This is a genomic window from Methylocaldum sp. GT1TLB, from assembly GCF_051027445.1.
Lineage (GTDB): Bacteria > Pseudomonadota > Gammaproteobacteria > Methylococcales > Methylococcaceae > Methylocaldum.
Genome location: NZ_CP194898.1, coordinates 3,096,314 through 3,153,984, shown reverse-complemented (window position 1 = coordinate 3,153,984; position 57,671 = coordinate 3,096,314). Strand labels below are relative to the sequence as shown.

The window sequence follows — 57,671 nt, the reverse complement described above, 5'->3', positions numbered from 1 at the left end:
AGGCCCATATCCTGCAGCGCTATCCGGTAGAAATCCGGAGACGGTTTTCCCATTACCGTGGCTTCGACGCCGCTGCAATACTCGAGCGCCGCGACGAACCCGCCGATATCCATTCTAAGTCCCGTTTCGGTTTGCCAGAATCGATTCTTGTGGACGGCGACGAGCTTGGCACCCTGCATCAGTCGGTTAAATACTCGGTTGAGCAAGTTGTAAGACCAGTTTTCGCCGATATCGCCAAGGACGATATAGTCCGCCTGCTCGATGTCCGCTTCGGCGATATCGGCGAAGTCGCGTTTTACGTCTTCGGCCAGTAACAGAGTGCAAGGCCGGGAGCCACGTTGTTTCAGGTAGCGCAGAACCGCCTGCGGGGCACTCAGAATTTCATTGAATTCGATGTCGAACCCCAGTTTCACCAGTTTGTCGTGCAGCGAAGCCAGCGACCGAGTGCTGGTATTGGTGATGACACGAAGCGGATAACCCGCTGCGCGGATACGTCTTACGGTTTCCGGAGCGCCTTCGATGGTATGTGAGCCAACGTATAGCACGCCGTCGAGATCGAGCAGGATGCCTTTGATGTTGGAGAAAATGGCGGTTGACGAGCTGCGCTGGGAATTCATGGGATATCGGAGGAGTTGTCCACGCTCGCATTTATGGTCCGGTATTGCGCGTCATTCCGCAATTGCAGAACCGGCGATCGAATGCGCTATGACAAGCGAATTCGCGAAACTACGTATCTCCGTTAGGCTGTCAATGTATGACAGCGAAACTCGGCTTGATGATTTCGAAAACCTCGAAGGTCTGGATCCAGGCATCTTGAATGATGTTAGGGACCGTGTCCAAGGACAGTTCGAGCAGTTCCCAGGCGCCCTTGTCGACTCCCGTTTTTTCGGTGCTTAACACATCTTCCAGATTCACGCTGGGTTCGATATGGCTGGCCAGGGCGCTGGCCACGTGGATGAGCGCCGCATTTTTTCGATGATCCGCCGGAGCCTTGTTGGGCTCTAAATAGTGTGCCACGGCCCTTTGCAGGCGTTCGGGAAGTCTCCAGTTTCTCAATAGTTCGGCGCCGAGCTCGGCATGAGTAAAGCCGAAAATTCGCTGTTCCGCCTCGTTGATGGCATCTTCGCCGCGTTCGCTGAGTTCCAGAACGCTCCGGTATTGATCGGGACGGCAGGAGTAGAAGACCAGTCTGCCTACCTTGTGCAGCAGTCCGGCTATGAATAGGGGTTCATTTTCGAAGATCCGGCAGCGGAAGGCCAAGGAGCGCGCAATGACGCCGCAGGCGATGCTATTGAGCCAGAACCGTTCCATGTCCACCCAGTGCGGCGGAATTCCCCTGAACGTACTCGCCACGGACGTCGCCAGCACCAGATCCCGGACGGCATCTCTACCGAGTAATGAAATCGCCTGGGAAACCGTTTCGACCTTGTGCGGCACGCCGGCAAAAGCGCTGTTCGCCAATCTCAACAATCTTGCGGTCAAGGCCGGATCGTTGACGATCACTTCACCGATCGCGCCATTGGTCGAATCGGGAGACTCCATGAGCTGAGTCACTCTCAGAGTCACTTCGGGCAGGGATGCGAGCGTCTTTACTTTTTTGACGAGCGTTTGGGCAGTCATCGGTTTAACCTGATGTTCTTGGCGCTGGTGCGTCACTATTTTTTTACCGGAAATGCGGCGTTCGAGCGGACTCTCCGCTCGAATAGCGCAACCCCTAGGGCTAGAAAGATCTGATTTATCTTGTGGGGCGGCACTGTAGAAGTGTAGTCGTCCTGAGAAAACCGTCTTGCTCGTTGAGATAAGCGGAAGGGAAGGACTTATGGAGGCTGGAATGAACGCTAGCCGTGAAAAATCGACATCAAATCAGTCCCGGACGAATCGACATGTCCGAGGCTCTGGCGTCGGTCGGCAGAGGCGACCCTTAATAATGCCGATAAAGCTTTTTGGTCGAATCGCTTAGCGGTGCAGTCTCGCGCTTCAGATGATAACGGTTTTTGCCGGTCCGTTTGGCGTAATACATGGCCTCGTCGGCGGCTTTGACCAGGCTGTGGTTGTCGGTGCCGTGAATGGGGAAAATCGCGATGCCTATGCTGGAGCAGACGGCGATCTCCGAGCCATTCACCTCGATCGGACGAGCGACCGCGCTCAGAATTTTTTCCGCGACGATGCAGGCTTCCTCGGCTCCGGAAATTCCCGGAAGCAGCACGAGAAATTCATCTCCGCCGATGCGGGCGACCGTGTCGCTCTCACGGAGCGATTGAGATATCCGAAGCGCGGCTTGCTGTAGGACGAGGTCTCCCACATTATGTCCGTGCGTATCGTTGATTTCCTTGAAACAGTCCAAATCGACGAATAGGACGGCAAACTGCTGCCCATATCGGCTGGCGAAGGACAGGGCATGGCTGATTCGGTCGTTGAACAGAATCCGGTTCGGGAGACTGGTAAGCGCGTCATAGTGCGCCAGGTAGTAAATCTGCTCCTCGGCGGTTTTGCGCGAGGTGATGTCGAGGCCTACACCCAGAAGGCAATCGCTCTGTCCCAGTTTGGCTTTTGTGCTGGTGAAGAAAAACGGGATTCGCTGCCGGTCCTTGGTCAGGAAATACGATTCGGCGAGGGACCGTCCCGAGGTGAACATTTCGATGATATTGTCCCCGACAAAAGCGTGTTTGTCGTCTTCGGGAACGAAATCCAGCGGGTGTGCACGTTTCAGTTCGCCCGCCGAATAACCGGACATCTCTTCAAAATTAGCGTTCCAGCGTAGAAATCGCCCATCCTTGTCCGCCAGATAGAAGATGCCGGGCAAACTTCTTATCAGATCGTCGGCGAATCGGACTTCATTCCGGAGTGTCTCCTCGGTGTTTTTCTGTTCCGTGATATCGGCGAAAGACCACACGAACTTTCCGTCGTCGATCGTCCGGACGCTGACATCGACCGTTAAGATGTTTCCGTTTTTGTGCCTCACTTTCAGCGTGCTTCGCGCGATATCGCCGGACGTCAGCGCGTCCAGGCGTAACAGTTGAGCGGAGCAGTCCTCTACAATCACGGCTTCGACATCGATTTCACTGTGCTCTCCGAACCGGTGGCCGAGTAAGTCGCAAGCGGCGCGATTGGCATAGACGCAACGTAGGCTGGTCTTTTCAGTCACGCAGATGGCGGCAGGTGACAATTCCAGAATCGTTTCGAGATCTTCCCGGGAAGGTGGGGGAATTTGTCTTGTTTTTGTGAAGCGTTTGCCAAGAATGGCAAGCAATGCGATGAGCGACAGCGGCCCGACGAAGCCCAAAAGCTGAAAATTTTCGAAAGCGCCTCCGTCAAGACGCAAAAATCCTTCGTTTCCGAGTATTGGAAGCGAAGGAGCAATAAGCACAAAAAGGCCCGCCATCCAAGGAAGCCAGCTTAGTACGGGAAATGATAGTCCTTTCATCCCTACGATCCAGTATCCGTAAAAGATTACGCGGAGCGAACTGCATTCGTCCCAGCGATATTCCGATTTCCGTAGTATGGGATGACGAGTACGAAACACCATAAGTATTTCTACTCATACAGAGGTATGAATCGCGGTCGAGATGGCGGCGGTTTCCGCCGGTTTGAGATGGCTGTGATTACCTACAGGAGTTCGGTATTTCGAGCAGTGTTGGGTTGGCCGGTGTCGATATCTGCGTATTCGCAGAACGATGGATGAGGCTTTGATTCGAAGCTTCGGTTGTTGGGCTGGGGTGGGTGAAAATTCCGTGCGGGGTCCGAGGCAGCGGACAAACCGTGTTGCTTGCGATGCCCGTCTGTTTGGCTGAAAGCACGGGAAATTCTCGTCGGCAGTGGAGTAGCAAAAAAGTAGGGGCTCGGGGCGGGAGCAGGCTCAGCCCGCGATGAACGGACGTGAGCAGACCGTTCCTGAAAAGGCGCAATTCCTTTGGCGCCTCTTTCTTCAGGACAGGGAAACGGTCACTCGGAATCTTCCTTGAACTGTCCCGGCTCCAGATTGTGCCGGCGCAGCAGCGAATAGAATTCGCTGCGGTTGCGCTTCGCGAGCCTCGCGGCATGGGTGATATTGCCGTGGGTCACTCTGAGCAGGCGGATGAGGTAATCCCGCTCGAAGCTCTTCTTGGCGTCATCCAGAGACACCATCTCGCCGGCCTGTCGCTGCAAGGCCCGTTGGACCAGGGAAGCCGGTACGATCTCGACGGTGGCGAGGGCGACGATTTTTTCGATGACGTTCAGGAGTTGCCGGATATTGCCCGGCCAGGGGCAGGTCAGCAGCAGGTCCATGGCCTCCGGGGCGTAGCCGTTGATGGTCTTGCCGTATTTCCGAGCGAGTTGCGCCGTGAAATGCCGGGTGAGCAGCGGAATGTCGTCGACCCGCTCCTGTAGCGAAGGAAGACAGAGATTCACCACGTTCAGTCGGTAGTACAGATCCTCCCGGAACCGCCCTTCGGCGATTTCCCTTTCCAGATTGCGATGGGTTGCGGAAACGATCCGCACGTCCACCGGCACGCTTTGCAAGGCGCCGACCGGCCGTACCGTGCGCTCTTGAAGAACGCGGAGGAGCTTCACTTGCAGCGGCAGCGGCATGTCTCCGATCTCATCCAGGAAGACCGTCCCGCCCTGAGCCGCTAGGAACAGCCCCTTGTGATCGCGGACGGCGCCGGTGAAGGCACCTTTGACGTGACCGAACAGTTCCGATTCCAGGAGATTTTCCGGGATCGCGCCGCAATTGACGGCGATGAACGGTTTCTGCGCTCTGGGACTGGCGCGGTGTATGGCCTCTGCCATCAGTTCCTTGCCGGTGCCGGAGGCCCCGGTGATCAGTACGCTGGCATCCTGAGCGGCGACCATGCGCGCTTCGGTGAGCACGGCTTCCATCCCGGCATTGCGGGTGATGATGGTGTCCGACCAGTCGAATTCGGGGGGCGCCCCGCTCTGCTCCAAGGCTCGCTCCACTTCGGCCAGCAAGGCCTCGGCCTCGAACGGTTTGGACAAATAGCCGAACACGCCCCGCCGTACGGCGTCCACCGCATGGGAAACGGAACCGTGGGCGGTGAGAATGATGACCGGCAGGGCCGGATGGATGTGCTTCAGGGAGTCGAACAGGGTCAGGCCATCCATGCCGCCCATCTGGACATCGGTAATCACCAGCTTCGGCCGATGGGTGGCCGTTTTCGCCAGGGCCTCCTCGCCGCTGCCGGCCTCGATGACGGCAAAGCCTTCGAGGTCAAGGCGCATGGCCAGGAGCTTGAGCAGCGCAGGGTCGTCATCCACGATCAGGATTTCCGGCCTTTGTCTCATGGCTGCGACCCCGCGGGGCCGACCAGGAGACTGCGGATCGTCTGCAGCAGTTCGGCGTGTTGAAATGGCTTGATGATGAAGCCGGAGGCGCCCTCGCTCAAACAGGCTTCCCGTTCGCTGGGCGCGGCGCTGGCCGTTAGGAAAACCAGGGGAATGTTGGCCGTTTCGGGACTCCGCATCAACTGGCGCAGGACCTCCCAACCGTTCAATTCGGGCATCAGAAGATCGCACAGCACCAGGTCCGGCGGTTCGGCCGCGATGGCCTCCAGTGCGAGCCGGCCGTTTTCCGCCTGGATTACCTTATAGCCTTCCAGTTCCAGCAACTGCGACGTCAGCATCCTCAGTGCCGGATCGTTTTCAACCACAAGGATTGTTTTCATCATGCTCCCCCCTTAACGGTATCCGTACCAGAAACCGGGTTCCTTTTCCCAATTCGCTGGTGTAGGTAATGTCGCCGCCGTGCAGCTCTATGCATTTCTTGACGATGGCGAGTCCCAACCCCGTACCCTGGATATTGTTGACATTGCGGGCGCGGTGAAAGGTATTGAAGAGATTCGCCCGGTCTTCCGGCGGGATGCCGACCCCCCGGTCGGCTACTTCGAAAACGAGCCCCGCGGCGTCGCGGGTGCAGACCAGACTGACGGTGGACCCCTTGGGCGAAAATTTGACGCCGTTGCTGATCAGATTCAGGATGATTTGGCGCAAGAGGTGGGTGTCAACCAAGGCCGGCGCGGGATGCCCGGTCGCGGTGAACTCGATGTCGTGTTCCCGGCCGACCCCGGTTCTTACCTCCTTGAGCAATTGCTCGCAGAAGTCGTCCACATCGGTCGGCTGCGGATTGAATTGCAGATGGCCGGTATCGGACTTGCCTATGAACAACACCTCTTCCAGCATTCGGGTCATATTCTTGACGGCCGTTTTGATCATACCGAGCAATTCGGCCTTCTTATCCGAGGCGAGGCGCTCGCCATAGGCTTCCAGCAGTTCGGTGGAGGACAGAATGGCGGTCAGGGGCGTGCGGAATTCGTGGGAGGTCATGGACACGAAGCGGGATTTGAGTTCGTTGAGTTCCTGCTCCCGCGCCAACGCTTTCCGCACTTCGGCCTCGGCCTGGCGAAGGTCCGCTTCCGCCTGGGTCCGGTTTGCGGCTTCGAGGGTGAGCGCCACCAAATTGCCGATGGACAGGGCAAAACCGACTTCCTCGGCGGTCCATGTACGCGCAGTTCCCATGTGCTCGTGGCAAACCACCGCCACGACCCGCCCGTCCAGCCATACCGGGACGTCGAGCATGGAGGTGATCCCCAGGGGTGCGAGGTAATGGTCGCGGAATTCGACGGTTGCCGGATCGGTCCAGGCGTCATTGGCCACCACCGGCCGGTTGGAAATGATGGCGGCATAGTACTGCGGATATCCGCTCATCCCGAAACCGCCGAGTTCCGATTCCGGTACGGTATCGTCGGACTCGGCGCGGTAGATGATTTCCGGCCGCAGAGCCACGTCGTCCTCGCGCTCTTCGAAGCGGCCGAATACCATTCGCCCCAGACCCAAGGTGTAGGCCGCGGTTCTGAGGATGCGCAGGAGCGACCCCTTGTAATCGGTCTTATCCATGCGGGCCAGTTCGAACAGCACCGTGCGGAAGCGGAGCGCCCGCTCCGCCGTTTCCGCAGCGCCCTGCATGGCCCGCTTGCGCTCGGTGATGTCGCGCAGGAAGGCGCTGAAGCGATACCCTTCCGCGCAGCGTACCGGCCACACCGAGAGTTCGATGGGGAATTCCTCGCCGGCGCTATTGAGAGCCGAGAGCTCGATGGTCCGGTTGAGTACGGTGCCTTGTCCCGTGGCGAGGAAGCGCTTCAAACCGGCCTCGTGAGCCTCCCGGTAGCGATGCGGAATAATGAATTCGGACAGTCGGCCGCCGATCATTTGATCGCGTGGCCAACCGAAAATGCGTTCGGCCGCTCCGTTCCATTCCTTGATGATGCCATGCCGGTCAATGGTGACTACCGCTTCCGCGGAGGACTCGATCATCAACCGCATCAGCTCGGTGCGCTCGGCGATGCGCTCTTCCAGCTCCCGATTGAGCCGGTACAGTTCGTCCTGGGCGGCGCGGCTGTCGTAACCGCCGGCTGCCTCGGCCAAGATCCAGTCCACCCGGCCGGTATCGTCCCGCACCGGCCGCAGTGACAGATCGACCTGTAGCCAATGGTTTCCAGCACTGCGTACCGTGGTAATGAGCCGTATGGTTTCACCTGCGGCGGTTCGGGCGATGGCTTCCCGGATTTCCTGCTGTTTGGCGGGATCGTCGTACCACCAGGGGCCCTGCCAGAACGGCTTGCCTACAGCCGCTCCCCGACCGACCGGAACGGATTCGAAGGCTGCGCGGTTCACTTCCGCGACCACGCCGTTTGGCCGCAACACGGCGGTCAGCACGAAACCGGCCTCGAAAAAGCCGCCCGGCGCGGGTTGATTTTCAAGTTCAATACGTTTGTGCAAGTTCGGTATGGATTTGGATCAGGATTTAGTGCGCCGCCGATTTTTATGCCGCCGGCGTCCATTGATAAAGCCAGGTTTCGGTCAGCGCGCCCAGTTCGTCCCGAAGATAGCAACGTAAGTCGACCGGCTCGCTGCCGTCGCTTATCAAGTCGAAATTGCAGCGCCAGGCGTTGGTGCCCCTCAGCGGACGTGCCGCCGGCTCCTTGATTTGTCCACGGGAGGTCGTGATGATCGGCTCGACCTTGGCGGTTTCCGGCAGGTCGCTCAGCCGGCCGCCTTCGAAGTCAATGACGAACTTGCGAGATGGAATGCGGTTCTTTTGTCCGGGAATGCCGCCTGCTCCGATACGGGTGGCAACCACCTTGGCCGCACGGGAACTGACCGGCGGTTCGCCCCAGTGCAATCGATATTTGAATACTCGCTCCTGGCCCGGCTGGAATAGTTCCTCCGGACTCCAAAAAACGACGATGTTGTCGAAGGTCTCGTCAGCCGTCGGGATCTCCACCAACTGCACGGCACCTCGACCCCACCCGTCGAGCGGTTCCACCCAAGCGGAAGGACGTAGATGATAGTTGGCGCCATCGTCCAGATAATGGTCGAAGTTGCGATCCCGCTGCAACAGACCAAATCCTTTTGGGTTGTTGTCCACGAACGAATTGACGCGCACCACAGGGCTGTTGACCAGGGGGCGCCAAATCCATTCGTCGGTGCCGGCCCATAAGGCCAACCCGTCGCTATCGTGGATTTCCGGGCGGAAGTCGTCGGACACCCGGCGGTCGTTCTCGCCGTGCTGATACATGGATGTCAACGGGGCTATGCCGATCCGCTCGATCGATTCGCGCGGAAATAAGTGGGCTTCGATTTCCATGACCGTCGTATCCCCCGGATTGACTTCGAAGGTGTACGCGCCGGTGACGCTGGGGCTGTCGAGCAGCGCGTGGATGGTTACGAACTCGGCCTTGGGCGACGGCCTCTCCAGCCAGAAACGGCGGAATTCGGGAAATTCTTCGGGGCGCGGCAGCCCAGTGTCGACGGCCAATCCGCGCGCCGACAGGCCGTACTGCTTGGTGCCGCCGACGGCGCGGAAATAGCTCGCCCCGAGGAAGGCGAACATATCGCGTTCGAAGTCCGGCTCGGCATTGACGCGGAATCCGGCAAAACCGATGTCGCCGACTTTTCGGGGCCTTTCGAGTTTCGACCCGAACTCGAACAGGTCGGTCGAATACTCTATGGGTTCAGCCACGCCGTGGACGACCTCGTAGATCTCGACGGGGTGTTTGAAGAACAAGCCAAGGTGGAAAAGTCTTGCTTGGAACGGCAGATCTTGCTTGGCCCAGATCGAATGCTTGGTTTTGAAGCGGATCGATTGGTAGTCATCCCAATCCAGATTGGCGATCCAGGCCGGCAATTTTTCTTTGGGCGGATCGAAAGGTTTCCGGGAAAGCCGCTTCGCTTCCTCGATAAGCCATGCCTTGCTGAATGGCTTGCGTCCTGCTTTGCCTTTAGCTTCCGCGAGAGGCGTATAAAGCGCCGCCGGGCTGAGCACCCCCCATGCCGCCAGAGTCAGCAAACGCGCCAATAAGTCTCTTCGAGTCATCATGCTGTTACATCAATGAGAAATGAAGGTACGCAATCTAACGATCTTCCGACCTTACGTCCAGAGCCCAGAAAGCCCGTATGCGCCTGATGAAGAATGCGGTAGCTTCCCTCGGGCTGAGCTAATAGCGCTATCATGGGGAGCACGGCCGCCGCTGACGGCAGCGGTTTGCAGAATCGAGAACGCAGGAGGGCCAGTCAAAGATGGGGGCGTGCCAATGGTGATGCGAGATGATTTGGAAGCATTCTTGAAAGAACTCTTAAAACCGCAGGATTTCGCGGACTACGGCCCCAATGGCCTGCAAATCGAAGGGAGCGAGCGGATCGAGCGTATCGCGTTTGCCGTTTCGGCTACGGCGCACTCGGCATTCGCTGCGGCGGAACGAGGCGCTCAAGCGCTGATCGTGCACCACGGACTCTTCTGGAAGTTCCATGGCCCGAAAACCCTGACCGGCCCTTTCGCCCGGCGCGTTTTCCCGCTGGTGCGCAACCATGTCAGCCTGTTCGCTTATCATCTCCCGCTCGATGCCCATCCGGAAGTGGGCAATGCCGCCAGCCTGGGGCGGGCCATCGGTCTTGGCGAGCAGCAATCTTTCGGTGATTACCAACGTTGCCCGACCGGCATCAAGGGAGTGTTTGCCGAGCCGCTAAGCGCCGCCGCATTGCGGGACAGATTGGGCGCGGTGCTCGACCATCCGGTGCTGTTCGCAACCCCCGATGAAAGAGCGATTGTTCGGTCGTGCGGGATCATTACGGGCGGTGCGAACCGGGATTGGCCCTTGGCCTTGCAAGACGGGCTCGATGCCTACGTCACCGGCGAGATGAGCGAACACGACTGGCACGAGGCGCAAGAGGCCGGAATGCACATGTACGCGGGCGGCCACAACGCTACCGAACGCTTCGGCGTTCAAGCCTTGATGGAAAGGGTGCAGGATACTTTCGATGTCGAGTGTTTCTTCATTCCCAGCGACAATCCGGCATGATCGATCATGGCGTTTTCGACCTACCAGTTACTGATTCACGTCTCCGAAAACCTCCGAATCCGGATAGGGCAACTCGGCACCTTCGATTTTCCCACAGGCCGTTACATTTATACCGGGAGCGCGAAACGTAACTTCGAAGCGAGAATCACGCGGCATTTGGCCAAGAGCAAACGGCTGCGCTGGCATATCGACTATTTATTGGCCGCTTCCGGCGTCGATGTCGTGGACGTGCTAAGGTTTGACGCGTCCGAATGCGAGGTCAATCGTCGCACCGCAGGTCGCGTTATCGTCAACCGCTTCGGAGCCGGCGATTGCCGATCGGGTTGCGGCAGTCACCTCAAGTATCGAGCGGCCGGAGAGACTGTTGGGGAGCCATGCTGAGCATCGTTTCTGCCCAACCCGAAGATGCCGAAGCCATCGCCGAAATGGCTCTGGATATATGGCGACGCCATTATTATCCGGACGTGCTGACCCAGGATGAGATCGAGCATTTTTGGAATCGCATGTATCGGCCTGAAGCGATACGAAGCGAAATGGAGCGCGGAGTCGTTTACGAACGGATCATGCTGGACGGTGAAATGGTCGGTTTTCTCGCTTATCACCACCATCTGGAGCAGATGCGTATGCGGCTCAACAAGCTTTATCTTTTGCCGCAATTTCACGGGCGGGGATACGGCGCGTCCGCGCTGGCGCACGTCAAGGCCGTCGCGGCGCGCTTAGGGGCCCGCGAGATTTATCTTTACGTGTTCAGGAAGAACGATAGGGCAGTCCGTGCCTATCTTCGGGCCGGTTTCGTCATCGTCCGCGCAGAAATAGCCGAAGGCGGCGATGGTTTCTATTACGATGACTACGTGATGTGCTGTACGCTTGATTGAAGCGGGCGGTCCGCGGCTAAGCAACTGGGCATCCAGAGCACCGAGATGTGAGCTGGGCCGACGCCATCCTTGGCTTTTGGATTCCGAATCACAAACGGTTGCTTTAGCTGCAACCCTATTGTCGTCAGCCGCTCGTTATTGCGCGGGAGTTCCGTGCTGCATCTGTTGGCCGCCCTGCATCGGTCCGCCTTGCTGCATTTGACCGCCGCCATGCTGTCTCATCTGCTGCATGTGCTGCTGCATCATTTGCTGATGCTGCGCGTGGTGTTCTCGCATGAGTTTCCGTTGTTCTTCTTTCAGTCGCTCCCGTTCTTTGTCGTCTTTGGCGGCGATGATCTGGTTCATGAGTTCGTGCATTTTCAGCATGTGATCCTGGGCTTGCCGAATGTGCTGTTCTCGTTGTTCCTCGGTCATGTTTCCCATCATGCCGCCCATGCCCCCCATCATTCCACCCATACCCCCCATGCCACCCATTTGGTGCTGACCGGTAGACTGTTGAGACGCGTGTTGTTCGGCGAAGCCGGTTGAACAAATCGGAGAAATCAACAATGCGGCAGCGATGCATTTCAAAGTTGTTTTCATAATGATCTCCTCCTAACGATGAGCTGATTAAACTGTCGACTCTGGTCCGCCGTCTTACGTGACATACGTTCCATCTTTTCAAAGTAGCAGCTAATGGACGGATGCACCATAGGCGGGAGCGGTTCGGAAACCGTCGTCCCCAAATAACATGAGGACATCATCTGAGCCGGCCGAGTTCAAGTCTGGAACCTATTTGGAACCCTAATGCGTTTTATCGGCGTTATTTCGGATACTCATGGTTTGATGCGACCTGAAGCGATAACCGCGCTTGGAGGCTGCGATCTGATTCTTCATGCCGGCGACATCGGTCGTCCCGAAGTGCTCGATACATTGCGATCCATTGCGCCGGTCGTCGCCGTTCGTGGAAACGTCGATAAGGGGGCATGGGCGGAGCCGCTTCCGGAACGGGAAGTTGTTCGTATCGATGGCCGTTGCATCTATCTCATGCACAACCTGAAAGAGTTGAATCTGAACCCGGCGGCAGCCGGATTCGCCGCCGTGGTTTCAGGGCATTCCCATCAGCCGAAGATCCGTAAAGAAGGCGGGGTTTGTTATCTGAACCCCGGGAGTGCGGGACCGCGGCGGTTCAAATTGCCGGTTTCGATCGGGCGTTTGGTGCTCTCGGACGGAGAACTGTGCGGTGAGATCGTTGAACTCGATGTTTATTAATCAGGCCCGTAAATACCAGGAGGGTATTTACGGGCCGCTGCCAAGGCCGGTGTACAGGCCCGGCCTTGGCTCACTCGGCTTGCCGCCGCGCCGGGGTATCCGTGTCCCGGATTAACCCGGCCTATGTGTACGCCCGACATGGGCATGAACTGATGGGGTGAGAGTCCCCTGTAGGAGTACCTGTAATGCCCATTCTTTGGGCCAATGTAACTACTAGCCGACGGCAAGGGCAACTCCGCGAGGAGTGGTCTGAAGGAAGCCCGAGCGCAAAGGTGCGAGCCGACGAACAGAAACCGCATAGAAGGCTCAGTCTCCGGGTGAGTCAGCACATGATGACGAAACCCGCCGGGTACGGGAGATAGGGTAAATGCGGCGGTTGTGCGCTGAAAGCTCATGTTCTTATTCGGGGAGATCTGTCCGGCGAGCGGCTGGGATAGGTTATGGGAGTCGGACTGAGGTCCAGGGCGAAAGCCTTGGAATAGCCACCGGACCCTACGACCTGTCTTTGGCAGCGCGTTCTGCGGCAACGCAGGGTGTGACCGGGCAGAAGTCAGCAGAGGCCATACTAGCCGCATCGGCCTGGAAGACCGGACGGTGAAGGGCCGAACACAAGAAGACAAGGAGGAGCCGTGAGCGACTCGGTATCGACGATGAACCCGACCGGGGGAGCCGATGTCCGGCGTGGCGTCACGCAGCCAGCCTTGCACGACGATCTGATGGAGCGGGTGTTGGACCGTGCGAACCTGCGACGGGCCTGGAAGCGGGTGAAGGCCAATCGGGGTGCGCCCGGCATGGACGGGATGCGCATCGAGGACTTCGCCGAGTTTGCGCGCTCGCATTGGGCCGAGATTCGCCAGCAACTGGCCGATGGCAGTTATCAACCCCAAGCGGTACGACGGGTGTCGATCCCGAAGCCGGGAGGGGGCGAACGACTGCTGGGTATCCCGACCGTCATGGACCGGGTGATCCAGCAGGCCATCGCGCAAGTATTGACGCCGATCTTCGACCCCGGCTTTTCGGAGTCGAGTTTTGGTTTCCGACCGGGACGCTCCGCCCATGGAGCGTTGAGGCAGGCACAAGGTCATCTTCAGGCCGGCTACCGCATCGCCTGTGACCTGGACTTGGCGAAATTTTTCGACAACGTCCGGCACGATGTCTTGATGGCTCGTGTGGCCCGCAAGGTTGGCGACAAGCGGCTGTTGGCGCTGGTTGGCCGGTATTTGCGGGCGGGTGTTCTGGTCGGCGAGTCCATCCAGGTAACGGCGTTGGGGACGCCGCAAGGCGGACCGCTGTCGCCGTTGCTCGCCAACATCCTGTTGGATGACTTGGACAAGGAACTGGAAGGGCGTGGCCACCGGTTCGTCCGCTATGCGGACGACCTGCTGATCTTGGTCAAAAGTCAGCGGGCCGGCGAGCGGGTGAAGGATAGCGTCACGCGCTTCCTGACCGGCACGCTCAAACTGGTGGTCAACGAGCAGAAGAGCCGGGTGGTCAAAACCGACCAGGCCAAGTTTCTCGGATTCAATTTCCGGGGAACCAAGCTGCGTTGGGGCGACCGGGCATTCGAGGACTTCAAACACAACATCCGGACACTGACCGGGCGTAGCTGGGGTGTCTCGATGGCTCACCGGTTTTACAAGCTCGCCCAGTATATCCGCGGTTGGATGGGCTACTTCGGCATTTCGGACTACTACCGCCCGATCCCCGAACTCGACCACTGGCTTCGACGCCGGGTACGCATGTGCTACTGGAAACAGTGGCGCTACGTGCGTACCAAGGTCAAGAACCTGTTGGGTTTGGGGACGAGCAAGCGCCAGGCAATCCTGACGGCGATCAGCAGCAAGAGCTACTGGCATCTGTCGCGGACGCTGGCGACGCAGACCGGGATGACCAACCAATGGCTGAAGACCCAGGGGCTGATCACTATCCGTGATCTTTGGATGAAGGCCCATGGCTACACCTGACATCGTCGTGTGCTCCCTTTTCGTGAACCGCCCGGTGCGGACCCGCATGCCGTGGTGGTGTGGGGACTGGGGGTTAGAAACCCCTGGTTACCCGATTTATAGGCCGGGTTAATAAGACGGTTTTTATCCGTCCATGACAGCTTTTGCTATCTTCTACCTGCCGGAGTAACTATTATGTCGCCGTTGCCCGACAACAACAAGAAACAACCCGATGGCAGAGCTTACTTATATTTCCCCCCTCCGGCTCATAGATCTTTATATTTTCTATGGCTTTTCTTTCCTGACTCTGTCGATTGTCGTCTTTTTGCAGCCCAGAAGCGATCGTGTTCTTCCTTTTGCCTCGGAGTTTTGGCTGTTGGGGATATTCGGTTTTCTCCACGGCATCAAGGAATGGCTGGATGCCTGGATGTTGCTCAATCGAGCGGACGGCGCGGGGCTGCGTTGGTTGAATGCTTCCATATTGGTGTTTTCCTATCTGGCGTTGTTCGAGTTCGGGCGCCGATTGGTGCTGCTCTGCGCGGCTTCCCGGAATGAACGGCAACCGGTTTGGCAACCATGGCTCGGCGCCTGGATTTATCTTCCCTTCTTGACCGGCGTGTTCGCACTGACTTGGATCGCCGATGATGCCATTCGTGGGGTAAGTGCCGGCGGAAGGATTTTTTTCGGTTTCAGCGGCAGTTTGATAAGCGGTGCGTTGTTGGTGGTGAAGCGGGGCCGCGTATGCGGGTGGCCAACCTTTCCCGAGACCAGACCTTATTTCTATGTCGCCGCGGGGGCGCTGTTCGCCTATGGAGTCGTCGCCGGATTGCTGACCGAGGGCGATGCTGCATTTCCCGACTGGATACCTACCGCGAACTCGTTCCTCGCCTCCACGGGCGTTCCCATATATGTCCTCAGAGGGTTTTGCGCGTTCGTGCTGGCTCTGGCTTTGGCAGTCATTACGCGAGCGGCAAACATTGCCGCGCGAAAACACGAGGAGGCAGCGCGCGCCGAGGCGGCGGCGCTCAATATCAGTCTTGCGCGACGGGTGCGGGAAAGTACGGTTTCGCTCGAAGAGGCTAACTGCAAACTTCAGGAGGAAGTCGACGAAAGAAAACTCATCGAGCAGGGACTGCGGGAGCGTGAGGCCGATTTGCGGCGTGCGCAGTCGGTCGCCCACGTCGGCAGTTGGCATTTGGACGTTCGGAATAATGCGCTCCGCTGGTCTGCCGAAACTCACCGAATCTTCGGCGTTCCCGAGGCTGAGCCCCTCGCGCTCGAAAATTTTTTGAGATTGATTCACCCGGAAGACCGTGACTTTGTCGAAAATTCCTGGCAGGCCGCCTTGCGCGGCGAGCCCTATGACATCGAGCATCGAATCGTGGTCTCGGGGCAGGTGAAATGGGTACGGGAAAGGGCCAAACTCGAATTCGATCCCAGCGGCCGCCCGGTTTCCGGTACCGGCATCGTTCAGGACATTACTCAGCGAAAGCAGGCCGAAGAGGAACTGAGGCATGCCAAGGAGCTGATCCAGTTGGTGGTGGATTCGATACCGGCGTATGTATCGTTGGTGGATCGAGAGCACCGCTATGTCTTGGTCAATCGAGGTTATGAAGAGTGGTTTCAAAAATCGCGCGGCGAGATCATCGGCAAGCATATGTCCGACCTCATGGAACCGGACATTTATGAACAGGCGAAGCCCCATGCCGATAAGGCTTTATCCGGCGAGGTCGCGCGCTTCGAATTGCCGGCCAGGAATCAAAAAGGCGTGCAGCGCTGGCTGGATATTCAGTATCTGCCACGAATCGGTGGGAACGGTTTGGTATCGGGATTCTTTGCGCTTTGCTTCGACGTTACACACCGCAAGCATACGGAGCAGCGGTTAAGACGGGTACTGGAGCGATTGCGGCTTTCCGAGAATCGGCAGCGCGAGCTGGCGAGACTCGCGCAGCAAGAGCATGGGCGGATGGGTGCGTTGTTGTCGGCCATGAGCATCGGCATTTTGTTCGAAGATCGAGGGGGGCTGATCGAGTATGTCAATCCGGCTTTCCACCGCATGTGGGCGATAGACGAAGATTTTCAACTGGTGGGGCGCACTACCCGTGATGTCCTGGAGCATTCGACACACCGGTTCGCCCGGCCGGATCACGCGTCCAAATACGTGTTGCATGTGCTCGACACTCACGAAATCAGCGAGCGATTCGAGCTCGATCTATACGACGGCAGGGTTCTGACGCAAATATCCTATCCGGTGACCGATGACGACGGGCGGACCATCGGGCGCTTGTGGATTTATGAGGACATCACCTACGAACGTCAAACTGCCCAGCAACTCCTTTATCTGGCCGAGCGCGATCCCTTGACCGGCCTGTTCAATCGTCACCGCTTCCAAGATCAGCTGGAACGCCTGATCGCCACTTCGGTGCGTACCGGCAGCCGATTTTGCCTGATCTATTTCGACCTGGACGAATTCAAGTACATCAACGACACCTTCGGCCACAAAGCCGGCGACACGGTGCTCGTGCGCATCGCCGGTGAAATATCGACTTTGGTGCGCCATGAGGAAACCTTCGCCCGGCTTGGCGGCGACGAGTTCGCCATTTTGAGCACGATAACCCCGAGCAGCGACCTCGAGGCTCTCCCTGGGCGTATCGCAAACGCGATTTCGGCGATCCCGTTCCGGTTCCGCGGCACCAATATGCGCGTTACCGGGAGCGTGGGCGTGGCGGTCTTTCCCGACCACGGGGAAAACGCGGAGGATTTGGTGGCGCATGCCGACGCCGCGATGTATCAGGCTAAAGGGCAGGGCAAGAACACTTGGGCGATTTACGACCCGACACGCGACAGCTCGGAAGCCATGATGCAGCGCCTGTCGTGGAACAGGCGCATCGCGGAGGCGCTTCAGAAAGATTTATTCGAACTTCATTTCCAGGGGGTTTACTCCGTCGACAGCGGCGCATTGAGTCATTTGGAGGTTTTGGTGCGCATGCGAAATCCTGTCGATCCCGCATGTCTCATCATGCCGGGGCAATTCATTTCCATCGCCGAGAAGAGCGGCCAAATCACCGAGATCGACCGCTGGGTGTTACGGCACGGAATCGAACTGTTGGCGCGGAATCCGTCGATTCCGCCGCTCGCCATCAATATTTCCGGCCGTACATTCGACGACCCGTCCCTGCCGCATTTCATTCGCAGTCAATTGAAGCAGAACGGCGTCGATCCTGCACGGCTCATCATCGAGCTGACGGAAACGGCGGCGGTTTCGGATATTCAGGATGCGCAACGGTTCATCGAGGCCATCCAACAGGCTGGTTGCCTGGTTTGTTTGGACGATTTCGGGAGCGGATTTTCGACTTTCGGCTATCTCAAATACTTGGGTGTCGAAGTGCTCAAAATCGACGGGTTGTTTATCCGGGACCTGCCGAACAATCGCGATAATCAAGTTTTTGTCAAAGCGATGGTCGACGTGGCGCGCGGACTGCAAAAAATCACTGTCGCCGAATATGTCGAGGACGCCGCGACGCTGGAGATGATCCGTGGTCTCGGCGTCACCCTGGCTCAAGGATACTATCTCGACCGGCCAGTAGCCGACCATCCGGCCTTACTGGAGAAATGAGGCTTTAAACTACGTAATCGATTTGCTGAACCGTGCCGGCGCTTGCCGGGTTATCCGGCTTGCCTCGGGCGGCGTGTAACCGATTTCCGTCGATAGTTTCCTCGTTCCCTCGAGCTTCCTGTACAACTCTTCCGGAGACCGGATTACCACATCGTGACCGGTAACGGCCTTTACCATGCGGCGGACGATATCGGCGATCAGGCGGTCTTTGGGACTGAGTCGGATATCAACGGGCCGATCGGCTTTTTCGGTGTCTCGGACCGACGCGGCGTCGGATGTGAGCGATACCCGATCCATTTTGGTTAGCGGTTCGGTGGATCGACGGGACTCGCCTGTCCGCTTTCCAGTCCGAAGATCGAGCGACTCACGGCGGGCTAATACCTGTGAGGACTCGCGGTAGGCATTCATGCCGGCGGAAAATGACGCTATTCGCATGCTAAACGCTCCTCTTGCGGGAAAGAACCGTCGGCATTGCTCGGATGGCCGGGCGGGAATTCCACGGCTATAAGAGTTGTATCGGCTCGGCATGCAAAAACTGGAGCCCTCGGGTGTTTCTCTAGGGAAACGGGCGCAGGTAATCGGCTGTCGTGTCGTTTGGGAGGATAAGAACAGGTTCAGGCGTCACGCATATCGAACCGCAGGCTCGGCAAAGAACGTTTTCAGGACGGCCGCCAAGTATGGTTGATCGAGAACGCCCGCGCTTTCCCGAATGCTGTGCATCGCCCATAAGGGGCAACCCACGTCGACTGTAGGGATGCCCAGCCGAGCGGCGGTCATCGGGCCTATCGTGGAGCCACACGCGAGATCGGTCCGGTGGGAATATTTCTGGTAGGGTACATCCGCCTGCCGGCACAGCTCGATGAACTTTGCTTCCGTCATGCTGTCGGTAGCGTAACGCTGGTTCGCGTTGACCTTGATCGCGGGTCCCAGGTTGACCGCGATGCGGTGCAGCGGCTCGTAAGCGTTGGGGAAATTGGGATGATAGGCGTGAGCCGCGTCGGCGCTGATCATAAAACTGCGGGACAGGGCTTGCTTGTAGCCGGATACGTCCGCATCGGCGGCGTAGGCGATGCGTTCCAGAACATCCGAAATGAAGCTTCCCATCGCACCCCTGTTGCTTTCGCTGCCGATTTCCTCATGGTCGAAAAAAGCGCCTACGCAGGTGCTTTCCGATGCTTCGGTTTCCAAAAGCGCTACCAAGCCGGCATAGCAAGAGCTGAGATTATCGAGTTGGCTGTCGGCGACGAACTCGAGCTGAGGTCCCCAGAAAGAGCCTTTTTGGGTATCGTAGACGTTCAAGTCCCAACTGAGAATGTCGCTGGGCTTACACTCAGCCTTATCCGCCACAAGATTGAGAAATTTATGCTCCGGCGTTTCGGCGTCGCAAAGGCCGCTGAACAACAACGGCAACTCGTTTTGTTTATTGAGCTTCAATCCGTCTTCGTTCACGGAGCGGTTCATGTGAATGGCCAGATTGGCCAACCGCACCAAAGGCTGTTCGAAATGAATCAGCCGGCTCTGCAGCATCGAGTCGCTTCTGACGCAGATTCGTCCAGCGAGGCTCAGGTCCCGGTCGCTGAAGGTGGCTAGGATTGGCCCGCCGTACACTTCGACGGCGAGACGCATCATGGTTTCCGTCTGGTGCGGGGCCTTGGGTTTAAGGCGCAAACCGGGCGAGTCCGTATGAGCGCCGACAATGCGAAAGCCGCTTTCGATCATGGGCCTGGAGCCGACAATAAAAGCAATCAGCGAAGACCCGCCGCGGATGACGTAGTGTCGCCCTTCCGGACGCAAACTCCAGGTTTGACTTTCCTCCAGGCGTGTGAAGCCCTTCTCGCGCAAGCGTTTTTCCATCGTGGCAACGGCATGCCACGGGCTGGGACTGGCATCGATGAAGTCGAGCAGCCCTTGAGCGTGTCTAGCAATTTCGGGAGGAATCATGCTGAAGAATCTCAATAAAACGTTTGACGAGACTTGGTTCTGAATCGATACTATGTGGTGGGTGTCCGTTACAGACGGGGCCCTAACGGAGGAGTGACGATGCTAACAAAGATTCTAAAAAGCGTGATTTTCTTGCTTGTCGTGCAAGCGTTTACGGCAGTCGCCTACGCGAAGCAGGAAGACACCAGCTTTCAACAACTAAAAGACAAATACTATCAAGATCACCCCGGAAAGGGAAAATTCGGGGACCTTTGGGAGCCGATTCCCATCCAGAAATATTGGAATCCGAAGGACTTTTATAAGCCGCCTACAACCGTGACCGGCGAAGTTACACGCGAGCAATGCGTTGTCTGCCATCAGTCCGTAACGCCCGGTGCGTTCCATGCCTGGCAAAATAGCAGCCATGCGAACTTGGACAAGATTCGCAACATGCCCAATGCTCAGGACCCGCGCTTCTATAAGAAAGCGAAGCTAGCCGAAGTCGAGCAGCAACTGGTCAAGCAAGGGCTGCTCAAAGACGGCGAACAGCTCAAAGATGTTGGCTGTATCGACTGTCACGGCAGTGTCGGCGCCAGCTCCATTCAGCACGACAAAGATTTGGTGATGCCGGATCGGGCCAAGTGCGGAACCTGCCACACGACCGAATTTGCCGAGGCCGAGTCCGAAAAGGATCAGGAGTGGCCGCAAGGCCAGTGGCCTAAAGGCCATCCGTCCCACGCGATGGACTGGAAGGCTAACGTGGAGACCGCGATTTGGGCGGGAATGGCGGAGCGCGAAATCGCCCAAGGCTGCGATATGTGCCATTACCAGCAGAACAAATGCGACGGCTGCCACACGCGGCATACGTTTTCTGCGGCCGAGGCGCGCCAGCCGGAAGCCTGTTCGACCTGCCACAACGGCGTGGACCACAACGAATGGGAAAATTATCTGCTCTCAAAGCACGGCACGGTTTATCTGACCCAGGGCAAGCAGAAATGGAATTTCGAGGTTCCGTTGAAAGACGCCATCACCAAGGGCGGTTATACGGCGCCGACTTGCCAGACTTGTCACTTCGAGTTCGAGGGTGAATATTCGCACAACCTGGTACGCAAAGTGCGTTGGGCATTCAACCCGACCCCGGCGATCGCGGATAATCTGAATCACCCCTGGTTCGAGCAGCGGAAGGATGCTTGGCAGCAAACCTGTGCGAACTGCCATTCGCCAAGCTTTGCCGAGAGTTATCTCACCGCGGCGGACAAGGGCACGATCGCTGGCCTGAAAGTCGAGCAGGAGGCCAAGAAAGTCGTCGAAGCTTTGCATAAAGACGGTCTGTTGCCCGGACAAAAGACCAATCGGCCGGAGCCGCCGAAACCGGAGAAGGATGCTGCCGGCGGGTTCTTCCAGCTGTTCTGGGCCAAGGGAAACAACCCGTCTCACGTGGAGCGCGTATACGCCGACATGTGGGAGCACGACGTGATCAAGCTCTACAAAGGGCTGTTCCACGCCAATCCGGGCGGTTTCACCTACACCGAAGGCTGGTCGGAACTGATGCGTGATTACGCCATCATCATGGATGAGAACACCAAGCTTCGGGAAGCAGCCGGGAAAACCGCGCAAAACGGCGAGTCGTCGACCCGGGTGGCATTGCGGGAGTTCAAGGATGCCGCCACCAGCCGATACGTGCTAGGTTCACTCCTAGTCGCCGCCGGCATCGTGGTGATCCGTTCCCGCAAACGCTAGGAGCGGCATGACGCAGCTTAACGAAGACACCCGGCGGAGCAGCAAACCGAGACTGTTTCTAGGCCTTGGATTGCTGCTTGCCGGGATAGCCATCTTCTTTTTGGGATTGCCGCACTTCTTTTCCGAGGAATTGCGGTTCGAAAAGATCAAGGAGATGAAGCCCGGCGATCCGGGTTTCCCCACGCTGGACGGGCAGTTTCAGCCCGAGAGCCTGGGGGAATACGAGATCGGCCGGGCGGATCAGGTGATGGTCTCTTTGCACGCCGTAAGCTACAGCGACAAAAGCGGCGCATTGCGGCGTGCCATTGTTTTTCCGCCTTCCGATCAAGGTTCATCGGCACCGCAGGGTATCAGGGACGGAAATCAGGTACGGCATGATCTCTGGGCGAACGCCGCGAAAGCGATTCGCCAACACACGGATGAGAATGCCTTGTTCGTGTCGTGGTGGGATAACGCTCAACGGATCCACTTCTTGTCCGGGCGCGACGCCTGGGCGGCGCAGCCGGTGGGCGATGCATTTCCTGAGCCGCGATCAAGAGGCTTTTGGGGTGAAATTGCCGGTGGTTTTGCCGAAGACGAGCAGCCTCTACGCCAATTGGCACGCTGGCTGACCATGGACGCCGACCAAGCACTTGCCGAGCTTTCAGAGCGTCTACCGAAAGACAGGCCGGTTTTCTGGGCCGTTTGTTTGGACGATCTGGCAAGGCTTTCGGAGATCGAAGCCTTGAGCGGCGTTAGCCTTCCCTTAGAGGCAAGGTTCTTTCCGGCCGAAGCGAATATCCACGCCCAGATTTCAGCGGTAAAACGCTGGGCTGAAGAAAAAGGCCGCGCCAGTTATCTGGTTCATCCGCTTCCTGGCGGCGGCATTCGTGCCTGGCGCATTACTTCGGAAGAGGGTGAAAAAACTCTTTTAGCCCGACTATTGCCTTTCGTCGGCTCCGTGGGGCGTACTCCCGAGCAACTGCAGCTGGTCTATCAATCCGGGCAAGGCGCTTACCTAAGTATTTTTAAGTGGATTGCGCCATAACCGAGCAAACATCGCAACGCGGAAAGCGGACGTTTTTTGAGCGTTGGGATTGACTGTCATTCGTTGAAATTATCGCTTCGATGTCGCATGCCTCTATTATTCTGCAATAATTTGACCTCGACTTTGTGGCAGAATGGGGGAGGGATGAACGATCAACGAAAATACTTGCGGACGCCACTCAACGCTAAAATATCGATCATGCATGAGTCGCTCGGTACAATCGAACTGACCACAGCCGATATCTCGGACGGTGGGTTATTTGTCCAAACGGCGGGTTGTCCGCGATTTGTTGCCGGAGACGAGGTAACAGTTCAGGTTTGCGGGATGGAGGACGCACCCATTATTCGAGCGGTTGTAGTAAGACTGACGACTAACGGAGCGGGGCTCCGGTTTCTCGACGATCCCGAAGCTTTCTAGTGCTTTCAACTTAATGTCCCGCTGGTCAGCGAGATCATCATACGGCGCCGTTGCCGCTTCGTCCGATCTCCCTTTAACGCATTGAGCATTCAAAACGCATTCCCGACCGATAAATGAACGATCCAGAGCCTACGCTTCAAGCGCGGGGATTGGAGTGCGTGCGCTCCGATAGCCTTTTGTTCAGTGACCTGAACCTCAGCGTCAGAGCCGGGCAAGTTCTTCAAATCGAAGGCCCTAATGGTAGCGGCAAGACCAGTCTGCTGCGGATACTCGCTGGCCTTACTCCGCCCAGCGATGGTGAAGTGCTCTGGCGCGGCGAAAATATCGCACGGCGGCGCTCCGCGTTTCTTTCCGAAGTCGCTTATTTGGGGCATCAATTGGGACTGAAAGCGGAACTGTCCGTAGAGGAGAATCTGCGTCTTTCTCTCGCCCTTAATGGCCTGTCTTTTTCACACGAAAGTTTGGCTGAGGCTTTGCGAACAGTAGGGCTGACGGGCCGAGAGGATACTCCCGCCCGCGCGCTCTCGGCGGGGCAGCGGCAACGCATTGCTTTAGCTCGATTGATCATGTCGTCCGCGAAGCTTTGGATTCTCGATGAACCTTTTACGGCCCTTGATGTCGGCGGCGTTTCCTTGGTGGAGACATTGCTGGAGGCTCATTTGAGCTGTGGCGGGTTGGCTGTTCTCACGTCTCATCAAACCGTGCGGATCGACCGTAGGCTCGTTAAGCTGCCTTTGGCGTGAGACAGATGATCGGTCCTTTCTTGGCACTACTTAAGCGCGATCTATTATTGGCCTTTCGGCATCGGGGCGAACTTGCGAATCCGTTGTTGTTTTTCTTGATCGTGGTGACGCTTTATCCGCTCGGGGTTAGCCCGGAAGAGGCTCTCCTCCGGAAGATTGCGCCGGGAGTGATCTGGATCGCGGCTTTGTTGGCTGCGTTGTATTCCCTGGAAAATATGTTCCGCTCCGACTTTGACGATGGTTCGCTGGAACAGATGGCCTTAAGCCCTTATCCTCTTTCGCTGCTGGTGCTCGCGAAAGTGCTGGCGCACTGGCTGGTGAGCGGATTGCCGATGCTGTTGCTGGCGCCATTGCTGGCTTTGTTTCTGGCTATGCCTACGCCGGCCCTGGCCGTACTCGAATTAACTCTGCTGATCGGCACGCCGCTCTTGAGCTTGATCGGGTCCATCGGGGTGGCGTTGACCGTCGGGCTTAGGCGCGGGGGTATCCTGCTGACGTTATTGGTTCTGCCTTTGTATATCCCCGTCTTGATTTTTGCCACTAATGCCGTTTCGGCCGCTGCCGCAGGAATGGCTGTTACTGGCCAGTTATATTTTTTAGCCGCTATGCTGGTGCTGGCGCTAACCCTAGTCCCGCTGGCAACGGCTGCCGCTTTGCGAATTAGCTTGAGTTGACCCTTATGTGGACGTTCTTCCATAAACTGGCTTCGCCGAAACATTTTTACCGCATTTCCGGATATTTGATTTCATGGCTAGGATTGATAACGGCGCTGTTGTTATTGGCCGGTCTATACCTGGGCTTATTCGTTGCTCCCCCTGATTATCAACAGGGGGAAAGCTATCGAATTATGTTCGTGCACGTGCCTAGCGCGTGGATGTCTCTTTTTATTTACGTCTTTATGGCCGTGCTTAGTGCCATTTACTTGATTTGGAATATCAAGCTGGCCGATGTGATGGCGAGCAGTTCGGCGGCCCTCGGCGCGTCCTTTACATTTCTTGCGCTGGCCACGGGGTCTCTCTGGGGCAAGCCAATGTGGGGTGCTTGGTGGGTATGGGATGCGAGGCTCACATCCGAGCTGATTTTGCTCTTCCTCTATCTGGGCTATATCGCTCTGGTTTCCGCGATCGAAGATCAGCGCTCGGCGGCTCGGGCGGGCGGTGTTTTGATTTTGGTCGGGGTGGTCAATATTCCGATCATCCATTACTCGGTCGAATGGTGGAGTACCCTTCATCAGGGGCCTACGGTAACCAAATTCGACAAGCCCTCCATTCATGTCAGCATGCTGCTGCCTTTGCTGCTCATGGCCGCAGCGTTTCAGCTCTATTACTTCACGGTGCTTCTAATCCGCGCCCGCGCCGAAGTTCTCGATCGTGAAAGGCGCAGTGCCTGGGTGCAGGAAGCATTCTCGGGCACTGAACCCCGTTAGGTGCCGGCTTTTTAGCTCGTCATCCGCATACCGCCTGCTGGTAAGGTTCCCGTTTATCTCGGCGCTCTAACCGCTCCTCAAGCCAGCTTATGTCGTCCTTTCGCCCATAAAAAACCCCGGACGACTTGCGTCGACCGGGGTCTCGTAAACTGTTCGCGACTTTGAGAGACGCGAGATTACTTCATCATCGATTTTCTGAACATGCGATCCAATTTGCTGTTCACTTCCTCAGAAGAGGCAGCGGCTCTGCGAGCAGCAGATTCAGCGCTGGCAGCTTTCGATTCAGCAGCCTGAGCAGCAGACAACGCTTCGTCGGCGGTGCTCTTAACAGAGGAAACCTCCGCTTTCAAACCGTCAACCTGAGTCTGCAGGTTGTTGAGGTCGGATTTGCTGGCGCAGCCTACGGTCAAACCAGCAGACAACAGTAATACGCCCAATTTGGTTGCTTTCATCATCGTTTCTTTCCTTTTTTATTGACTGAAATGCTTGGCGAGATCATCCGTCCCGAAGAACAAATGGGTGACATTTGAAGTGTGCCCCGGAATGGATAATCTTTCCAGTATTATTTTGGCACAAATTACCGAATTACCACTAGGGTGCCTTTTTTCACCCAGGTACTGAGTCTATCGATTTGCTCGTTAGTCATCGCTATGCATCCTTGAGTCCAGTCAAAAAACTCGTGAACGGCGAGATTGGCTCGCCCCAAACCGTGAATTCCGATTTGTCCGCCGAGCACTGTGTTTTGAGGGGGAATGGCCGCGCCGATGCTGGTGCGCAAAATCGTGCGATAGGTATCCGGCCCGATTAAGCCCGTCGTAAAGGCACGCTCAGCGTTCTCCCGATTGGGATATGTAAAGCCGAAAAACTTATGGTATCGGCTGTTTTCGTTGATCCAGCCGATATGATATTCACCCAGCGGGGTTTTGTAGTCTCCCCGTTCTTTGAATAGGCCGACGCCTCTGCGCCCGAGTGCAATTCTTTCGAAAACTTCCAAATCGTGGTCGCCTTCCATTACCTTCAATACATGCGGTGCGGTTTCGACCAGCAGCCATATGCTGTCGTCTTTCATACTTGCTTCCGTGTTCAGTGAGAGCAGCGCCGGAAGTAGGCCGAGAACAGATCGCAGTTTCACGTGTTGTCTCCTAGGTTTTTGTATCGTAAAGCTTACGCCAAAAAAATTTGCTCGACTGTTAAGTGGACTGAGTAGAATAAATAGACGATTTCAGCCATCTTGAAAATATTAGCCATGCCAATTGAAACCCGAAAGACAACTCCGTATTCCGATCAAAAGCCAGGAACCTCTGGATTGCGCAAGAAGGTGAAGGTTTTCTTGCAAGAGAACTATTTGGAGAATTTTGTCCAGTCGGTTTTCGATACCTTGGGCGATACGGCCGGGAAAACGCTGGTCCTAGGCGGCGACGGACGCTATCTCAACCGCCAGGCGATCCAGACTATCGTCAAAATGTCTGCGGCCAACGGCGTGGGGCGGTTGTTGATCGGGCAGGGCGGCTTGCTGTCGACGCCGGCCGCATCCTGCGTGATCCGCAAGCACAAGGCGCTGGGCGGTTTCGTTCTTTCCGCCAGCCACAATCCCGGCGGGCCGGAGGAAGACTTCGGGATTAAATACAATGTAACCAACGGCGGGCCCGCGCCCGAGAGCTTTACCGATGCGGTCTTTGCGCGCAGTCGAGTCATCGATCAGTACAGGATCGTCCGTGCTGACGACATCGATATCGACAAGATCGGCGAAACACGGCTGGGCGACATGACGGTTCAGATCATCGATCCCGTGAGCGACTATGCTCAGTTGATGGAGCATCTGTTCGATTTCAGTTTGATCGAATCGGGGCTGAAATCCGGAGCGATCACCCTGAGCTACGATGCGATGCATGCCGTCACCGGACCGTACGCTAAGCGTATTTTGGAGGAAAGGCTGGGTGCCGCGATCGGCTCCGTGATGAACGGGGTCCCCTTGGAAGACTTCGGCGGCGGCCATCCCGACCCCAATTTGACCCATGCACGGGAGCTGGCGGACCTCATGTTCGGGGCGCGGTCTCCTACGCTAGGCGCAGCGTCCGACGGCGACGGCGATCGCAACATGATCATGGGCAGCCAGTTTTTCGTTACACCGAGCGATAGCCTTGCCGTCTTGGCGGCGAATGCACATCTTCTTCCGGGTTATAAGGACGGCTTGCGAGGTGTGGCGCGTTCGATGCCGACCAGTCAAGCGGTCGATCGGGTGGCACATGCGATGGGTATCGAGTGTTACGAGACGCCCACCGGCTGGAAGTTTTTCGGCAATTTACTCGATGCTCGCAAGATCACGTTGTGCGGAGAGGAAAGTTTCGGGACCAGCTCCGATCACGTCCGCGAGAAGGATGGTTTATGGGCGGTGCTGTTCTGGCTCAACCTGATCGCCGTTCGCAAACAGTCGGTAGCCGAAATCGTCCGCGAGCACTGGCGCCGGTTCGGTCGCGACTATTATTCGCGCCATGACTACGAAAGCATGCCGGCGGAGATCGGCGACTCGATCATATCTCGCCTCCGCGCACAGTTGCCCGGTTTGGTTGGGAAGACTTTCGGTCCTTACCAAATCAGCGTCGCGGACGATTTCAGCTACCATGATCCGGTGGATGGAAGTGTCAGCGAAAAACAAGGGATTCGGATCATCTTCGAAAACGGGGCGCGGATCGTATTCAGGCTGTCGGGCACGGGAACGGACGGTGCAACCTTAAGAATCTATATCGAGCGTTATGAGCGCGATCCCGCGGAGCATAACCAAGATCCGCAGGAGGCGCTCAAAGACCTGATCGAGTTGGCCGAGAGTCTTTCTGAAGTGAAAACGCGAACCGGCATGTCCGGGCCGACGGTGATCACCTGAGCGGCAAGCGATTTCCGCGGCCGCCGAGTTGCCGGCGGCCGTTTTCGATCGGTCGCCTTATCCTGCTTTTCCTGTAAGCGCGCGGGCCAAGCGAGCATAAGCCTCCAAGCCCAGCGTTTCCGCCCGAGCCTGTGGGTCTATCCCGAGATCCTGGATTTCTCCCTCTTCAAACAGGTGCTTGAGAGCGTTTCGGAGCGTCTTGCGGCGTTGCGAGAAGGCCGCGGCAACGACCTGCCCCAAAGGCCCCGGATCGACATCCACGGGCCTGGTTTCGTGCGGTACCAGACGGACGACGGCGGACATGACTTGCGGTCGAGGAAAGAAGCTCTCGGGAGGAACCTCGAAAAGACCGTCCGCGCGACAATAGTATCGAGCCATGATGCCGAGCCGCCCATAACTCTTGTCGCCGGGAACGGCGCACAGCCTGTCGACGACTTCCTTCTGCAGCATGAAGTGCATGTCCGCTATGCATTCCGTCTGCGCGAAAAGATGAAAAAGCAGCGGCGTAGAAATGTTGTAAGGCAAATTGCCGACGACGCGAAGCTTTTTTCCGGAGCTTAACTCGCAGAACCGGAATTTGAGTGCATCCGCACGATGCAGGCGGAACTTGGTGTTACCCGAAAATTTTGTTTCCAGCGAGGCAGCCAAATCTCGGTCGATTTCAATCGCGTCCAAGCGTCCGCAGAGCGGCAACAACGCTTCGGTCAGGACGCCTTGGCCGGGACCGATCTCCACGAGGTGATCTTCGGGATCCGGGGCTATTCCGAGGACGATACTCCGCACGACGGTACTATCGCGCAGAAAATTCTGGCCAAACCGCTTGCGGGGCTGGTGATTCATGACATCTCACCGAGTCTGCAACGCATTCTGGACGCCATGCCGATAGCCTCATCGATTGCGGCCGCCAAGCTTCCCGCATCGGCTTTTCCTGTTCCGGCCAAATCCAAGGCCGTGCCATGGTCAACCGATGTGCGGATGACGGGTAGCCCCAATGTGATGTTCACCGCGCACCCGAAGCCCGCGTATTTCAGTACCGGCAGTCCCTGATCATGGTACATGGCGAGTACGGCGTCGGCACGCTCGAGATATTTCGGAAGAAAAAGAGTGTCCGCCGGCAGCGGGCCGACCAAGTTCATTCCTCGTTGTCTGAGCGACTCCAGCACGGGCTCGATAATCTCGATTTCCTCGCGCCCCAGATGACCGCTCTCGCCGGCATGAGGGTTGAGGCCGCAGACGAGGATGCGCGGTGCGGCAACGCCGAAGCGGGCGATCAAGTCCCGATCGAGGGTGGTGAGTACTGCGGACAACCGTTCGCGCGTGATGCTGCGGCTGACTTCGGCCAGCGGCAAATGTGTCGTTGCCAATGCGACGCGAAGACCCGGTGCGGCGAGCATCATGACCGGGTGGCCTCCGCTGATGTTCGCGATGAACTCGGTATGGCCGGTGAAGGTGACGCCGGCCTCATTGATGATTCCCTTGTGCACGGGGGCGGTGACCAAGGCATCGAAGCGCCTTTCCAGGCACGCGGTAACGCCGCTGGATATGGTTTCGAGAACATAGGGAGCATTGGCGGCATTCAATCGTCCGCAAGCCGGGTCGACGGCATTGGCCGTAGGCCACACTTTGAGTGATCCGGCTCGATGCGGCTGGATGTCGTCGGTGCCCGGCGTTCGAATTTCGAGATTAAGTCCCAGCCGCTGCGCTCGTTCCGCCAACAGCCGGGGATCGCCGATTACCGTGAGATCGCAGGCAAGTTCCCGCTGGGCGATCTGCACGCACAAATCCGGGCCGATGCCGGCGGGTTCTCCTGTAGTCAACAGTATTCTGGCGATCATTGGAATGAAGGCATGAAGGACGTCGTTTCCGGTTCGTTCAAGCGAATTTCGACATAGGCCTCGTCGCGAATCCGGCGCAGCCAAAGCTCGGTTTCCTCTTCCGCTTTACGTTTGAAGATTTCTTCGCGGGCTTTGTTCTTCAACAATTCGTCGGTGTCGCTGGACTCTTGCCGTTCCAGAACTTGAAGGAGATGCCAGCCGAATTGGGTTTGCACCGGATCGCTGAGCTGGTTGACCGCTAACCGGTTCATGGCTTCCTCGAAGGGTGGAACCAAGGCGCCCGGCTGGACGAAGCCGAGATCGCCGCCCTTGATCGCCGAACCTTTATCGTCGGAGTGGCCCCGCGCCAGTGTGGCAAAGTCTTCGCCGCCTTCAATGCGCGTTTTCAAATTCAATAGCTTTTGCTTGGCGTCCTCGTCGGACAGTACTTCGTTGGGCTTGATCAGGATGTGACGCACGTGAGTTTTGGTCATGCGCTCGTCCTCGCCGCCTTTGACTCCGAGCAGTTTGATGATATGAAATCCGCTCGGGCTTCGAATAGGACCCTCGATGCCGCCTTCCTTCATCGCGGGCACCAGATCGGCAAACAGTGACGGCACCTGGCTTAACTTGCGCCAGCCGAGATCGCCCCCGCTCAGGGCTTGCGGCGAATCGGAAGAGCTGAGGGCAGCTTGCTTGAAATCCAAGCCTTGTCTGAGCTCGTCGACCAATCTCTCAGCTTTTTCTTTGGCCTTTTGCACCTCGGACGGCGACGCCGCTTGAGGGGTCGCGATCAGGATATGGCCCAGCAGATATTCGCTATCGCGATTGACATCCGATTTTCCATGGGTTTCCAGATAGTGTTGCACTTCGTGATCGCTGACCTTGATCTGGCTGTTGACCTGACTGCTTCTCAGGCGTCCTACGGTGATTTCGTTGCGGATCTGTTCGATGAAGGCGGCGTAATCGATCCCTTCTTGCCGCAATGAGCGGCGAAACTCTTCCAAACTCATGTTGTTGCGCTGGGCGATTTGCTGGACTGCCTGCCTGAGGGTTTCGTCATCGACGCGGATGCCTGCTTTTTCGGCCAAATGCACTTGAATTTTGTCGACGATCAGGCGCTCGAGGACTTGGCGGGTCAAAATTTCGTCAGGCGGAAGCTGTGTGTTGTTTTGCAGTAGGCTGGCTTTGATGGATTCGACTTTTTGCCGCAATTCGCTTTCCAGAATCACGCCGTCCTCTACGACGGCCACGATGCGATCGATCGGTCCATCGGCGAGTACCGCCGACGGCAATAGGAAAAGCGACAGAAAAAAGACCCTGCCGAACCGGGTGCTTCTGGAAAGAAAAAATGAGATCTTGAACATAGTCGGTCGTATTCGATCAATCGTTCTCAAGCCGGTAACCGCTGATGCTGCGTTGCAAGAACCGGTCTACCTGGTCGCCGAAACGGGTCAAGCCTTTCAACTCAAGCTGAACGAAGACCCCGTTGTTGGCGACATTGCCGCCGTTTACGCCAGTCCGTACGTCGTTGATGTAATGCCGTCCAATGAGACTGAAACGCCAGCAACAGGTTTCGCGCTCGATTCCCAAAAAGCTTTCCAGCGTTACCTGATCCAGCAGCGAGTATTGCCAGCGGCCGATAGCATTCCACCCTTTTGCGAAGGGCAATCGGAAAGACACATCGGTCAGGTCCAGGCGGACGAAGTCGAAGTTTTGATCGCGGCGAAACCGATAGGCGATGTTGAGCAGATGATTGTCTCGGTCGTCGTACTGCAGGGCCACTTGGCCGCGGTCGATCGTGCCGCCCTCCGGATTCCACTGTCCGCCGGTACGAAGTGACCAGGTATTGGTCAATCTGGAATAGACTTCGGCCACGAAGTTGGATTTGTCCCCGGTTTTTGCGGGGATATTGGGCAACGTCACATCGTGATCGTCGAAATAGAAAATTTCGCCGATGCTGGCCCGGAGGCGCTCCATCCCAGACACCTGGTCGATCAGTCGGGAGGTAAGCGCCAACGTGACCTGATTGGCGTCGCCTAGCCGATCGGCACCGGTAAACCGGTTCTCGCGAAACAATTGATAAAAAGTGAAGTCATATTCGCCGGTATCGAATACGGGAAGGTTTTCTTGGTTCTTGTCCGGAATGTAAAGGTAGAAGAGTCGAGGCTCCAAAGTCTGAAGCAGCGGCGTTTCGGCCAGCTCGAATTCGCGCTCGAAGAACAGTCCGCTGTCCAGGGAGAAGATCGGCGCGGTTCGGCTCAGGCTGTCATTGAGGCCGGGGGTTTGATCCTGCAGCCAGTATTGGGTGTGCTGCAAGCTCAGGCTCGGAACGACGAAACCGGCGGCGGTTCGCCAGGGGTACGAGATCCGCGGTATTACATTCAGCCGTTGGCCGGTGACTCGGCCGCCGGTGTGATTGAAATTGGCGATCTCACTAAAGCCGTTGAAGACTAAGCCGGTATTGCCCAGCCCTTGCCCGTAGTTGAAACTCACCTGCGGAAGCCGGTAATACGGTCTCCCTTCCGGGGGAATCGTGGGGTCGATCGTTTGATAGTAATCGGCCAGCGTCGAAATGCTGTAGTTCGAACCGACGTAATTCAGCTGGCCATAGCTGCGGATATGCCGCCGGTCGACGATATTCAGCGTGTTGCCCAACTCGTTCAGATAGCGATCGTCGGACACATAGTGCGCATCCACGCGGGAATACAAGTTTTCGGTGAACCGTGTATCGTTCAAGAAACCGACCTGGCCTCGGCTATCGCCTCGCACATCATCTTGGGGCATGTACTCGGCCAGCACGCGGCCCCGAGTCATTTCGGTCAGATACCGGAAATCGCCGCGCAGCAGCAGGCCGCGCTTGGTGAGGAGTCGTGGCGTGAAGGTGGCGTCATAATTGGGCGCTAGATTGAAGTAATACGGCGCCGTAAAGTCGAAGCCCCCCACCTTGGTGTTGCCGAAAGAGGGCGTAAGGAAACCGGTCATCCGGCGGTCGTCGACCGGGAAGCTCATGTACGGCGTGTAAAGTAAGGGTACGCCTTTGAATTCCAGCCAAGCGTGTTTCGCCGATCCACGGCCGGTTTCCTTATTGATCTTTACATTGCGGGCGTGAAGCATCCAATCCTGGTCGCCGGGCGGGCAAGTGGTGTAGGTGAATTTCTCGTAGCGCGATAAAGTATCGCTGTCGAAATGAGTTAAACGCGAGGTGCCTCGCGCCGGGATTGTCTCCAAAATGAACTGGGCGTTACGAAGAACGCCACGGTTCGTATCGAGCTCCAGGAAGCCGGTATCGCTGGAGAAGGTGAGTCCCTTCTCTTGATAGATGACATTGCCCTGTGCGTTCAAGGTTTCTGAAACGGTATTGTGGGTGACGAAATCCCCCCACAGCTTTTGATCCGCACGTGTCAGTTCGGCCGAACCGGTAAAGGTTGCGATTTCGTCGTCCACCATTTCGGCATAGTCGGACCGAATTTCCAACGGTTGCTGTTCACGCGCCAGCCTGTCTTGAGGAGTCAGCAGAAATTCGGTCATAGGCGCCGATTCGGACTTGCCGGCGCACGCTTGAGCCCAGGGATTGGCCGGCAGTAAGGCGGTCAAGTTGCGGAAGCGCTGTTCGTCTTCCTCGGTAATCGTGGTCGTTTCCGCCCAATTTTCGACCTTTTGGCTCTCTTCCGAGACCACGTGGGGAAGACCTTTGGGGTCGGGGCCGACTAAGGAGCAGTCCCACTCCTTGCCGGTTTCGCCAGGGCGGCAGTTCCAGCCGGGAGGTTTGGCCGCCGCGACCGATTTCGGTGGTAATGGCTGCACGAACTGGTCCACACGTTTCTGCTCCGCGTCTCTTTGAGACCGCGCAGGCTTGGCGGCCAGCGCCGGTTCTCGGGACTTCGGTGGACGGACCGGTTCCGGCTCGGCAGTGGCGGGTGCCGATTCCCTCTCCTGTGTCGGCCCGGCCTTTTCAATCTCCGGCTCGTCAGGAGTCGTGGCGGCGGTATCGGGTTTGGATTTCTTGGTGATACAGACCCACTCCTTATCGTCCTTGCTGCGCTGGCAATCCCAGTCGGACGTGGCTCCCAGCAGATAGGAAGGGCTCAGTCCAAGGCACAGGATAAACACCCATCGACCACGATTGAGATGAATCAGAAACACCATGCTGCGGCTGAGGTACTTTATAACTGAGAGGCGAGTCGCAAAGTGGCTGCCACACAATTTAAGCTTGTGAACGGAGCGGCAAGAGTGGCGACAGGGGCGGAATCGCGGAAGGCATTATCTTCAGGCTGTTCTTTATGGTGAAATATCCGGTCCAATCGCCGCATTCTACCGTAAGATCCACGTTATTCGAGTACTTTTCGACACAGGGACCGTCAATATGACAATACAGAAAGATGAACGGCTCGAGGCGCTTTCCGACTGGTTGTCGAAAACCCTCAAACTTGGGGTCAGGGCTATAGAGCCCGCCTCGAGCGATGCCAGTTTTCGTCGTTATTTTCGCGCCTATTTCGATGGGGCTTCGCGCATTGTGATGGATGCGCCGCCGCCCAAGGAGAACGTGCGCCCTTTCGTCAGGGTGGCCGCGCTCCTGCGAAGTGCCGGCGTTCAAGCGCCCGAGGTGATCGCGGCCGATGTAGACCAGGGTTTCTTGTTGCTCACCGATTTAGGAACCCGATCGTATCTGGACTGCTTGAACCCTGCATCCGTTGATCGTCTCTATGAAGACGCTCTGGACGCTCTGCTGCGCTTGCAGTATGGCGTGGAACCCGAAACTTCCGGATTGCCTCCGTATGACGAACGCCTGCTCGGGGTCGAGCTGGATTTGTTCCGCGATTGGTTCCTCGGCCAACTTTTGGGGGTGGCGCTGGATCCCGAGGAATCCGTCGTCTTCGATGAGCTGAAGCGGCTTCTGATCGCATCCGCGCTGGAACAACCCCGGGTCTGCGTGCATCGGGATTATCATTCCCGCAATCTCATGGTCACCGAACGCCTCAATCCGGGCATTCTGGATTTTCAGGATGCGGTCGTCGGTCCCATCACCTATGACCTGGTCTCGCTGCTGCGGGATTGTTATGTTTCATGGCCGATTTCCATGGTGGAGGTTTGGGTGATCGATCATTACACGCGCCTTGCCGAAGCCGGATTCCTCTCTTCGGTCGGTCCGGACCTATTCCGGCGGTGGTTTGATCTCATGGGAATGCAGCGTCACCTCAAGGCGATCGGCATTTTTTCCCGGCTCAAGTTGCGCGATGGCAAGTCCGGCTATCTCAAGGATATCCCGCGTACCATGAGCTATGTGATCGAGGTCTGTAAGCAATATCCGGAACTTACCGGCTTCCTGCACTTTTTGGAAAATCGGGTCTTGCCCCGAATGACTTTGGATAAGGTGACATGAAAGCCATGATTTTGGCGGCCGGGCGCGGCGAGCGGATGCGGCCCCTCACCGACCGGACACCGAAGCCGCTGTTGACGGCAGGCGGTCGGCCACTGATCGAGCATACGATCGAATCTTTGGTCCGGAGCGGGTTCGTCGATATCGTCGTCAACACCGCCTATCTCGGAGATCAGATCGAAGCCCACTTGGGACACGGGGCCTCATTAGGGGCGAGGATAGCCTATTCTGCCGAAGGCGAGGCGCTCGAGACCGGTGGCGGTATTTACCGGGCATTGCCGCTATTGGGCGAGGATCCGTTTTTGGTGGTCAATGGCGACGTCGCTACCGATTATCCTTTCGGGCGGTTGCGGAGCCAGCCGTCCGGGTTGGCTCATCTGGTGCTGGTCCCCAATCCGTCTCACCATCCGCGGGGCGACTTCGCTTTGCATGACGGGATGGTTTTGGATTCCGTGGATTGCCGCTTTACCTTCAGCGGCGTCGGTGTTTATCGTCCCGAGTTGTTCGCGGGCTGCTCGCCCGGCAAGTTTCCCCTGGCGCCCTTGCTGAGACGAGCAATGGCGGACGGGCTGGTAAGCGGAGAAGTGTATGCGGGCTTTTGGATGGATATCGGCACCATCGATCGGCTCCAAGCATTCGATGAGTACTTGAGGTCTAACCGAAAAATGAATGCCTCGATTGGTCTGAACCTGGAGGTTTGAGATGCAGGGCAAAATGTTCCCGGAATCAGATGCAAGAGATCTCAGCAAAGAGAAACGGCTTACCCAAGTTATTTATGCCTTGCAGGCCGCGTCTTTTTTGGTTGGGATCACCTACATCGTCGCAGCGGTGATTAATTATGTGAAATGGCCGGACGTGGCGGGGACTTGGCTGGAGACCCATTTCCGTTGGCAAATCAGGACCTTTTGGTACGGCATCCTGTGGGGAATCGTGGGTGGGCTGACTTTGTTCGCTTTCGTAGGCTACGTTATTCTTACGGCCAATACGATCTGGATTGTTTACCGTATCGCCGTGGGGTGGATGGCGCTAAGCGAAGATCGGCCGGTGAGCTGACGAAATTGTGAAAAAACCTACTGCGCGGCCCGCCTCTACCTCTGCGATGCTCAACGTACTCCTTTGTACGCTGCGCTTTTCATAGCGAATATGGGCCGCTCGCGACGGGTTTTTCACAACCTCAAAGGTTAAAGTGCGTGCAGCGAACCGCTGTGAAAAACCAGTTGCCCCAGAAACTCTTCTCCCTGCTCCAGGCACTCGATCCGTGTGATTCCTGCGGTGGCGACCTTGATTCGAAATAGGTTCGACAAAGGGATGTCCAAAATATGGGCGAGCACCATGCGAATGGTGCCGGCGTGGCAAATAATGAGAATATGCTTTCCGGCGTGGCGGTTCAGAATGTCGTTCCAAGCCGAAACGATGCGGCTTCTGAATTCTGCGAGCCCCTCGGCATCGTCCGGGCGATTGGTCATCGGATCGCGATAAAAACGCTGGATCAGGCCGGGATCGTACTGAGTAATTTCCTCCCGCGTCTTCCCTTGCCATACACCGAAACCGATTTCCTTCAATCGCGGTTCGATTTCCAGTGGAATGCGGCTTCGCTCGCTCATTTCTTCGGCAAAGGCTTGGCAGCGGGCGAGAGGGGAGGTGACGATGACCTCCCATGGGTGATGCTGACCGACGGCTGCGCGCATCTGCGACCAGCCCTTGTCGCTTAGGGGATCGTCCATCTGTCCGCGGTAACGGCTTCCGCCCACGGGCTCGCCGTGGCGCATCAAGTCGATGAGAGTTGAGACGCGCTCGTCGGTAATCAAGTCTTAGCCACCTCCTCGAGACGCTGCCGAGCTCGCTTTACGGCCGCCCTGACCTGTTCAGGAGCGGTTCCGCCGAAGTGGTTGCGTGCGCTGACGGAACCTTCCAGCGTCAGTATTTCGAAAACATCGGGTCCGATCGTAACAGACAATTGTTGCAATTCGGTCAATGACAACTGGGAAAGATCGCGCCCGGTTTCGATGCCCAAGCGCACGGCTTTGCCGACGATCTCGTGGGCATCTCGGAACGGAACCCCTTTGCGGACCAGGTAATCCGCCAAATCCGTGGCCGTTGCGTAGCCCTTCTGCGCTGATTTGTACATGCCGTCACGATTCGGTCGAACGTGGGGCATCATGTCGGCAAAAGCCCGCAGGCAATTTCGTAAGGTGTCCACCGTATCGAACAGAGGTTCCTTGTCCTCCTGATTGTCCTTATTGTATGCCAAGGGCTGACTTTTCATCAGTATCAGCAGGCTCATGAGGTGTCCGAAGACGCGCCCCGATTTGCCCCGTACGAGTTCCGGCACGTCCGGGTTTTTCTTCTGCGGCATGATGGATGAGCCGGTGCAAAAGGCATCCGGCAAATCGATGAAACCGAACTGGGCCGATGTCCATAGAATCAGTTCTTCGGAGAATCGCGACAAGTGCATCATGATGAGGCTGGCACAGGCCGTGAATTCGATGGCGAAATCGCGATCGCTGACCGCGTCCAAAGAATTCGCAGCCGGTCGGTCGAAGCCGAGCAGTTCGGCGGTATAGAATCGATCAAGCGGAAAGGTTGTGCCGGCCAGGGCTGCCGCGCCCAAAGGCATGACGTTGACGCGCTTTCGACAGTCGAGCAGGCGCTCGTAATCTCTCGCCAACATTTCGCACCAAGCCAATAAATGATGGCCGAAGGTTACCGGCTGGGCCACCTGGAGATGGGTGAATCCCGGCATGATGGTATCCGCTTCGCGTTCCGCCAAATCGAGCAAGGCCTGCTGAAACCGAAGGATTTCGCCGGTGATCCGGTCGATTTCGTGGCGCAGATACAGTCGGACGTCCGTGGCTACCTGGTCGTTGCGGGATCGGCCGGTGTGCAGCTTCTTCCCCGCTTCGCCGATACGCTCGGTAAGGCGGGCCTCGATATTCATGTGGACGTCTTCGAGCTTAACAGACCAGGAAAATTCGCCGCGTTCGATTTCCGCAAGGATTTGTTCCAATCCGTCCGTAATGGTTTCGCATTCCTCTTCGTTTAAGACGCCGATCCGTTTCAGCATCGAGGCGTGGGCAATGGAGCCTCGAATATCGTACGGGGCCAGACGTTTGTCGAAGTCAACGGATGCGGTAAAAGCTTCTACGAAGGCGTCGGTGGCTTCGGTAAAGCGGCCTGCCCAAGGTTTTGGTTCGCTGCTCATCGGGATCTTGTTAAAAGAGAACGGCTTTTGTTCCAGTCATTATAACCGGAGTGGTTATTCTTCGAAGATTTTCAGTTGACTGATACGGAAAGTAAATCGCCAAGACTTGACTTAAGTCAAAAGTACGTCTACGCGGCCGTTATACAGTTCTTCGGCCTATTCGGCATACAGATCACTGAACAAATTCAATATTCAGGAGACAAATCCGATGGCCCTAATAGAGTGGACTAAAGAAGCATTTGGAACAAACGTCAGTGAAGCCGACCATCAACATCAGGAAATTTTCGCCATGTTGAACGGCTTGCACGATACCGTCGCATCGGGTGATCGGCAGGCAGTCGGGCGTCAACTCGATGCACTGATCGATTATGTAGCCATGCATTTCAAGACCGAAGAAGATTTGATGCAGGCTCACGGATACCCGGATTACGCTGCGCATAAAGCCAAGCATGACGAGCTGGTGCAGACTTGTCTCGACGTTCAGAAGAAATTCCACGCCGGAGCGCTCGACATTACCCCGGAAACGACCACGTTCGTCAAAGACTGGCTCGTCAACCACATTCCGAACATCGATAAGCATTACGGTCCGTTTTTTAACGGCAAGGGCGTTGCCTGACGCCGGCAGACAGACTTAAGGGCTGCGTTTTTCCTCATTTCGCAGCTTAAGGCTCGTCATCCTAAAGATTGCCGGCCTCGATGCCGGCAATCTTCGTTATTCATGATTTATTCACTTCGTTGCCTGTAGTAGCATTTTGGGGAGAAAATAACGAACTCGGATCTTGTAGATGACCCAATCTTCCTGCCTTCCGGCTTGGCAGTCGCTCAATCGACATTACCGTGAAATCAGCGATCTCCATCTGCGGGATCTGTTCGCTGAAGACCCTCACCGTTTCGAGCGTTTTTCGCTGCGCCTTGACGACCTGCTGTTTGACTATTCTAAGAATCGAATCGCGGAACAAACCGTGATGCTATTGCTCGATCTGGCCAGGCAAGCCGGATTGAAAGAAAAAATTGCCGCCATGTTCCGTGGCGACAAGATCAATGTCACCGAAAACCGTGCCGTATTGCACGTGGCCTTGCGCAACCGATCCAATCGACCGATTTTCGTCGACGGCAAGGATGTCATGCCCGATGTCAATCGGGTTTTGACGCAGATGCGTCGGTTCAGCGACTTGGTGCGTTCCGGTGAATGGCGGGGATGTACGGGCAAAGCCATCACCGATGTGGTCAACATCGGCATCGGCGGGTCCGATTTGGGGCCGAAAATGGTGGTGAAGGCGCTGTTGCCCTATATGCAGCCCCGGCTGCGCGTTCGCTTCGTATCCAATGTGGACGAAGCGGATCTTGTCGAGAACCTGAAGGACCTCAACCCCGAAACCACACTGTTCTGCGTTTCATCCAAAACCTTTACCACGCAGGAAACCATGACGAATGCCCGATCGGCGCGGGAATGGTTTCTGGCCAAAATCAACGATGAAGCCGCTATTGCGAAGCATTTCGTGGCGGTCTCCACCAATGCCGAAAAAGTGGCCGAATTCGGCATCGATACCGCCAATATGTTCGAATTCTGGGACTGGGTGGGCGGCCGGTATTCGCTGTGGTCGGCCATCGGCCTGCCGATCGCCTTGGCCGTCGGCATGGATGCTTTCGAAGCACTGTTGGCCGGCGCCCACAAGGTGGACGAGCATTTCCGAACGGAGCCCTTCGAGCGGAATATTCCGGTGATCATGGGGTTGCTCGGCATCTGGTACGCCAATTTTTTCGGCGCCGAATCATATGCCATTCTGCCCTACGATCAATATCTGGAAGATTTGCCGGCCCATCTTCAGCAGGTCGATATGGAAAGCAACGGCAAGATGGTGGATATCGAAGGCCATCTGATCGCCTACAGCACCGGCCCGATTATCTTCGGCCAACCGGGCACCAATGGACAGCATGCCTTTTATCAGTTGATCCATCAAAGCCGAAAGCTGGTTCCTTGCGATTTTATTGCTGCGGCGCAAAGCCATCACGGTCTCGGCCGGCACCATGAGACACTGATTTCGAATTTCCTCGCTCAACCGGAGGCGTTGATGCGTGGCAAGACCACCGAGGAAGCGACGGCCGAGCTCGAAGCAGGGGGCGTTACCGGTGAGCAACTGACGGAACTCGCTGCTGCGAAAACTTTCCCCGGCAACAAACCATCCAATTCAATTCTTTATCGAAAACTGACCCCGGAAACTCTGGGATCGCTGATCGCCTTGTACGAGCACAAGATATTCACTCAGGGCGCGATCTGGAACATCAACTCCTTCGATCAGATGGGGGTCGAGTTGGGCAAACGGCTGGCGAGAACCATTCTTTCGGAACTGACCGACGACAGTGCGGTTTCGTCTCATGACGCTTCCACCAACGGTCTGATCAATTACTACAAGCAATTACGCTAGGGTGACGGTCATGAACCCATCCACGCGATGTATTCCCGTCAAGAGAAAACGACCCATTCGTCCTTTCTCTTGACGGAGAGCGGACCGTGCCGGTTCCGAAAATAAGGGTCTACTCTCAGGAACTACGCGTAAGTCTGATCTGATCGAATAAACAATGGACTGCACCAGGGGGCGGCGACTCTCTTCAGCGTGTTTAAAGGAGTTACGGCATGACCGACCTCAATGATCCTACGGCAAGCAATCCAAGCGTGCTAACGCCGGTACATCCGGACATCGAACGTTACTTGACCACTCTCGCCGGTTCGGCCGACACCCCGGTTCTCGTGGAGATGGAAGAGTTGGCTCGTCAGCAGAACTTTCCCATCGTCGGGCGTCTGGTCGGATTGTTTCTGAAGGTCCTCGCCAAAAGTATCGGAGCGAAGCGCATTTTCGAATTCGGCAGCGGTTACGGTTATTCCGCCTACTGGTTCGCAGAGGCCGTCGGGCCGGACGGGCGGGTGATCTGTAGCGATGGCGATCCGAACAATCTCTCCAAGGCGGAACATTTTCTCAGCCAAGCCGGGCTGTGGGACCGCGTCGATTTCCGAACCGGCTTTGCCCAGACCGTCTTCCAGGCTACCGAGGGCGAGTTCGATATCTGCTACAACGACGTGGACAAGGGCGACTATCCCGAAGTGTGGCGCCTTGCCCGCGAGCGTATCCGGCCGGGCGGGCTTTATATTGCGGACAATGTCTTGTGGCACGGCCGTGTTGCTGCCGAAAACCCCGTCGACATCGTTCCCGGCTGGACCGACGCTATCCGCGAACATAACCGACTTATCTTCAACGATCCGGAATTCGATGCGTCCATCAACCCGACCCGAGATGGCGTGGTCGTTGCCCGAAGAAAATAGAAGGCAAAACTCTTGGGAGCGGTCAGATCGCGTGTGGAACTATCCATACCGACTGAGACCGATTTGGCCAACGTTTATTGCTGGTTGCATTGGTCCCTGATAAGCGTTCTGGCGCGCGTCACTTTCTGGTGGCGATATCGTAAAGTACATTGACACTAGGTTTCCTCGCTGCGAGATGTCCATCCGAGTCTTAAGCCTTGATAGTGAATACAGAGCCGTTTGTTGGACTTGAGGCATTCCTTCTGTCGCGCTTTGTGTCGGTAGATCACTATATCTGTCAGTAATTTTTACACTTCTAGCGGAAAATGTTACGTGGGCGTTGCTCGTTGCGTGTAGGTGATTGATTATAAATAATCTTTATGCCTTGGCACAAAAATCGCAGATACGTCGGTGCGATTAGGCCGACGTTATTAAGTCAGACTTCGGCATAACATTAACTTAATACTCTGATGCTATCTGGGAGCGACATATCATGAAGATTTATTTGAAGCATATCGTAGGCGCGGCCGCGCCCCTGCTGTTTGCGCTGAGTACGTCGGCTTACGGCGGCACGGTTGATCTTTTTAGTGAGGGAAATCAGTCCGCCATCGATACTACTAGCGGGGCAGCATGGAACGGCGATTCCACGACTCTTCCCGGTACCGGGGTGGCTAGCAGCACGGGCACCGGCTTGTCGACTGTGCTGGGCGGTCAGCGTGACATTTGGGCAAACTGTATCACTGGTTGCGATGATACTGTTTCCCGGTCGTTAGCCGTCGTCAGCGGTGGTCAATTCAGATTCAGCAACGATTCGGGTGTAACGGGCGAAGCTATTGTCCAGTGGGACGGCAACGATCAGGATATCGCGCTTAATACCACAGGTTTAGGCGGGTTCGATTTAACTTCGGGCGGCACCATTCATGCCTTTCAATTAACCACGATCGAATCGGATCTCGGATGGTTCTTCCGCATCGAAGCTTTCACGGATGATGATGAGTGGACCAAAATTACGCTGGCCGCTACCTGTGTGGACGCTAGCGGTCCGCTCGATCCCGGTTGCGTACCTTCTCCGCACACGTCTACTATTCCCTTTGCGGCCTTTATGGATGGTTCTCTATGCGGATTTACCGGAACGTCGCCCTATGTAGATGGCGTAGTCGCCATCGAATGCGGCTCCGGCGGTACGGCAAATCTTGCTAACCTCGGCGCACTACAGGTGGCACTGAATACCGGTGATGACGTTGCTGGCGGCTCGGCTCCTAGAACCGCAAACCTGGATCTACGTTTGGATAGCGTCGAAACGATTCCTGAGCCCATGACGCTGGGACTGCTTGGTATCGGCCTGGTTGCGGCAGGACTCTCTCGCCGGAACGGCAAGGTTGTCGCAGCATAACACCAACCGGTGAATGCCCGGCGTTATCGGCTGGGCTCTGGTGATAAGTTAAGCGGTTCTGTCATTGCGGCAGAACCGCTTTTTTTTGTGCTTGCGGTCTGTGGACATGCTGGCTTTTTTCGGCTTTCGGCCTGGCTAAGCATTCGATAAAGGGATTGCATTCTCAATGGATTCTTTTCTTATTTACCGCCTACTAAACACCACCATTCGGATTGTGCTTGAACGGGACGAAGCATCTTCCGACTTCGGAAGAGTTCTGTGCTGAGTCAGCGAACGCTCCGTGCGAGATTTGGCGCCAATCTCTTTTCTCAATATTGCTGTTTGAGCCCTAATTGCTCCGATTGCCCAAAAGATGCCTTACAATCATGTGACGAATCGGATTGGGGTTAATCCGGGGCAGGGATGCCCCGGCGCGGCGACAAGCCGCGTGAGCCCAGGCCGGGCGTGTACCGGCCTGGGCGGCGGCCCGAAATACCAGGAGGGTATTTACGGGCCTGATTAATAATTTCAGTCATTTTCCCAATAGGTCTTTAGCCTCTAGGTCATTTGTAAACCGAACATTGGAGATGCTTCATGACTCTTATTTCTCTCGGACGAAGATTGAAAATCCCGGTCTTTTCGATTTTGCTGCTGTTGTCTGCCTGCGGCGATATTTCTCCGGCACAGCGTCTGAAGCAGGCTGACGAGGCGCTCGCAAAAGGCGATGTGCGGTTGGCGGTTATCGAGCTGAAGACCGTCCTTCAATCCGAACCGAACAACATGCAAGCTCGGCTGTTACTAGGGCGTGCCTACGTACAGGCTGGAGATTGGGCAGGCGCCGAAAAGGAATTGCTGCGTGCCCGAGAAATGGGAGCCGGTGAAGTTGACTTGGAGCCTTGGCTGGCGACGAGCTTACTCGAGCAAGGGCGGCTTGGCGATGTCCAAGTGCTTGAAATTCCTGAAAACGCGTCGAATGAGCTCCGAGGTAATCTGCTCGCGATCAAAGCCGAGGCATGGCTGCGCAGCGGAGAAAACTCCGAATCTGAAAAGCTCGCGCGTGAAGCCTTGGACGCAGTACCTAATTTCGCCCCTGCGCTGCTGACGATGGCTCGTCTGCATGGGAGGCAGGGGCAAATTCCCGAGACACGGGAATGGATTTCCAAAGCGCTTGCCGCCGACCTGAAATACGGGCCGGCCTGGGAGCTTCTCGGTTACATCGAAACCCAGGAGAGTCATTTTGAAGCCGCAGAGGAGGCGTATTCCAAAGCGGCGGAGGACCGCATTCTGCGTGCCCCGGCTCTCGTCGCCCGAGCCGTAGCGCGTATTCATTTAAAAAAATACGATGAGGCCGCGGCGGATCTCGACGAAGTTGGCAAACGGCTTAAGGATTCTGCGGCACTTCATTTCGCCAGGGGGCTGCTGAATTTCGAACAAAAGCGTGTCGCCGAGGCGCAGGAAGCTTTCGATGCGGCTTTGGCCGTGGATTCTTCCCATTTCCCGTCTTTGCTTTACGGCGGCGCGGCTCACGGCCTACTGGGGCATAGAGCCCAGGCAGAAGATTATCTAAGAAAATATTTGAGCCATGATCCGAGCAATGTAAAGGCTCAGTCTCTATTGGTGCACTTGGAAGTACAGAATAGCGATCCTGCCAGCGCGGAAAAGCTGGCCAGAGAGGCGCTGAAACAAGCGCCAAACGATGTCCAGGTGATGAATTTGCTGTCGGACGCTTTGAAGGCGCAAGGCAAGCAAGGTGAAAGTATTGAGTACCTGAAACAGATTGTCTCCGCGCAGCCGGAATCGGCCGAGGCACGTACACGCCTGGCCGGGGGGCTTGTTCAGGAGGACGACCTTCAGGGCGCCATGACCGAGTTGAAAAAGGCGCTGGAGCTTGATCCGGAGTTCGAGGGTGCCGTACGTGGCGTCGTGACCTTGCACCTTCACAAGGGGGAACTCGATCAGGCGCTGGATGTCGCGACCGAATATCTCAGTCGCCATTCTGATTCAACAGGGGCAAATACGCTGGTGGGTTTGGTGCATCTGGTCAGACGAGAGACCGACAAGGCGTCTGCCGCTCTGCGGCGCGCGATCGAATTGGACCCGGCTAATGTGCCGGCTACCAATGCGCTGGCGGCAATCGCCGTTCAAGAGAAAGATTTCGAAAAGGCGAGGCGATATTTCCGGCAAGCGTTGAAACATCATCCGGATGATGTGGGTGTGTTAACGAATCTGGCTAAACTGGAAGCAACCCAAGGAAACATCGAGGCCATGGCCGCGGCTCTGGAGGAGGCGGTCAAACGCGATCCAAAGGCGCTGCTGCCGCGACTGTACCTTGGACGCCACTATCTCAAAGCTAAGAATCCCAAGAAAACACTTGAACTCTTATCGGAAGTTCGGTCGACGTATCCGAAAAGCAAGGAGCTTCTGGGCATGCTGGCCGAGGCCGAACTAGCAACCGGCCGCTGGTCCGATGCCGTGTCGAGCCTGAAGAGCCTTGAGAGTCTCGGGCATAAGAAACCCGAAGTGCATTTCCTTATGGCGCAGGCCTATGACCGTCTCGGCGATCGAAAAATGGCACGCGATGCTTTGGAAAAGACTGAAGCTCAGGATCCTTCCTTTGTCCCTGCGCGCATTGCCTTGGCCCGTATGGCTATTCAGGAAAAACGCATCAAAGATGCCGAGACACGGGTAAAGGAACTGAAAAAACGTTTTGGTGGAGATGTTCCGGAGATCGTTCTGGTGGAAGCAGAACTGGCCGAGTTGGCAGGGCGCTATTCCGAAGCAGCTTCTGCATATCAGCGGTTGTTTGAGCTTGCACCGGCTAACAAAACCAGTATTAATCTTTTGCGGCTGTCGCGCGCGCGCTGGCAGGCGGGGGAAAAGGAGGCGGCCCTTCAAGAAGTGGTACAGTGGGTTGAAGAGCATCCCGATGATACAGTATCCCTAGCTGAGTTAGGACAGCTTTACATGAAGTTGCAACGCTCTCAGGATGCTGTCGCCAAATTCAAAATGTTGGCGGAAAAATACCCCAATAATTCATTATTGTTGAACAATATTGCTTATCTCATGCGTGAGACTGACCCCGCAGAAGCGTTGAAGCATGCAGAAAAAGCGCATTCTTTAGCACCCGAGGATCCGGAGGTGCTGGACACGCTTGCAATGACCCTGTTGAGCAACAAGGACACCAAACGGGCTATGGCCAATATTGATCGGGCCTTGGCTAAGCAGCCGGAAAATGTTTCTTTTCTCTTCCATCGGGCTCAAATATTAAGTGCTGATGGACAGCGTCAAGAGGCAGCGAAAATCCTGGACAAGATTCTGCAAAAGGAAGACAAATTTGCGGAGCGTTCGGATGCCGAGGCTATGCGCCGGCGCTTGGCCTCGAACCCGTAGCCGAGTAGATGTTTATCGATCGGAGTGTCTGTCACTTTGTTGTAGCGTCGGCGAGGATAGAGGGCTCAAACAAGTTGAGTATCCATATGAGCCTCGTCACGGTTACGGCTATCCGGATTACTTTATAGCAGGAGTGCAGGAGAGGATTATCGGGCACCGACGAATCTGTAGCGGCGCTATAGTACGGCAATGAGGGAGTCGGAGTTATAGTGAAGGATCGATGTTTTTGATCTTTTTGGCAGGAATGCCTCCCCAAAGCTCGTATTTCGGAATTTTTGTATTCAGTGTCACAACTGAACCGGCTGCGATCGTTGAACCTTCGCCTATTTCGGTCCCGGACATTATTACTGCGTTGACCCCTACGGTAGCTCCGTTTTCGATCCTGACCTCGCCCAGGATTAGCTTGCCGCTGGTTATCGTGTGTGCCGTGATCACGGAATCTTGCCCGATAATAACCTCGTCGCCGATCGAGATGAGCTGGGGATCGACTAATCGGCCTCCCAGCGCGATATCCTTGCCGATTTTTGCTCCGAACCAGGCGGCAATCAGCGGCTTAGCGAATACCACCGAAAACGGCAAGCAGGCGCCCCGGCCGAATTCGCACACTACGGTGAACAGCTTCCAGTAAGTGAAGATCGGGTCATCCATTGAATAGCAGCCGGGCTGGAACGGCTTGATTCGCAGCATCAATCGAGCCGTCAAACCGGACAAAAAGCCGTAGGCCAGAAGAAACAGAAAAAAATCCGTGAGGACGTTATAGGGGGCCAATTCCCGGGTCAGAGGCGCGAACAGCTTGGCAACGGAGAAAAGGCTTACGGAGAAGAGCAAGGTAAGGATAAGGCCGGATAAGACGAAATCGATCGGTCGTGTTTTCATGCGAATTACCCCCGTTGGCATGAAGCGCTACGCGGCAAATTTACAAGGTCGCGATAGCAAGGTTGGAAAATTATCTCAGCAGCTCGTCCGTAAAGGCGGCGAATCTAGCAGAGGCATCGTATTCTCGGTATGCCCGTCCGAGTTTCTCCGCAGCTGTTTTGTACGATAGATTTGTCAGTATTTCTCTGACCACTTTGACGATCCCGGTGCCGGAGACCGTTCCCGCACGCAATAGGCGTCCTGCTCCATTTTGTTGCACCGCCTGCATGTTAAGGTATTGATCTAGGTTCGCGCATATGCCGAGTACCGGGGCGCCTGCGTTCAATGCCTGATTGGTTGTCGGGCTTCCGCCGTTACAGATCACCAAATCGGCAATCGCTGCTGCGTCGTCGCCGGGTAAGTAATCGCTGCACAATACATTAGGTGGTAGATTCTTCAGCTGAAACCGGCCTGCCGTCGCGACAAGCAGCGTTACCGGTAGGCTCGAGAGTTCCGCAACGAGCTCCGGCAATCGGCGAGTTTCGCCGGAGCTTCCGAGCGTCAGGTAAATTATGGGTTGGTGTCTTACTAGCCGTGACCACCAATCGGGTTTAAAGGCCTCGGGCGACCATAGGATAGGTCCGAGATAGTAGTGGTTGGGCGGTAGTTCGGTCGTGTTGACTAGCCCAGGTATATCCGCGTAAAGAACATAATCCCCATCCGTGTACGTCACTCGGAGATCCGATCCGAGCGATGTTAGCCCGAACTCCTTTCGAATCCGATTGAGAGGTAAGGTGTGGGAGGCGAATACGAGCGGCCGCATAAAATCGAAAAGGGGTTGAGCGAGCGCTGGACCGAGCAGGCGCACCATAACATGCTCGGGCACAGGGTATGTCTGGACTGCGTAGGGGCTCCAATAAATATTGGTTATGTTGGCGTAAGGGACTTTTGCGAGGCGGGCGCTTACAGTCAGTGAAAGACGAAAATCGCCGACGATAAGATCGGGGTTGACGTGCTCGATGAGCCTTAGATCGTCTTTAACATATTGCCGTAGCGTAGGTGTATCGTAAACCGGTTTACCTTTGGCAAGTGCATCGAGAAAGTCGGGGGGAGAAATTGACCGTATAGACACCTTGGCAAGCTTAGAATCTGAGAAAAGAGCATCAAAGCGGCCGTCGCAGGCGAAGTGAACATCATAGTCCCCAGAATCCAAGCTGCTGGCGAGAACATAGGGACGGGCGACGTGGGCGAGCGTCACAGCCTCGGCAATAAAGAGAATGCGTTTTTTTGGCTTGAGGTGCTGTTGAGCGCTTCTAAAAGAATCGGATTTGTCAAAAATCTTTACAGTCTTTTTCATCGATTCGGTCAGGTCACTGGACTTAGGGCGAACTGACGGTGGCTCGGGTTGGAAGCGCGGTCGGGATAGCGACAGTTCAAACCGGCTATCTCGATTCAACCTTCAGTCGAAAACAGTATTGCAGATTATCCATGGATCGCTGTGTTGTTTATTCGCCCTCAATCACTTCTCATGGATTAACATTAACCGAGAAGCGAAACTAAATTTTTGGCCAATTGGCTATTGATGCGTCGATTGTCCTGTTGTAAGGCGGCGAATTAAGGAAGGACAGCGCAATGTTAACGCCTTTGAGCGCACCCCCAGGTCTGTGGTGTCGTCCAATAGGCTCGTTCTAGAGCCTGCATTTCGGCAATGTTCGCCGTAAGGGATTTTGCGGGCGAGGATGAAATGGAAAGGGTAAGCCAAGCCATCACGCGGCATTCCCTTGCCTTATACACTAAAATAGTCGCGACAGGCAGTTACTATCGACCATCCGCCCATCTTGGTTCGTTAGGGAACCTCTGATTTATTCCAAGGTGTAGTGATTATTGTCATCCTAAAAACGCTCCTCATTGTGTGTTTTTGCGATTGGATCAGAGCTTCCTTAGAAATCTTTTTTGCAAAAAGAGCTTCTCGCCCATGAAATCAAGTCTAGAGTTGCCGTTACGTAGCCTTTGGAGGCAACCGAGACGGACCTCGATCATGCTCTCGGGGATTGGTGTAGGCATCATTGCTCTGCTGCTTGCGGGAGGATTTATCGAATGGATTTTCTGGGCAATGCGGGAATCAACGATTCTTTTTCGGCTCGGCCATATCCAAGTCGTCAGGCCTGGCTATTTGGATCGGGGCGCGGCGGATCCGTACAGGTTTCTGTTGCCGCATTCCGTCGATGAGCTTGAAGTGCTGGCGAAACTGCCCGGCATAAAGGTGGTGGCGCCACGGCTTAGTTTCAATGGGCTGCTTAGTCATGGGGATACAACGATTGGTTTTATTGGAGAAGGTATAGATCCCGAGAAAGAGAAAGCATTTAAACCGGATCTTTCCATTCAAGAGGGCGTGGGGCTCGATCCGAATCAACCCTTAAGCGCAGTTATCGGGAACGGTCTCGCCGCTAATTTGGGCATAAAATCGGGCGACAAAGTGGTTTTGCTGGCAAATACCGTTTCCGGAGGGATAAATGCGGTGGAGCTTAATGTCGTTGGGGTCTTCTCGACGGCGAATAAGGCGTTCGACGATTCCGCTTTGCGCATACCTTTGATTACGGCAGAGAAACTTCTTAGAGTGTCGGGGGCTCACCGATGGACCGTCTTGCTTGACGACACATCAGATACTAAAAAAATACTCAAGCGAATTCAGCAGCTTTTCATCGAAAAGACCGGAGAGTTCCAGCTCATTCCTTGGTACGATCTCGCCGATTTCTACAATAAGACCGTGAGGCTTTTTTCCCAGCAAATGAATGTGTTGGGAGGCATTATTGGATTCATGATTTTGCTGGGTATATCGAATGTGCTGATCATGAATGTAATGGACCGTACAAGCGAAATCGGCACATTGATGGCCTTGGGGCTCAAACGATTGGAAATCGTCAGGCTTTTTCTCGCTGAAGCGCTTATGTTGGGAGTTATCGGTAGCGTGTTGGGCGTTTCGATCGGTTGGGGTTTGGCTGCGATCATATCGGCAATTGGTATTCCCATGCCGCCGGCTCCAGGCACGAGCACCGGTTATACAGCTGAAATATTTATCACCGGGCCGTTGATCGCCAAGGCCGTGCTCGTCGCCCTGATATCCACTTTTCTGGCCAGTGTATTTCCGGCGTGGAAGGCCTCCCGGCTTGTCATAGTCGAGGCATTGAGAAAGTCACGTTAACCGGATGGCGCCTCATCTCGCTGATTTAATCCATGCTGACATTCGCGCTTAGAAATCTATTTCGACAGACCGTAAGATCTATTTTGACGCTGACGGTAATTGCCTTAGGCGTCGCGGGTATCTCATTAGTCGGCGGATTTATCGAAGACATTTTTGTTCAGCTGCGCGAGTCGACGATACATTCTCAGCTGGGACATTTGCAGATATACAGAAGTGGGTTCTCGACCATCGGCCGCCGCGATCCTTATAAATTCCTGATGGAGGATGTTGACGGGCTCGTTGACCGATTCCGCACGTGGCCGGAAGTCGCCGAGGTTATGAAACGTGTAAGTTTTTCGGGCCTTGTGAATAACGGACACTCCGATTACCCGATTTTGGGGGAGGGCGTCGAGCCAACCAAAGAGAAACAGGTTGGAAGTATGTTGTCGATTGTGGAGGGGGAGCCGCTGAGCGACTCGGACCCGATGGCCATTTTGGTAGGAAAAGGTCTTGCCCATGCACTCAAGGTCAAACCGGGGGATCCACTGACACTCCTCGTCAATACGCCGGAGGGTGCTCTAAACAGCCTTGAATTTACCGTCGTTGGAGTATTTCAAAGTTTTTCGAAGGATTTCGATGATCGCGCCGTTCGGATTTCCCTAGGTTCTGCCCAGGATCTTTTAGCAACCCCGGGAATCCACGCACTGGTGTTCGCATTGAATGATACGGCGGATACTGATCGTGTTGTCAAAAGGTTAATGGCGGAGTTATCGTCAGAGCAATACGAGGTAAAACCTTGGTTCGTGCTCGCGGATTTCTATCAAAAAACGGTCGATATGTATCAGCGACAGTTCACCGTTTTGGAAATCATTATTTTGGTCATGGTATTTTTAAGCGTGGCCAATAGCGTAAACATGGCGCTTCACGAACGCATAGGTGAGTTTGGTACGCTTATGGCTCTCGGTAATAGACCATTAGATGTTTTTAAGTTAATTGTTCTGGAATATTCCATTCTTGGGCTTATAGGTGCGGCGGTCGGAGTCTTTGTCGGCGTTTTACTGGCTGGGGGAATATCTGCTTTCGGTATCCCAATGCCGCCGCCGCCCAACTCGGATATGGGATACACGGCTATCGTACGCGTTGTTCCGAATGTGCTTGGCGTAGCCTTTGTGGTTGGGTTTTTGGCGACGGCTCTTGCTGTCGTGGTGCCTGCGCGAAGGGTTATTCATACGCCTATAGTAGAGGCTTTACGGAGCAATATTTAGAACCTATCCCGGTAGGTCATAAAACCCTTCGACTCGGCTCAGGGCGAATGGCCTACGGAGACAGGGCTCTTAATGGATTTATAGAGGCTACAGTGTGGGGTTGGATGGCGATCACTCCTGAACTTTCTTTAAATAGTCCTTTGTGAAAACCTTGTCGGGCAAATCTCTGAGCTTCATTTTTCTGTAATCCAAGATCGATCGTTCATCCTTTTTCAGAGCATTTTCCATTACTAGCTGAGTAGGGCGTACTTCTCCCTCCATTGATTCGAATTTTTGAAATCGGCAGGTTTTAAATAGCCGGTTTGACAAGGTGTAGAATTCTGCTTTGTATGGGTTGTAGTTTTTCTTATCAACCCAATACAGCACCCTCGGATAGGTGACGCCTCTATCTACGGCGCTAAGTTCAAGCACATAATATTCTCGGCCGTTGATTTCTTCGATTCTTGAAAGTTTTGGATTATAGTCGCCGGTAAAATTCGCTCTGGCCAAATCGCCATTTGCCACCTGGCCTGTCAACTTTTGTGATAAGGGGAGACGAATCGGTTGTGATACGGAGGGCATGAAAGCCCAAAAGTCGCGCCCCCGCATGAGCATGATTTGCCCGCGGTCGGCGGCCGGTGCGGTCGTTAAAATCACGGTGTTTTCGTTACCCTTCGATAAAACACGATATTCGCGCACATCGGGTTCGCTGTCCGAGGTAGTCGTGGTGATGGAGATATCGACCTGAAATCCTTCTTGAGGGAAGCGAATGCGATCTGCCGCTGCCACAATCTCGGCCGGGTCCGGTACGTCGTCGGCTCGAAGCGAGCCGGACAATATTATGTTTGACAATAGGGTAACGGCTGCGGCAAAAGCGAATCGTCGGGCGATAGATGTTTGCATGTTGTTTCCTAGATGTTGCTAAGCTCGGCTATGCTTTATGAACGGTGACGGTCTAAGCTGGTCGCTTCGGAAGCGTTAGGATATCGGGGTGTTCCCCCGTCGGATTTACGCTTGTCGCCATCCGTCCCGGAGAAATCTGGGAAATAATCTCACTACTTCTATTGATAAGAATTTTTGAAGGATATCCGCATTTTTTTACTTAATTCGAGTACCTTCTACTAGCGCTAGGGGTGCCTTTTCAAAAAGCTTGTTGTTTGACCTTATCGGACAATGTTCGGATACGATAAATATAGTAGGGTAACTTCACACAGACTATAACAGCTAACATGACTAAGGTTCGCGTGGAACACGTATGGAAGGAGTATAAGTTAGGAAAACAGACGGTCGAAGCTCTTAGGGACGTCTCCATGGGGGTTGGGGAAGGCGAGTTCATGGCGATAGCCGGGCCGTCCGGGAGCGGAAAATCTACCTTGCTAAACTTAATCGGTTGCATCGATACCCCGACGCGGGGAGAAATTTACATCGGCAATGAAGAGGTGAGCAAGAAAACACCTAACCAATTGGCCGATCTTCGAGCTCGAACCCTCGGTTTCATCTTTCAGACCTTCAATTTACTACCGGTTCTCTCCGCGTGGGAGAACGTCGAATATCCTCTCTTGTATAGAAAGGATATTCCGCCCAAGGAGCGGCGCCGGCGTGTAGCCCATTACCTGGTCGTGGTGGGGCTTGCTGATTTCGCTAAGCACAAACCTTCGGAACTTAGCGGTGGCCAGCGCCAGCGGGTCGCGATTGCACGAGCCCTGGCCGGGCATCCTGTCATCGTGCTGGCGGACGAGCCGACCGCTAATCTTGATTCCAAGACCGGTGAAGGCATCTTGCAGTTGATGAAGCAACTCAATCGGGACGAAAAAACGACCTTCATTTTTTCGACCCACGACCATCGAGTTATGGAAATGGCGGACAGGGTCGTGAGAATCAGTGACGGCCGGATAATAGTTCCATAAACGCGTGCTTTCCCGATTTGGAGAATTCCCTCGTGCAGTACCCGCGATCATCTCGTCTCTGTCTGTACGGCATCTTGGCTCTTACTTGGCTTTTCAACTCGACAGACGGCGTTTCTGCTGATCTGGAGAAGGAAGCGCCGGTTTCCGTAGACGAGCTATTTGATCTAAAAGACGAAAAAACAGAAAACAAAGAACCGGCATCGGTTGATGAGTTGTTTGAGGTTGAGCGGAAGACGGGTGATGATGCGCGCCCGCTCCGTTGGCCGGATTTGAACGGCTTTTTTCAGAGTGAACTCGCTTACACCTATGCGTCGCCCGACCATTGGTCGAAGTTTCGTAACCTCCTGGAACTGGGAACTCACGGTAGCTGGGGTGCCAGTCTGAAGTGGAAGGCGAGCGGCCGGCTTATGTATGACGCGATTTACGATTTGACCGATTTTGATCCTGAATCGGTGCGTCACGACCAACGTTTCGAGCCGATGTTTCGTGAAACCTATCTCGATTATTCCGCCGGGGATTGGGATTTCCGCTTCGGACGTCAGCACATCATCTGGGGCGAAATGGTGGGATTGTTTTTCGCCGATGTCGTCTCTGCGAAGGATCTGCGCCAGTTCGTGCTTCCCGATTTTGATTTACTACGAATTCCTCAGTGGGCCATGCGGGCCGAGTATTTCAAAGGAGGATTCCATGGCGAAGCGATATGGATTCCTTATATGACCTACAACGATATCGGCAAAGTCGGTTCGGAATTCTTCCCTTTTAATCCACCTCCGACGCCGGGATTCACGACGGTAATCGAGAACGACCAGCGGCCCAACAATACCTTTGAAAATACCGCTTACGGATTAAGGCTATCTTATCTTCAATCTGGCTGGGATACTTCGCTTTTCTATTACAGCGGTCTGGATCTTTCTCCTGCCTTCGCGCGTAACATCGTGCTGGCTCCTGCGCCGACGATTACCTATCGCTCCGTTCACAAGAGAATTCATCAGGTCGGTAGCACGCTTGCCAAAGACTTTGGTCCTTTTGTATTGAAAGGCGAGGCTGTTTATACGGTGGATCAGCCTTTTTTGACGACTCGGCTCATGGATTCGGATGGACTGGTGTCTCAGGATTTTCTCGATTACATCCTCGGGCTCGATTTCAGCTTTTTGGAAGATACTCGCCTCAACCTGCAGTTTTTTCAACGCTGGTTCAGCCACCACGATCAGCACATGATTCCTGACGAGTTAGAGAGCGGTGTATCCGCATTGGTCAGCACGCGGTATTTTCATCCGAAAGTGGAGCCGGAGGTGCTTTTCATACACAGTCTCAATCGGTCCGATTGGAATGTGCAGGCTAAGGTGACTTGGGAGTTTCTGAGGAACTGGCGAATGGTAGTCGGCGCCGATATTTTCGGCGGTCAACCTACCGGACTGTTCGGGCAGTTCGATGCCAAAGACAGGGTATACGGCGAGTTTCGGTATTCGTTTTAATCTCTTGGCGCTGCGACTTGCCCGATCGATCAATCACGCTACCAATCGCGTGTTGATATTCCCTGTCACCAGAAGCTCGGACAAGGGTTTGCGGATCGAGCGTGCTTTTGGCGGTTTTCCTTCTCCAATCCGGCCCATAAATACCGCTCTTTCGACACACTCATCTCCCAAAAGAGCAGTTAGCTCGTTTGCCAATAGCTTTGCCTTTTTCTCGACAGCGTCCACACGAGTGAACTTGATCGATTCTCGGATGTAGCCGGCAAAGATCAAGGGAGTCATTTCCGGCTGTAGCTGCAAACCAAGTTGCGTGGCCGTCAACCAAAAGCGCTGCAAAGCGCGACCTGCGGAAAGATAGTCCCCGACTGAAGTTGGCGGCTTATCCGCAATGAGAGCGAAATGCCCGGCGCTAAAGATTCCGGGGATCAAGTCCAATTCCAGCCTCGGCAGAACGGTTCCGGCGAAATAGGTGTTAAGGAAATTGACCGTCGACCAGCTCCTCATGGCCCATCTCATGAGTCCGAGAGCTAGCGGGTTTAATCCTACGGCCCGGTCGGGAATTCGATCTTCGCTATACTGAGTGTTCCATTCAATGACGTTCTTATGAACCTCATACGCCTCCGGCATCGTAAGCCGAACTTTTCCGTTTCGAAACATCAGTCGCGCAGTCCGTAGCCGATCTTCAGGTTTATCCAGCCACAAGACCGTGTAATCGTTACCTAGGCTTTCGACTAGCCGCATCTTTTCTTGGGGATAAAGTGGCCGCCGTTTCATCGCCCTGCGTTGAGTGGCGCGAATGGGAATATAAGCAGCAAGAGGACTTGGCTTGAGCGCCGGATCGGGCGAAAAATGAACGTCGATCATCGGCGCTGTTTCGCTGGACTCTGGACGTAGAGACCAGTTGGCGGCTAACCCGTGGCTGCTGGCGGCGATGACGAGATTTTCAAGAAGAGCGCCGATCGCAATTTGGCTGGCCCGGCCCTTAAGGTCGTAAACACAATGATCGCGGGTATCAAACCCATGGATGACGACGCGGTTATCCGAGACTATCTCGAACCGCCAGGGCTGAGTGTTGTCGCCGCTGGGCGCCCACCGGGCAAGTTCGAGAATGCGCTCGAGAGAGGAACGTTGTGGTTCGGTTTGCGCTGAAGGGCACTCGGACAGCTTCGCCATAAATTTTTTTCTCGCAATCCTTAATCCGATTCGTTGCAAGGGGTTTCGGTTTCCTCCGGGTCTCCAGGTACGTACCAGTTTGTTGCGGTACGCGTCGAAATGAACGCCCCATGGTGCGGAGAATACTTTGCCTCTTCGGAGTAGGATTTTCAAAGCTTCTGTCGCTGCAACTCCGGCACACAGTTCGCATCCCATGGCGGTTGAGGGCCCACGATGCAGGGCTAGATTGACGGCGTCGGGGGCGACCAAATACGGTGTCTGCAACATCGCCGGCGACAGCCCCATCAGGAAGCGAACGGTTTTTTCGTTTTCCGGCTGGTTTTCCAGTCCGAAATACTCTTCGAACGTCATTTGGCCGGGAAGGAAATTGAGCAGCGCTACGCCCATTCCGAGCGGCGCTGCCGTGATCGCGGGGATACCCCGTGTTGCGCAAGCGGCAAAGACTTTGGCTCGCATATCTAGCGCGAAAAAGTCCAGCCCGTCGATGTAAAGGTCAGCGTCGTCCAAGAAAGACGTTAAGTTGGATTCGGTAACACCTTCGGGAAATGATCGCAGATCGAGGGTCGGATTGATTTCACGCGCCTTTGCCGCCATCACTTCGGCTTTCGACAGCCCGATCGCATTGAGATCGGCGCCGGCCTGTCGATTGAAGTTTGCCAATTCGAAAGTGTCCATATCGGCGATACTGAAGCCGCCAACGCCGAGGCGCGTTAACGTCAACAGGTGGCTTCCGCCGACACCGCCGAGTCCCGCTATGGCGACGCGTTTGGACCGTAAAATCTGCTGTTCTTCCCAAGTTATCCAGCCGATATTTCTAGAGAACGCGGACAAATAATCGAAGTTCATAAGAGCCTGTGTGATCCGAAGCGCAATTTCACTTAATGTAAAGCCAGTCCGTTCTATTCAGCTAAGCTTATTCTAGACTGAAATTATTAGGCTAATTAGGAACCGGCCATGACAAAAGAAAACTGGTTTGATAGCTTTAATCGGCATTTCGAGGTTATTCCGGCAAATACAGATGAACTGATCAAACAGGTTAAGGCTTTACGGTTCCAGATATATTGCGTAGAGCATCCCTTTGAAGATAAAACTACTTTTAAGGACGGTCTGGAACAAGACCAATACGATCAAAGGGCCGTTCATTCCCTGGTTCGGCATCTAAAGTCAAAACCTGATGAGGCGGCAGTGGCCA

At 55.5% G+C, this 57,671-nt stretch carries 48 protein-coding genes (2 of these 48 running past the window's edge); 27 read left to right on the top strand and 21 right to left on the bottom strand.

Going from position 1 to position 57,671, the window contains the following annotated elements; translation table 11 throughout:
* The 7 genes from ACR2R1_RS13690 to ACR2R1_RS13660 form a co-directional block, all read right to left on the bottom strand.
* A protein-coding gene (locus ACR2R1_RS13690) for a TIGR01458 family HAD-type hydrolase (protein WP_086134664.1) crosses the window boundary here: on the bottom strand, positions 1 to 617 show its 5' portion. It extends 190 nt beyond the left edge of the window; only the first 617 of its 807 coding nucleotides appear in the window; its start codon is at positions 615 to 617; its stop codon lies off the left edge, out of view.
* 130 nt (positions 618 to 747) lie between these two features.
* Complete coding sequence (locus tag ACR2R1_RS13685) at positions 748 to 1,620, bottom strand: HDOD domain-containing protein (protein ID WP_434110509.1); 873 nt, start codon at positions 1,618 to 1,620, stop codon at positions 748 to 750.
* Positions 1,621 to 1,921: 301 nt separating this feature from the next.
* Positions 1,922 to 3,322 carry a diguanylate cyclase domain-containing protein gene (locus ACR2R1_RS13680; protein WP_168175436.1) on the bottom strand — a complete coding sequence of 467 codons (1,401 nt, stop codon included), beginning with the start codon at positions 3,320 to 3,322 and terminating at the stop codon, positions 1,922 to 1,924.
* Between the two features lie 620 nt (positions 3,323 to 3,942).
* Entirely contained in the window at positions 3,943 to 5,283 is a 1,341-nt protein-coding gene (locus ACR2R1_RS13675; protein ID WP_086134667.1) for a sigma 54-interacting transcriptional regulator, read from the bottom strand.
* Entirely contained in the window at positions 5,280 to 5,666 is a 387-nt protein-coding gene (locus ACR2R1_RS13670) for a response regulator (protein ID WP_086134668.1), read from the bottom strand. The genes ACR2R1_RS13675 and ACR2R1_RS13670 overlap by 4 nt, the downstream gene beginning before the upstream one ends.
* Positions 5,641 to 7,773: a PAS domain-containing sensor histidine kinase gene (locus ACR2R1_RS13665; protein WP_347258636.1), complete on the bottom strand. Its 2,133-nt coding sequence runs from the start codon at positions 7,771 to 7,773 to the stop codon at positions 5,641 to 5,643. The genes ACR2R1_RS13670 and ACR2R1_RS13665 overlap by 26 nt, the downstream gene beginning before the upstream one ends.
* Before the next feature lie 43 nt (positions 7,774 to 7,816).
* The gene (locus ACR2R1_RS13660; protein WP_434110505.1) at positions 7,817 to 9,373 is read right to left on the bottom strand and encodes a glucan biosynthesis protein; all 1,557 of its coding nucleotides are present in this window, start codon (positions 9,371 to 9,373) and stop codon (positions 7,817 to 7,819) included.
* A gap of 214 nt (positions 9,374 to 9,587) precedes the next feature.
* On the opposite strand from ACR2R1_RS13660, the gene ACR2R1_RS13655 reads away from it, so the two are divergent.
* From ACR2R1_RS13655 to ACR2R1_RS13625, 7 genes are all read left to right on the top strand, one after another.
* A complete protein-coding gene (locus ACR2R1_RS13655) occupies positions 9,588 to 10,352 on the top strand; it encodes a Nif3-like dinuclear metal center hexameric protein (RefSeq protein WP_086134671.1) in 765 nt (254 codons plus the stop codon).
* 6 nt (positions 10,353 to 10,358) lie between these two features.
* Positions 10,359 to 10,733, top strand: coding sequence for a GIY-YIG nuclease family protein (locus tag ACR2R1_RS13650; protein ID WP_077730733.1), 375 nt, complete (start codon positions 10,359 to 10,361; stop codon positions 10,731 to 10,733).
* The gene (locus ACR2R1_RS13645) at positions 10,727 to 11,227 is read left to right on the top strand and encodes a GNAT family N-acetyltransferase (RefSeq protein WP_168183851.1); all 501 of its coding nucleotides are present in this window, start codon (positions 10,727 to 10,729) and stop codon (positions 11,225 to 11,227) included. Before ACR2R1_RS13650 ends, ACR2R1_RS13645 begins: the two co-directional genes overlap by 7 nt.
* Before the next feature lie 153 nt (positions 11,228 to 11,380).
* Positions 11,381 to 11,755 (top strand): hypothetical protein, encoded by a 375-nt coding sequence (locus tag ACR2R1_RS13640; RefSeq protein ID WP_434110502.1) that lies wholly within the window; start codon positions 11,381 to 11,383, stop codon positions 11,753 to 11,755.
* A gap of 258 nt (positions 11,756 to 12,013) precedes the next feature.
* Positions 12,014 to 12,478: a metallophosphoesterase family protein gene (locus tag ACR2R1_RS13635; RefSeq protein WP_434110500.1), complete on the top strand. Its 465-nt coding sequence runs from the start codon at positions 12,014 to 12,016 to the stop codon at positions 12,476 to 12,478.
* 629 nt (positions 12,479 to 13,107) lie between these two features.
* Positions 13,108 to 14,442 (top strand): group II intron reverse transcriptase/maturase, encoded by a 1,335-nt coding sequence (ltrA, locus tag ACR2R1_RS13630; protein WP_205780748.1) that lies wholly within the window; start codon positions 13,108 to 13,110, stop codon positions 14,440 to 14,442.
* A 211-nt stretch (positions 14,443 to 14,653) separates the two neighbouring features.
* Positions 14,654 to 18,037 carry an EAL domain-containing protein gene (locus ACR2R1_RS13625; protein ID WP_156880148.1) on the top strand — a complete coding sequence of 1,128 codons (3,384 nt, stop codon included), beginning with the start codon at positions 14,654 to 14,656 and terminating at the stop codon, positions 18,035 to 18,037.
* Positions 18,038 to 18,046: 9 nt separating this feature from the next.
* Here the strand turns inward: ACR2R1_RS13625 and ACR2R1_RS13620 are convergent, their stop codons facing one another.
* Together ACR2R1_RS13620 and ACR2R1_RS13615 are read right to left on the bottom strand one after the other, a co-directional pair.
* Positions 18,047 to 18,472, bottom strand: a complete 426-nt coding sequence (locus tag ACR2R1_RS13620) for a hypothetical protein (RefSeq protein ID WP_156880147.1) — start codon at positions 18,470 to 18,472, stop codon at positions 18,047 to 18,049.
* A gap of 186 nt (positions 18,473 to 18,658) precedes the next feature.
* Positions 18,659 to 19,978 carry a M18 family aminopeptidase gene (locus tag ACR2R1_RS13615; protein ID WP_086134675.1) on the bottom strand — a complete coding sequence of 440 codons (1,320 nt, stop codon included), beginning with the start codon at positions 19,976 to 19,978 and terminating at the stop codon, positions 18,659 to 18,661.
* A 99-nt stretch (positions 19,979 to 20,077) separates the two neighbouring features.
* Here ACR2R1_RS13615 and ACR2R1_RS13610 point away from each other — a divergent pair, with 99 nt between their 5' ends.
* From ACR2R1_RS13610 to ACR2R1_RS13585, 6 genes are all read left to right on the top strand, one after another.
* Positions 20,078 to 21,697, top strand: coding sequence for a multiheme c-type cytochrome (locus tag ACR2R1_RS13610; RefSeq protein WP_086134676.1), 1,620 nt, complete (start codon positions 20,078 to 20,080; stop codon positions 21,695 to 21,697).
* Positions 21,698 to 21,704: 7 nt separating this feature from the next.
* The gene (gene haoB, locus ACR2R1_RS13605) at positions 21,705 to 22,724 is read left to right on the top strand and encodes a hydroxylamine oxidation protein HaoB (protein WP_156880146.1); all 1,020 of its coding nucleotides are present in this window, start codon (positions 21,705 to 21,707) and stop codon (positions 22,722 to 22,724) included.
* An 87-nt stretch (positions 22,725 to 22,811) separates the two neighbouring features.
* Entirely contained in the window at positions 22,812 to 23,141 is a 330-nt protein-coding gene (locus ACR2R1_RS13600) for a PilZ domain-containing protein (protein ID WP_434110496.1), read from the top strand.
* A 113-nt stretch (positions 23,142 to 23,254) separates the two neighbouring features.
* Entirely contained in the window at positions 23,255 to 23,884 is a 630-nt protein-coding gene (ccmA, locus tag ACR2R1_RS13595) for a cytochrome c biogenesis heme-transporting ATPase CcmA (RefSeq protein ID WP_086134678.1), read from the top strand.
* Between the two features lie 5 nt (positions 23,885 to 23,889).
* Positions 23,890 to 24,558 (top strand): heme exporter protein CcmB, encoded by a 669-nt coding sequence (gene ccmB / locus ACR2R1_RS13590; RefSeq protein ID WP_156880145.1) that lies wholly within the window; start codon positions 23,890 to 23,892, stop codon positions 24,556 to 24,558.
* A gap of 5 nt (positions 24,559 to 24,563) precedes the next feature.
* Positions 24,564 to 25,310 carry a heme ABC transporter permease gene (locus tag ACR2R1_RS13585; protein WP_156880144.1) on the top strand — a complete coding sequence of 249 codons (747 nt, stop codon included), beginning with the start codon at positions 24,564 to 24,566 and terminating at the stop codon, positions 25,308 to 25,310.
* 176 nt (positions 25,311 to 25,486) lie between these two features.
* Here the strand turns inward: ACR2R1_RS13585 and ACR2R1_RS13580 are convergent, their stop codons facing one another.
* Both ACR2R1_RS13580 and ACR2R1_RS13575 read right to left on the bottom strand, forming a co-directional pair.
* The gene (locus tag ACR2R1_RS13580) at positions 25,487 to 25,765 is read right to left on the bottom strand and encodes an Lpp/OprI family alanine-zipper lipoprotein (RefSeq protein ID WP_077730742.1); all 279 of its coding nucleotides are present in this window, start codon (positions 25,763 to 25,765) and stop codon (positions 25,487 to 25,489) included.
* A gap of 122 nt (positions 25,766 to 25,887) precedes the next feature.
* On the bottom strand, positions 25,888 to 26,442 hold the full coding sequence (locus tag ACR2R1_RS13575) for a L,D-transpeptidase family protein (RefSeq protein WP_434110493.1): 555 nt from the start codon (positions 26,440 to 26,442) through the stop codon (positions 25,888 to 25,890).
* A gap of 114 nt (positions 26,443 to 26,556) precedes the next feature.
* Here ACR2R1_RS13575 and ACR2R1_RS13570 point away from each other — a divergent pair, with 114 nt between their 5' ends.
* Entirely contained in the window at positions 26,557 to 28,191 is a 1,635-nt protein-coding gene (locus ACR2R1_RS13570; protein ID WP_156880143.1) for an alpha-D-glucose phosphate-specific phosphoglucomutase, read from the top strand.
* A gap of 57 nt (positions 28,192 to 28,248) precedes the next feature.
* On the opposite strand, the gene rsmA is transcribed toward ACR2R1_RS13570, so the two are convergent.
* Genes rsmA through lptD form a run of 4 tightly spaced genes read right to left on the bottom strand, consistent with a single transcriptional unit; the run spans position 28,249 to position 34,154 of the window.
* The gene (gene rsmA / locus ACR2R1_RS13565) at positions 28,249 to 29,031 is read right to left on the bottom strand and encodes a 16S rRNA (adenine(1518)-N(6)/adenine(1519)-N(6))-dimethyltransferase RsmA (RefSeq protein ID WP_077730745.1); all 783 of its coding nucleotides are present in this window, start codon (positions 29,029 to 29,031) and stop codon (positions 28,249 to 28,251) included.
* Positions 29,028 to 30,026 carry a 4-hydroxythreonine-4-phosphate dehydrogenase PdxA gene (pdxA, locus tag ACR2R1_RS13560; RefSeq protein WP_156880142.1) on the bottom strand — a complete coding sequence of 333 codons (999 nt, stop codon included), beginning with the start codon at positions 30,024 to 30,026 and terminating at the stop codon, positions 29,028 to 29,030. The genes rsmA and pdxA overlap by 4 nt, the downstream gene beginning before the upstream one ends.
* Positions 30,023 to 31,372, bottom strand: coding sequence for a peptidylprolyl isomerase (locus ACR2R1_RS13555; protein ID WP_086134684.1), 1,350 nt, complete (start codon positions 31,370 to 31,372; stop codon positions 30,023 to 30,025). Before ACR2R1_RS13555 ends, pdxA begins: the two co-directional genes overlap by 4 nt.
* A 16-nt stretch (positions 31,373 to 31,388) precedes the next feature.
* On the bottom strand, positions 31,389 to 34,154 hold the full coding sequence (lptD, locus tag ACR2R1_RS13550) for an LPS assembly protein LptD (RefSeq protein ID WP_434110490.1): 2,766 nt from the start codon (positions 34,152 to 34,154) through the stop codon (positions 31,389 to 31,391).
* Positions 34,155 to 34,371: 217 nt separating this feature from the next.
* Between lptD and ACR2R1_RS13545 the strand changes: the two genes are divergently transcribed.
* From ACR2R1_RS13545 to ACR2R1_RS13535, 3 genes are read left to right on the top strand one after another with little or no spacing between them, the layout of a single operon-like run.
* The gene (locus ACR2R1_RS13545; protein ID WP_077730749.1) at positions 34,372 to 35,388 is read left to right on the top strand and encodes an aminoglycoside phosphotransferase family protein; all 1,017 of its coding nucleotides are present in this window, start codon (positions 34,372 to 34,374) and stop codon (positions 35,386 to 35,388) included.
* Positions 35,385 to 36,086: an N-acetylmuramate alpha-1-phosphate uridylyltransferase MurU gene (gene murU / locus ACR2R1_RS13540; RefSeq protein WP_077730750.1), complete on the top strand. Its 702-nt coding sequence runs from the start codon at positions 35,385 to 35,387 to the stop codon at positions 36,084 to 36,086. The genes ACR2R1_RS13545 and murU overlap by 4 nt, the downstream gene beginning before the upstream one ends.
* 1 nt (position 36,087) lies before the next feature.
* Positions 36,088 to 36,438, top strand: a complete 351-nt coding sequence (locus ACR2R1_RS13535; protein ID WP_205780787.1) for a DUF4870 family protein — start codon at positions 36,088 to 36,090, stop codon at positions 36,436 to 36,438.
* A 128-nt stretch (positions 36,439 to 36,566) separates the two neighbouring features.
* Here ACR2R1_RS13535 and ACR2R1_RS13530 read toward each other — a convergent pair whose 3' ends face one another.
* Together ACR2R1_RS13530 and argH are read right to left on the bottom strand one after the other, a co-directional pair.
* Positions 36,567 to 37,193, bottom strand: a complete 627-nt coding sequence (locus ACR2R1_RS13530) for a histidine phosphatase family protein (protein WP_240502538.1) — start codon at positions 37,191 to 37,193, stop codon at positions 36,567 to 36,569.
* Entirely contained in the window at positions 37,190 to 38,587 is a 1,398-nt protein-coding gene (argH, locus tag ACR2R1_RS13525; RefSeq protein ID WP_086134685.1) for an argininosuccinate lyase, read from the bottom strand. The genes ACR2R1_RS13530 and argH overlap by 4 nt, the downstream gene beginning before the upstream one ends.
* A 208-nt stretch (positions 38,588 to 38,795) precedes the next feature.
* Here argH and ACR2R1_RS13520 point away from each other — a divergent pair, with 208 nt between their 5' ends.
* The 5 genes from ACR2R1_RS13520 (at position 38,796) to prsT (ending at position 46,647) form a co-directional block, all read left to right on the top strand.
* The gene (locus ACR2R1_RS13520) at positions 38,796 to 39,203 is read left to right on the top strand and encodes a bacteriohemerythrin (protein WP_077730752.1); all 408 of its coding nucleotides are present in this window, start codon (positions 38,796 to 38,798) and stop codon (positions 39,201 to 39,203) included.
* Positions 39,204 to 39,372: 169 nt separating this feature from the next.
* Positions 39,373 to 41,013, top strand: coding sequence for a glucose-6-phosphate isomerase (pgi, locus tag ACR2R1_RS13515; RefSeq protein ID WP_086134686.1), 1,641 nt, complete (start codon positions 39,373 to 39,375; stop codon positions 41,011 to 41,013).
* A 209-nt stretch (positions 41,014 to 41,222) separates the two neighbouring features.
* Entirely contained in the window at positions 41,223 to 41,906 is a 684-nt protein-coding gene (locus tag ACR2R1_RS13510) for an O-methyltransferase (RefSeq protein ID WP_077730754.1), read from the top strand.
* Between the two features lie 472 nt (positions 41,907 to 42,378).
* The gene (locus ACR2R1_RS13505; protein ID WP_347259245.1) at positions 42,379 to 43,278 is read left to right on the top strand and encodes a PEP-CTERM sorting domain-containing protein; all 900 of its coding nucleotides are present in this window, start codon (positions 42,379 to 42,381) and stop codon (positions 43,276 to 43,278) included.
* A 573-nt stretch (positions 43,279 to 43,851) separates the two neighbouring features.
* Positions 43,852 to 46,647, top strand: coding sequence for an XrtA/PEP-CTERM system TPR-repeat protein PrsT (prsT, locus tag ACR2R1_RS13500; RefSeq protein ID WP_434110486.1), 2,796 nt, complete (start codon positions 43,852 to 43,854; stop codon positions 46,645 to 46,647).
* A gap of 204 nt (positions 46,648 to 46,851) precedes the next feature.
* Here prsT and ACR2R1_RS13495 read toward each other — a convergent pair whose 3' ends face one another.
* Entirely contained in the window at positions 46,852 to 47,523 is a 672-nt protein-coding gene (locus tag ACR2R1_RS13495) for a DapH/DapD/GlmU-related protein (protein WP_168175439.1), read from the bottom strand.
* A gap of 70 nt (positions 47,524 to 47,593) precedes the next feature.
* Entirely contained in the window at positions 47,594 to 48,859 is a 1,266-nt protein-coding gene (locus tag ACR2R1_RS13490; protein WP_434110483.1) for a glycosyltransferase, read from the bottom strand.
* 681 nt (positions 48,860 to 49,540) lie between these two features.
* On the opposite strand from ACR2R1_RS13490, the gene ACR2R1_RS13485 reads away from it, so the two are divergent.
* Positions 49,541 to 50,704 carry an ABC transporter permease gene (locus ACR2R1_RS13485; RefSeq protein WP_205780788.1) on the top strand — a complete coding sequence of 388 codons (1,164 nt, stop codon included), beginning with the start codon at positions 49,541 to 49,543 and terminating at the stop codon, positions 50,702 to 50,704.
* 83 nt (positions 50,705 to 50,787) lie between these two features.
* Positions 50,788 to 51,948 carry an ABC transporter permease gene (locus tag ACR2R1_RS13480; protein WP_434110481.1) on the top strand — a complete coding sequence of 387 codons (1,161 nt, stop codon included), beginning with the start codon at positions 50,788 to 50,790 and terminating at the stop codon, positions 51,946 to 51,948.
* A gap of 111 nt (positions 51,949 to 52,059) precedes the next feature.
* Here the strand turns inward: ACR2R1_RS13480 and ACR2R1_RS13475 are convergent, their stop codons facing one another.
* The gene (locus tag ACR2R1_RS13475) at positions 52,060 to 52,830 is read right to left on the bottom strand and encodes an outer membrane lipoprotein-sorting protein (protein WP_077730761.1); all 771 of its coding nucleotides are present in this window, start codon (positions 52,828 to 52,830) and stop codon (positions 52,060 to 52,062) included.
* Between the two features lie 326 nt (positions 52,831 to 53,156).
* On the opposite strand from ACR2R1_RS13475, the gene ACR2R1_RS13470 reads away from it, so the two are divergent.
* Together ACR2R1_RS13470 and ACR2R1_RS13465 are read left to right on the top strand one after the other, a co-directional pair.
* Positions 53,157 to 53,834 carry an ABC transporter ATP-binding protein gene (locus ACR2R1_RS13470; protein ID WP_077730762.1) on the top strand — a complete coding sequence of 226 codons (678 nt, stop codon included), beginning with the start codon at positions 53,157 to 53,159 and terminating at the stop codon, positions 53,832 to 53,834.
* A gap of 32 nt (positions 53,835 to 53,866) precedes the next feature.
* Positions 53,867 to 55,309 carry a DUF1302 family protein gene (locus ACR2R1_RS13465; protein WP_434110479.1) on the top strand — a complete coding sequence of 481 codons (1,443 nt, stop codon included), beginning with the start codon at positions 53,867 to 53,869 and terminating at the stop codon, positions 55,307 to 55,309.
* 33 nt (positions 55,310 to 55,342) lie between these two features.
* Here ACR2R1_RS13465 and ACR2R1_RS13460 read toward each other — a convergent pair whose 3' ends face one another.
* A complete protein-coding gene (locus tag ACR2R1_RS13460) occupies positions 55,343 to 57,325 on the bottom strand; it encodes a ThiF family adenylyltransferase (protein WP_434110477.1) in 1,983 nt (660 codons plus the stop codon).
* A 108-nt stretch (positions 57,326 to 57,433) separates the two neighbouring features.
* On the opposite strand from ACR2R1_RS13460, the gene ACR2R1_RS13455 reads away from it, so the two are divergent.
* Positions 57,434 to 57,671, top strand: the start of a protein-coding gene (locus ACR2R1_RS13455; protein WP_077730765.1) for a PEP-CTERM/exosortase system-associated acyltransferase. It continues 515 nt past the right edge of the window; 238 of the gene's 753 nt are visible here — the first part of the coding sequence; the start codon lies at positions 57,434 to 57,436; the stop codon falls past the right edge of the window.

Bases quoted from the DNA above. Each gene is read 5' to 3' on its own strand.
- ACR2R1_RS13535 (WP_205780787.1), top strand. From the start codon at position 36,088: ATGCAGGGCAAAATGTTCCCGGAATCAGATGCAAGAGATCTCAGCAAA.
- ACR2R1_RS13610 (WP_086134676.1), top strand. From the start codon at position 20,078: ATGCTAACAAAGATTCTAAAAAGCGTGATTTTCTTGCTTGTCGTGCAA.
- ACR2R1_RS13545 (WP_077730749.1), top strand. From the start codon at position 34,372: ATGACAATACAGAAAGATGAACGGCTCGAGGCGCTTTCCGACTGGTTG.
- ACR2R1_RS13615 (WP_086134675.1), bottom strand. From the start codon at position 19,978: ATGATTCCTCCCGAAATTGCTAGACACGCTCAAGGGCTGCTCGACTTC.
- ACR2R1_RS13475 (WP_077730761.1), bottom strand. From the start codon at position 52,830: ATGCAAACATCTATCGCCCGACGATTCGCTTTTGCCGCAGCCGTTACC.
- ACR2R1_RS13485 (WP_205780788.1), top strand. From the start codon at position 49,541: ATGCTCTCGGGGATTGGTGTAGGCATCATTGCTCTGCTGCTTGCGGGA.
- ACR2R1_RS13585 (WP_156880144.1), top strand. From the start codon at position 24,564: ATGTGGACGTTCTTCCATAAACTGGCTTCGCCGAAACATTTTTACCGC.
- lptD (WP_434110490.1), bottom strand. From the start codon at position 34,154: ATGGTGTTTCTGATTCATCTCAATCGTGGTCGATGGGTGTTTATCCTG.
- ACR2R1_RS13620 (WP_156880147.1), bottom strand. From the start codon at position 18,472: ATGCGAATAGCGTCATTTTCCGCCGGCATGAATGCCTACCGCGAGTCC.
- ACR2R1_RS13600 (WP_434110496.1), top strand. From the start codon at position 22,812: ATGCCTCTATTATTCTGCAATAATTTGACCTCGACTTTGTGGCAGAAT.
- ACR2R1_RS13520 (WP_077730752.1), top strand. From the start codon at position 38,796: ATGGCCCTAATAGAGTGGACTAAAGAAGCATTTGGAACAAACGTCAGT.
- pdxA (WP_156880142.1), bottom strand. From the start codon at position 30,026: ATGATCGCCAGAATACTGTTGACTACAGGAGAACCCGCCGGCATCGGC.
- ACR2R1_RS13460 (WP_434110477.1), bottom strand. From the start codon at position 57,325: ATGAACTTCGATTATTTGTCCGCGTTCTCTAGAAATATCGGCTGGATA.
- ACR2R1_RS13635 (WP_434110500.1), top strand. From the start codon at position 12,014: ATGCGTTTTATCGGCGTTATTTCGGATACTCATGGTTTGATGCGACCT.
- prsT (WP_434110486.1), top strand. From the start codon at position 43,852: ATGACTCTTATTTCTCTCGGACGAAGATTGAAAATCCCGGTCTTTTCG.
- ACR2R1_RS13555 (WP_086134684.1), bottom strand. From the start codon at position 31,372: ATGTTCAAGATCTCATTTTTTCTTTCCAGAAGCACCCGGTTCGGCAGG.
- ACR2R1_RS13685 (WP_434110509.1), bottom strand. From the start codon at position 1,620: ATGACTGCCCAAACGCTCGTCAAAAAAGTAAAGACGCTCGCATCCCTG.
- ACR2R1_RS13670 (WP_086134668.1), bottom strand. From the start codon at position 5,666: ATGATGAAAACAATCCTTGTGGTTGAAAACGATCCGGCACTGAGGATG.
- ACR2R1_RS13675 (WP_086134667.1), bottom strand. From the start codon at position 5,283: ATGAGACAAAGGCCGGAAATCCTGATCGTGGATGACGACCCTGCGCTG.
- ACR2R1_RS13625 (WP_156880148.1), top strand. From the start codon at position 14,654: ATGGCAGAGCTTACTTATATTTCCCCCCTCCGGCTCATAGATCTTTAT.
- ACR2R1_RS13495 (WP_168175439.1), bottom strand. From the start codon at position 47,523: ATGAAAACACGACCGATCGATTTCGTCTTATCCGGCCTTATCCTTACC.
- ACR2R1_RS13655 (WP_086134671.1), top strand. From the start codon at position 9,588: ATGGTGATGCGAGATGATTTGGAAGCATTCTTGAAAGAACTCTTAAAA.
- ACR2R1_RS13580 (WP_077730742.1), bottom strand. From the start codon at position 25,765: ATGATGAAAGCAACCAAATTGGGCGTATTACTGTTGTCTGCTGGTTTG.
- rsmA (WP_077730745.1), bottom strand. From the start codon at position 29,031: ATGAATCACCAGCCCCGCAAGCGGTTTGGCCAGAATTTTCTGCGCGAT.
- murU (WP_077730750.1), top strand. From the start codon at position 35,385: ATGAAAGCCATGATTTTGGCGGCCGGGCGCGGCGAGCGGATGCGGCCC.
- pgi (WP_086134686.1), top strand. From the start codon at position 39,373: ATGACCCAATCTTCCTGCCTTCCGGCTTGGCAGTCGCTCAATCGACAT.
- haoB (WP_156880146.1), top strand. From the start codon at position 21,705: ATGACGCAGCTTAACGAAGACACCCGGCGGAGCAGCAAACCGAGACTG.
- ACR2R1_RS13570 (WP_156880143.1), top strand. From the start codon at position 26,557: ATGCCAATTGAAACCCGAAAGACAACTCCGTATTCCGATCAAAAGCCA.
- ACR2R1_RS13490 (WP_434110483.1), bottom strand. From the start codon at position 48,859: ATGAAAAAGACTGTAAAGATTTTTGACAAATCCGATTCTTTTAGAAGC.
- ACR2R1_RS13645 (WP_168183851.1), top strand. From the start codon at position 10,727: ATGCTGAGCATCGTTTCTGCCCAACCCGAAGATGCCGAAGCCATCGCC.
- ACR2R1_RS13470 (WP_077730762.1), top strand. From the start codon at position 53,157: ATGACTAAGGTTCGCGTGGAACACGTATGGAAGGAGTATAAGTTAGGA.
- ACR2R1_RS13660 (WP_434110505.1), bottom strand. From the start codon at position 9,373: ATGATGACTCGAAGAGACTTATTGGCGCGTTTGCTGACTCTGGCGGCA.
- ccmB (WP_156880145.1), top strand. From the start codon at position 23,890: ATGATCGGTCCTTTCTTGGCACTACTTAAGCGCGATCTATTATTGGCC.
- ACR2R1_RS13505 (WP_347259245.1), top strand. From the start codon at position 42,379: ATGAAGATTTATTTGAAGCATATCGTAGGCGCGGCCGCGCCCCTGCTG.
- ACR2R1_RS13650 (WP_077730733.1), top strand. From the start codon at position 10,359: ATGGCGTTTTCGACCTACCAGTTACTGATTCACGTCTCCGAAAACCTC.
- ACR2R1_RS13510 (WP_077730754.1), top strand. From the start codon at position 41,223: ATGACCGACCTCAATGATCCTACGGCAAGCAATCCAAGCGTGCTAACG.
- argH (WP_086134685.1), bottom strand. From the start codon at position 38,587: ATGAGCAGCGAACCAAAACCTTGGGCAGGCCGCTTTACCGAAGCCACC.
- ccmA (WP_086134678.1), top strand. From the start codon at position 23,255: ATGAACGATCCAGAGCCTACGCTTCAAGCGCGGGGATTGGAGTGCGTG.